Source organism: Herminiimonas arsenitoxidans (assembly GCF_900130075.1).
Classification (GTDB): Bacteria; Pseudomonadota; Gammaproteobacteria; order Burkholderiales; family Burkholderiaceae_D; genus Oxalicibacterium; species Oxalicibacterium arsenitoxidans.
In genome coordinates, this window is record NZ_LT671418.1 from 230,686 (window position 1) to 288,356 (window position 57,671).

Genomic DNA, 57,671 nt, shown 5'->3' on the forward strand with positions numbered 1-57,671 from the left:
GTCTGAAGCGCGTCGATTATGTAGAGCAAATCAATGCATCGGTTTTCGATCGGATGAAATCGGAGCGTGCACGTGTTGCGAATGAATTGCGTTCGACCGGTGCTGCGGAATCTGAAAAAATTCGTGCAGATGCAGATAGACAGCGCACCGTGATTTTGGCGGAAGCTTATCGTGATGCAGAGCAGATTCGCGGTGAGGGCGATGCCAAAGCATCGCAGATTTATGCGCAGGCTTTTGGACAAAGTCCCGAGTTCTACAAGTTCTATCGTAGCCTTGAGGCATATCGCGCCAGCTTTAAAACGCGTAACGACATGCTTGTGATTGATCCTAATTCTGAGTTCTTTAAATATTTCAAGAACCCAGGAGCGAGTGGAGCTGCCGCGAAGAAATAATGTAGGGCTGTCGTAAAAGCGATATACCTGTACTTTGCATGAAGTGATTTTTCATTCACTTCATGCAGTTTCTTTTTGTGGCGACTACATGCATAAACGCAAATGAATTTCTCGGCAGACATGATCTGATTTTGGATTTGACTGCTGCCAAGTACCTTGGTGATATGGGCTTGATATATGCCATATCTCCTTTTCTTTTTTCTGACTACTTAGTTTCCCGTCATGCCAAATTGGCTATTGCCTGAAAATATTGCTGATGTTTTGCCGTCTGAAGCGCGCAAAATTGAAGAACTGCGTCGCGTCATTCTCGACAACTTCCACCTGTACGGGTACGAACTTGTGATGCCGCCAATGCTGGAGTATCTCGATTCATTATTGGCCGGCGCCGGGCATGACATGGATTTACGTACCTTCAAGTTAGTCGATCAGTTATCTGGTCGCACCTTGGGCTTACGTGCAGATATGACAACGCAAGTAGCGCGTATCGATGCGCATTTGCTTAATCGTGCCTCAGTGACACGTCTTTGCTATTCCGGCAGCGTATTGCATACGCGCCCAAATGGTTTGCATGCGACACGCGAGCCTTTGCAGATTGGAGCTGAAATATACGGTCACGCCGGGCTGGAAGCGGATGCAGAAATCCAGGAGTTGGCGCTGGCTTCTCTGGCTTTGGCTGGTTTTACGCATGTGCGCTTGGATTTATGTCACGTTGGCGTGTTGCGCGCCATTATCGAAAATGACATAAACGCGCAAAAAGACGAGGGCGCACTGTATACTTTCTTGCGAGCGAAAGATGTTCCTGCGCTGGAAGAGATTACAGCTTCGTACGACGCGGAATCGCGCCGTGCCTTGCTCGCTTTGCCTAGCTTGTACGGCGATGCAACAGTACTTGACCGTGCACGCAAAGAGTTGCCGGCATTGCCTGGTATCACCAAAGCACTGGATGAGTTGGCTGCACTGGTCAAGCTGGCCGGTGAGGCGAGTGTGACTATCGATCTGGCGGATCTTGGTGGATACCAATACGAGAGCGGAGCGATGTTTGCGATCTACGTACCGGGCTTGCCGAATGCGGTGGCACGCGGTGGTCGTTATGATCACGTTGGTGAAGCATTCGGTCGCGCACGTCCGGCCACTGGTTTTTCTATGGATTTACGCGAACTGGCGCGCTTGTTGCCAGTCGCAGAACGCAAACGTGCGATTCGTGCGCCTTGGGGCCGCGAACCATTGTTGCGTACAAAAATTGTCGCATTGCGCAAAGCAGGGGAAGTTGTGATTCAAAGCTTGCCCGGCTACGAAAACGATCAGGACGAGTTTGAGTGCGATCGCGTACTCGTACTTGAAGATGGCAACTGGATTATCAAAAATTTAGGTTAAGTGATGTCAACAAAAAGCATGGCAAAAAACGTTGTAGTAGTCGGTACCCAATGGGGCGATGAAGGCAAAGGCAAGATCGTCGATTGGCTGACAGATCATTCACAAGGTGTAGTGCGCTTCCAAGGCGGTCACAACGCTGGCCACACACTGGTGATCGGCGGTCATAAAACCGCACTGCAATTGATCCCATCCGGCATCATGCGCGAAGGCGTCGCGTGCTATATCGGTAACGGCGTTGTTTTGTCGGTACCTGATGTATTGCGTGAAATCGACAAGCTGCATGCGATTGGCGTTGAAGTTCCTTCGCGTCTGAAAATTTCAGAAGCTTGTCCTATCATTTTGCCGTACCACACCGCACTGGATGTGGCGCGTGAAGTAGCGCGTGGCGATGCAAAAATCGGTACGACCGGTAAAGGTATCGGCCCAGCTTACGAAGATAAAGTTGCACGTCGTGCGATTCGTGCTGCTGACTTGCTGAACGAAAAACGCTTCGCAGAAAAACTGGCGGAAAACCTCGATTATCACAACTTCGTGTTGGCGAATTATCTGAAGGTCGCGACTGTTGATTATCAAAAAACCTTGGATGATGCACTGGCCGATGTGCCACGTCTGAAACCTATGGTTGGCGACGTATCGAGTGCTTTGTATGCAGCTCACAATGCAGGTGCAAACCTCTTGTTTGAAGGCGCGCAAGGCAGTTTGCTAGACGTCGATCACGGTACGTATCCATACGTCACTTCCAGTAACTGCGTAGCAGGCAATGCCTCCACCGGTTCTGGCGTCGGCCCAGGCATGTTGCATTACATCCTCGGTATTACCAAGGCATACACAACACGCGTAGGCTCGGGTCCTTTCCCATCGGAATTGCCTACAGATACAGGCGTAGGTAAACATCTGGCAACAGTTGGTCATGAGTTCGGTACAGTTACCGGCCGTGCACGTCGCTGTGGTTGGTTCGATGCAGCCTTGTTGAAGCGTTCGGTACAGATTAATGGCGTAACCGGTATGTGCTTTACCAAACTGGACGTACTGGATGGTTTGGAAACGCTGCGTATTTGCACCGGCTACAAACTCAATGGCAAAACTGTTGATATCTTCCCGGTTGGTGCGGAAGATGCAGCAGCATGCGAACCTATCTACGAAGAAATGCCAGGCTGGAAAGAAACAACAGTTGGCGCGAAAACGTTGGAAGCTTTGCCTGCGAATGCGCGTGCCTACATTGATCGCATTGAAAAATTGGTCGGTGTACCTATCGATATGATTTCGACCGGTCCTGACCGCGAAGAAACAATCGTATTGCGTCATCCATTCAAGTAAGAAGATTTCACCGGACGGAATGCGCGATGCCAGAATCAAGCGATAAGGATTTATGGGTTACATGGGATGAATATCACCATGCAATCGAACGTTTGGTTTTGCTCGTGCATGAGTCCGGCTGGAAGTTTGATCAGGTATTGTGTCTGGCCCGCGGCGGCCTACGTCCTGGCGATGTGTTCTCGCGTATTTTCGATGTGCCCTTGGCGATTTTATCGACTAGTTCATATCGGGAAGAAGCGGGCACAGAGCAAGGCATACTCGACATTGCCAAACACATCACAATGAGTCGCGGATCGCTGGGGGGCAAAGTATTGCTGCTCGACGATCTGGTTGATTCCGGCGTGACGCTGGAAAAAGTGCAACGCCATCTTTCCGAGCAATTCCATGCGGTGACAGAAGTAAAGTCTGCCGTCATCTGGTACAAAGCTTGCTCATCAGTTAAGCCGGATTTCTATCTCGACTATTTACCTAGCAATCCGTGGATACATCAACCGTTTGAAGATTACGACGGCTTGCGTCCGCACCAATTGGCTGCATGGTTAAAACGAGGTAATGTGGAATAAGCGCTATTGCGATGCAGTCACTGCCGTGTCATTTTGCGCAGGCAATATTAATTCTTTGAAAATTACAGAGTGATGATAGGCAAAGAGTTTTGCCAAGATTGAACTGTGAAACACGACTGTGAAAAAATACAGCCTGAAAAAGAAAAACCCCGTTGACGAATCAACGGGGTTTTAATAACTTGGTGCCCACGGAGGGACTCGAACCCCCACACCTTGCGGCACATGGACCTGAACCATGCGCGTCTACCAATTCCGCCACGTGGGCCTTCTGAAAGATGAGCAGTATAGCGGAACCCTCTTGGAAGTCAACCATCGATTGCATCGAATTTGCATCTTTATCGACTTATTATGCAAACATCGTCGTCGTCCGTTACACTGACTCCCGTTCTAATAACAATTAACCAAAACAGCTTTTGAGCCAATTCTCTTATACCATTCCCAGCCGCGAGGAAATTCTCGGCATCTTACGTACGGCCACCGGTTCGCACGACGCATCAACACTAGCTACTGCTCTCGGCGTAAAGCCTGATGAGATGGACGGCCTGATGCGCCGCTTGAACGCGATGGAGCGCGATGGGCAGATCAAGCCCGACCGCGCCGGCAATTATCAACTTGCCCATTCTTCCAATTTTATTGAAGGCCGCGTCAGCAGTCATCGCGACGGTTTCGGCTTTCTGATTCCAGACGACGCCAGCGCTGATATCTTTTTGCCTGAAAAAGAAATGCAAAAAGTATTGCATGGTGATCGCGTGCAAGCGCGCATCATCGGTACGGATCGCCGTGGTCGTCCAGAAGGCACCATTGTTGAAGTGGTCTCGCGTGCGAATAGTCATGTGATCGGCCGCCTGCTGAATGAAAACGGCGTCTGGGTAGTTGCGCCTGAAGACAAGCGCATCGGTCAAGACATCATGCTGGCTGGTTCGCCAGGCAAGGCAAAGACAGGGCAGGTCGTCAGTGTTGAGTTGACTGAGCAGCCTTCGCGTTTTAGTCAGCCTGTCGGAAAAATTGTTGAAGTCCTGGGTGACATCGACGATCCTGGCATGGAAATCGAAATCGCAGTACGCAAGTACGGTGTGCCACATGAATTTTCTGAGGCGGCGAAAAAAGCTGCCGCCAAACTGCCGAGTGAAGTGCGCGCAGTTGATCTGCATGATCGCGTTGATTTGCGCGATGTGCCGCTGGTTACTATTGATGGCGAAGATGCGCGTGACTTTGATGATGCGGTTTATTGCGAGCCATGCAAAATTGGTCGTGCGGATGGTTTCCGTCTGATCGTTGCGATTGCCGACGTCAGCAATTATGTGAAGCCGAACGAAGCGCTGGATGTTGATGCACTGGAACGTAGTACTTCGGTGTATTTCCCGCGTCGCGTGATTCCTATGCTGCCGGAAAAATTGTCTAACGGTTTGTGTTCGTTGAATCCAGGCGTTGATCGTTTGACTTTGGTGTGTGATGCAGTGATTACGACCAAAGGCGAAATCAAGGCTTATCAATTTTATCCAGCAGTAATTCACTCCGCTGCGCGTCTGACCTATACAGAAGTTGCTGCGATTCTCGGCAATACCAAAGGTACAGAAGCGGCGAAGCGTCCGGCCTTGGTGCCGCATCTACTGAATCTGTATGGCGTTTATCAAGCCTTATTGCAAGCACGCCATGCGCGCGGTGCGATTGACTTTGAAACGACTGAAACTTATATCGTTTGCAATGAAGTCGGCAAGATTGAACAAATTCTGCCGCGCACTCGTAACGAAGCGCATAAGCTGATTGAAGAGTGCATGTTGGCCGCCAACGTTTGCGCAGCTGATTTGCTGGAGCGTCACAAGCATCACAGCTTGTATCGTGTGCATGCCTTGCCGACCAAGGAAAAACTGAATCAGGTACGTACCTTCCTGAAACAAGTTGGTTTGAATCTGGGCGGTGGGGATAAGCCAACTGCATCTGATTATGCAGAGCTGATGCCGAAGATCAAGACGCGTCCCGATGCTTTGTTGTTGCAAACGATGTTGTTGCGCTCGATGCAACAAGCTGTCTACAGCCCTGAGAATATCGGTCACTTTGGTTTGTCGTATGAAGCTTATGCGCATTTCACCAGTCCAATTCGCCGTTATCCGGATTTGCTGACGCATCGTGCCATCAAGGCGATCTTGCAAGGCAAACGTTATGAGCCGAGAGGCATCGATACCAGCGTGCTGAATACGATGCTGTCGCCTGCCGCGCGCAAGAAGCATGCGCAAGACAAAGCTGAGGGCAAACAGAAGGCAGAAGGCGATCTGGCGATCTGGGAAGCCTTGGGCATACATTGCTCGGCAAATGAGCGCCGTGCTGATGAAGCATCGCGTGACGTTGAAGCCTGGCTCAAGTGTTATTTCATCCGTGACAAGCTGGGCGAAGAATTCACTGGTGTGATTTCCGGCGTTGCAACCTTCGGTATTTTCGTGCAGCTGGATTCTCTGTTCATCGAGGGTATGGTCCACGTTACTGAGTTGGGTGCGGATCACTTCAAATTCGATGAGGCGCGTCACGAGCTGCGTGGCGAACGCACCGGCATACGCTACCAACTGACAGATCGCGTGACGGTGCAGGTCAGCCGCGTCGATCTGGATGCACGTAAAATTGATTTGCGTCTCGTGACAGAGCCGGGCATTCGTACAGTATTGAAGAACGAAGCACGTCGCGCTGATAGCGAACATCAACGTAGCCAAAAAACAGAGAAGAAAGGTGCAGCAAAGACAACGTCTGCTGCAGCCGTTCCTGGCAAGAAAGCGAAAGCCAAACGTACACCGGCTACGCCTAACAAACAGCGTGCACCAGCCGTGCACCCTAAACCAAGTAAGAAGAAGCGATAAAAATGAAGAGCAAGATGATTTTCGGCTTTCACGCCGTCACGGCGCGTTTGCGCCATGAAGCCTCTTCGGTAGAAGAAATTTATATTGACGCGGGTCGTCATGATCAGCGTATGAAGGATTTGATACGTGCAGCAGAAGGCGCCAAGGTACGCATCATTCCAGCTGACGATGCACGTCTGAGTAGCATCGTTGGTACGCGTCGCCATCAAGGTGTGGTGGCCAAGGCTGGCGAATTGTCGCTGGCACGTAACCTGGATGAATTGCTGGATGCTATTGATGGTCCACCTTTACTGTTGGTGCTGGATGGCATTACCGATCCGCATAATCTCGGTGCATGCTTGCGTGTAGCCGATGGTGCTGGTGCACATGCTGTGATCGCACCTAAAGACCGTGCAGTCGGTTTAAACGCGACGGCGGCTAAAGTTGCCAGCGGTGCGGCTGATACCGTTCCCTACATCACAGTAACGAATCTGGCACGCACGCTGCGTGAACTCAAAGAGCGCGACATCATGTTGATCGGTACCACCGATGATTCAGAAAAAGGTCTGTACGAAGCTGATTTCTCCGGTCCAGCCGCACTGATCATGGGTTCTGAAGGTGAGGGCATGCGTCGCCTGACGCGCGAAACATGCGATGTGTTGGTCGGCATCCCAATGTTCGGCTCGGTGGAAAGCCTGAACGTATCCGTGGCTTCTGGCGTTTGCCTGTACGAAGCCCGCAGACAGCGGATCGCTACCGGTTCATAGTCAACCAGAATAGCCTTGCAATGTGGCGGGTGTTGGGTGAAATACTCAACACCCGCCACGTTTTGCTATAACAGGCTAATATTGTTGTTCGAGCATTTTTCGCATAATCATATTCATTCCATGTTTAGTCGTATTCGAGAAGATATAGCCAATATCATTGCCCGCGATCCCGCTGCGCGCAATGAATGGGAAGTTATTACCTGCTACCCAGGGTTTCACGCTGTTGTCATGCAACGCTGGGCCAACTGGTTCTGGCTGCATGACCTCAAGTGGCTGGGGCGGTTTACCTCGCATATTGCACGCTGGTTGACCGGTATTGAAATTCATCCAGGTGCAAAGATCGGGCGTCGTGTATTCATTGACCATGGTTTTGGTGTGGTGATTGGTGAAACCGCAGAAGTTGGCGACGACTGCACGATCTATCAAGGCGTCACGCTGGGTGGTACCTCCTTGAGTAAAGGCGCGAAGCGCCATCCAACTTTAGGCACTGGTGTGATCATCGGTGCTGGTGCGCAAGTGCTGGGTGGTTTTACCGTTGGCGAAGGTGCCAAGGTTGGCTCGAACGCCGTGGTGGTACGTGAAGTGCCTGCAGGTGCGACGGCAGTTGGTAATCCGGCACGGATTATCTTGAAGGATAATGCCCGTGATGAAGCGGCCGCACGCATGTTTGCTGCTTATGGTGTGACACCTAACGGTGATGATCCTTTGTCCAAGGCCTTGCACGGCTTGATCGATAATGCGGCGACGCAGGAACATCAGATCGAAAAAATACTGGCCGCTTTGAAATGTGCTGGAATCGATTGCGAAACCTTGATTACCACAGAAAAATTTGATCCCGAAGAGCTGAATAAGCTGGTCGAGTAAGCGCTTATACATGAATGATGAAGTAACGAATTCCCCATCCCCAGAGTCGCAGGATAACGGACAGCTCATGTTCGATGCCGGCGAAATCCGTGTGTTGGCAGTACTGGCAGAAAAGGAAGCATTGACGCCGGATGCCTATCCTATGTCCATCAATGCACTGACCAACGGCTGCAATCAATTGACGAGTCGTGATCCGGTGATGGCGCTGACTGAAGAGGACGTTCAAGGCATTTTGCAACGTCTGATAGAAAGCAAGTTCGTTGCTGAAGTTAATCAGGCAGGCGCGCGTGTCACCAAGTATCAGCACAGACTGCGCATGAAATGGTCGCTGGAGCAGGATAAATTGGCTGTTCTGACGGTTTTGATGTTGCGTGGGATCCAGACTGCTGGCGAGATTCGTACGCGCTCAGGTCGCTTGCATGAGTTTGCTGCGATTGCGGATGTGGAAGCAGCGTTGCAATTCCTGATCGATAAATATCCGCCTTTGGTTGCCCGCTTGTCTCGTACACCAGGAACCAAAGAGGCGCGTTATGCACCGCTGCTATCGGGAGAAGTCTTTCCTGAGTCGAGTGAAACTGCCTCAAGTTCAGCAAGTAGTATGGCAAACAATGTGAGTCGGCAGGATAGGGTTGCGCAGTTGGAAGCAGAAGTTGCTGCTCTAAGGCAAGAGGTTGCTGCGCTGTCTGCGCAGTTTCAGCAATTCAAACAGCAGTTTGAATAATCAATGACGGGCTTGAAGCCGGGCGCAAAAATTAGTCGCCGACTTCAAGTCCATCCAAGTTAAAACGACGGATTTCTCCAGCCGTATCGATGGCTAGCCAGTCACCACGTGGCGTGGTGGCATCATCCAGATCCCAATCAGACAGTACATAGCGTACACGCATCTTGCCATCTTCTTGATAGTCATGGCGAGCAGGTCTGTGTGTGTGACCATGAATCATGGTCGCTGTTGCGGTTTGTTCGAATAGCTCTGCGATCGCAGTCGCGTTGACATCCATGATGTCGTAAGACTTTTCTCGTTGCGCGGCACGGCTTCCTGCACGCAGATTTTCGATAATTGCTTTGCGTTGAGAGAGCGGCAAGGCGAGAAAATTTTGTTGCCACTCAGCTTGTCGCACTTGCGCGCGAAACTGCATGTACGCCGCATCATCGGTGCAATACGCATCACCATGTGTGAGCACGATCAAACGACCTGCAATGGTGGTGACAAAGGGATCGGATAGCAGAGTGATGCCAGTTGTTTCTGCAAATTGTCCGCCGACCAGAAAGTCGCGATTACCTGCGATCCAGAATATGGCTACACCGCTTGCACTGACCTTCTTTAATTCATTGACGACTTGCTGATTGAATGGATCGGCGATGTCATCATCACCAGCCCATGCTTCGAAGATGTCGCCGAGCAAATACAACTGTTTTGTTTTCGTAGCTTGATGTTGCAGGAAATCGAAGAATGCCTGCGTGGTACGTGGCATTGCTGCCTGTAAATGCAAATCGGAAATAAAAAGCGCAGCCGTTTCAGGCTGCGCTTGATTCGTCGAAGCAGAGGATAAAGAGGCGGTCATATCATGCATCGACGATGGCTGTGCGGAAGCGATGCTTAGATAACTTCAGCTTTTTCGATGATCACGTCTTCTACTGGTACGTCGGCAAACATGCCGCTACGTGTTGTTTTGACCGCTTTGATTTTTTCAACGACATCGGTGCCATCGATTACTTTGCCGAATACGCAGTAACCCCAGCCATCTTGTCCTGGATAGTCGAGGAAGGTGTTGTTGTTGATGTTGATGAAGAACTGTGCGGAAGCGGAGTGTGGTGCCGAAGTACGTGCCATAGCCAAGGTGTACACATCGTTTTTGAGGCCGTTCTTGGCTTCATTTTCAACTGGTTCGTTGGTTGGTTTTTGTTTCATGCCTGGCTCAAAGCCGCCGCCCTGGATCATGAAGCCATCGATTACGCGATGGAAAATGGTGCCAGCGTAGTGGCCCGAATTAACGTAGGCGAGGAAGTTTTCGACTGTCTTCGGCGCTTTTTCTGCGTCGAGTTCGATAGTGATGTTGCCGTGATTGGTGGTGAGGAGGACTGCCATATTATTCCTTGATAAATGTAGGGTGATAAAAACGGTGATGAAAATTAATTAACGATAGAAGCAGATTCAATGATCACTGGTGTGGTCGGTACGTTTTGATGGCCGCCGCGATTGCCGGTGCTGACGTTCTTGATCTTGTCGACGACTTCGGTGCCTTTGATGACTTTGCCAAAGACCGCATAACCCCAACCATCACGGCTAGGATAGTTCAGCATGCTGTTGTTGGCGGTGTTGATAAAGAATTGTGCGGTTGCCGAGTGCGGTGAGCTGGTACGTGCCATCGCAATCGTATAGATGTCATTCTTCAGACCATTCGCTGCTTCGTTCTGGATAGGCGCACGTGTCGCTTTTTCTTTCATGTCTTTATCGAAGCCGCCGCCTTGGATCATGAAGCCATCGATCACACGGTGGAAAATGGTGCCATTGTACTGGCCGCTTTTTACATACTGTACAAAGTTCTCTACTGATTTCGGTGCTTTTTCCTGATTCAGTTCCAGCACGATATCGCCCATATTTGTTTTCAATAATACTTGTGGTGCATCTGCTGCATGTGCAAGTTGCAACATGCCTGACAGTGATATTGCTGCAACCATAGTCATGGCTTGGCGACGGGAAAATTTCATTCGAGCTTCTTTCGTTTAAATGAAGATGAGTAGTTTGCAGCGTACGGAACATCATTCATGATAATGATGATGAATTAATATTCAATCCCTAGTCTGGTTGCGTGATCGTGCGCACTGTCATATTATGCCGTCCCGCTTGCGGCTTAGTTATAGATGTTTCTTGAATTTTGTGCCGATTTTATCGAAGCTGGGAAACGTAAAAATAAAAATCGATACGCCACTGACTGTTGCTTCGATAACAAATTTGGTCGGCGGTTACGCTTTTTATCAATGCTATACTGCCGCGAAAACGTGCATTTTATCAAAAAGAAGTATGACTAAGTGTTTTGGCGGCGTCGCCGTAGCTGCGACCCGGAGTTGCTGATGCGTGTAAATGGCGATGCGCAGCCAGTCTTGTGACAAATCTTAGCCGAAACAGACAACCATTCATGAGTGCCCTGAAGATCTACAATACGCTGGCGCGTGAGAAGCAGCCGTTTACTCCTATTGAACCGGGCAAAGTCCGCATGTATGTGTGCGGGATGACGGTATATGACTATTGTCATATCGGACACGCACGCGTGATGGTGGTGTTCGACTTGGTGCAACGCTGGTTGCGTGCTTCGAACTACGAAGTGACTTATGTTCGCAACATCACCGACATTGATGACAAGATCATCAAGCGTGCCGCCGAAAACGGCGTTTCCATTTCTGCGCTGACACAGCGTTTCATCGACGCGATGGATGAAGATGCTGTAGCTCTGGGCGTACAGAAACCAGATCACGAACCACGCGCAACCAATTATGTGCCACAGATGCTGGGCCTGATTGAAGCCTTGGAACGTAACGGTCTCGCTTATAAATCATCTGATGGTGATGTGAACTATTCAGTCCGTGACTTTCCCGGTTACGGCAAACTGTCGGGCAAATCGCTGGATGATTTGCGCGCCGGTGAGCGCGTCGATGTGAATACCGGCAAGCGCGATCCGTTGGATTTCGTCTTGTGGAAGTCATCGAAAGAATCTGAACCGGAAGAAGTGAAGTGGTCTTCCAAGTGGGGCAGTGGCCGTCCGGGCTGGCATATCGAGTGCTCGGCCATGGCGTGTGAATTGCTGGGCGAACAATTTGATATTCACGGCGGTGGTGCCGATCTGCAATTCCCGCATCACGAGAATGAAATTGCCCAGTCCGAAGGTGCGAACCAGCATACCTTCGTCAACTACTGGATGCACAACGGCTTTGTGCGTGTCGATAATGAAAAGATGTCGAAATCGCTGGGCAACTTTTTCACCATCCGCGAAGTATTAGCAAAATACGATTCCGAAGTCGTGCGCTTCTTTATCCTGCGCGCGCATTACCGCAGTCAGCTCAATTATTCCGATGCGCATCTGGATGATGCACGCAATGCACTGACGCGTATGTATACCGCGCTCAAGGATGTAGTGTCGGATAATTCACCGCTGGATATGACGGAAGCGCATGCAGTGCGCTTTGCGGAAGCAATGAATGACGATTTCAATACACCACTGGCGGTTGCCGTGTTGTTTGAATTGGCAAATGAAATCAATAAAACAAAATCACCTGCTTTGGCGCGCCAACTGGTCGGACTCGCTGGTATAGTCGGTCTCTTGCAGCGCCCGGCCCAGCAATTTTTGCATGCCGGACTGGCCAATGAGGATGGTGGCGATATGGAAACATTTGTCATCGAGCAAATTGCCGCACGCGTCAATGCAAAAAAAGCAAAGAATTTTGCCGAAGCGGATCGCATTCGTGCCGAACTGCTGGAAAAAGGCATCATCCTGGAAGATAAACCGGGTGGAGTGACTGAATGGCGAAGGGCTTGATCTGATGGGGAAAACGATTTCCACTGAAGAAATGCGTATCCTGCCAGTCTACTGGGAGGATGCCAAGGTCGAGCTGATGAAGCGCGACCGTATTATGCGCAAGCTGATCCCGCAGTTTGGCGATTTGCATCTGGTTAGCCGAGGTGAGCCATTTTCCACATTGGCACGTTCTATCATAGGGCAACAAATTTCGACAAAAGCAGCCGACTCGGTCTGGCAGCGTTTCCTGGAAGTTTGTCCAAAATGCACGCCGGCGCAGGTTATCAAGGCTGGTGACAAGCTGGCAACTTGTGGCTTATCCAAGCGTAAAGCAGAGTATATTTTCGATCTGGCCGACCATTTCAAGGCAAAACGTGTCAATTATGACAAGTGGGCCGAGATGGAAGATGAAGACGTTATCGCAGAGTTAATTCAAATTCGCGGTATCGGACGCTGGACAGCGGAGATGTTTTTGATATTTAATCTGCTCCGACCGAATATTTTGCCGCTGGACGACCTTGGTCTGCTGGCTGGCATTAGCCTTAACTATTTTTCTGGCGAGCCAGTTTCTCGTAGCGATGCGCGAGAAGTTGCCGCCAACTGGGAGCCTTACCGTACTGTTGCGACCTGGTATTTATGGCGCAGTCTGGACTCGGTAGCGGCAACAAACTAGGTAGAGATACGAAATCCACCGCGTGTTGAATCAAAAGGGTGCACGATGAGTAAAACGACTTTCCTCGGCTTTGAACAGCCGATTGCAGAACTCGATTCCAAGATCGAAGAGCTGCGCTTTGTACAAGATGACTCTGCAGTTGATATCTCGGAAGAGATAGATCGTCTGTCGAAGAAGAGCCAGCAACTGACCAAGGATATCTACGCCAAGCTTACGCCGTGGCAAGTGTCCCAGATTGCACGTCATCCACAACGTCCATACACCATGGATTATGTGAATGAAATCTTCACCGACTTCCACGAATTGCACGGCGACCGCAGCTATGCGGACGATCTGTCCATCGTCGGTGGTCTGGCGCGCTTCAATGGCATGCCATGTATGGTCATTGGTCATCAAAAAGGTCGAGATACTAAAGAGCGCAGCATGCGTAACTTCGGTATGCCGAAACCAGAGGGCTATCGTAAGGCGATGCGTCTGATGAAGCTGGCCGAGAAATTCGGTCTGCCAGTATTCACTTTTGTCGATACGCCAGGTGCTTTCCCAGGTATTGATGCTGAAGAGCGCGGACAGTCGGAAGCGATTGGCCACAATCTGTACGTCATGGCCGAATTGAAAGTACCGCTGATTGCAACCATCATCGGCGAAGGCGGCTCCGGCGGCGCGCTGGCGATTGCAGTCGGCGATGCGGTCTTGATGCTGCAATACTCGACTTATTCGGTGATCTCGCCAGAAGGTTGTGCATCGATTCTGTGGAAGTCTGCAGAACGCGCATCTGATGCTGCGGAAGCTTTAGGCTTGACTGCGCATCGTTTGAAAGCAATGGGCTTGATTGACAAGATCATTAATGAACCTTTGGGTGGTGCACATCGCGATCCTAAGCAGATGGCTGCATTGGTCAAGCGTGCATTGGCTGATACCGTGCGTCAATTCCAAGGTGTGAAAACCAAGGACCTCTTGGCAGCACGCCATGAAAAATTGATGAGCTACGGTAAATTCAAAGAGCTCAACACACCGGAATGATGCGTGACGAATAAAGAAACTGCGTCTATGCAAGGTGAATTTGAACGCGCGTTAGGGGAGATCCGGACGCGCGTTTCTCTTTCCGGCGTTGCCATACCGAAAATTGCAGTTGCCTATAGCGGCGGATTGGATTCCGCAGCGCTACTGCATTTGTTGCATGCGTATGCGCAGTCGCAGCAGATAGAAATTTTTGCCTTCCATGTTCATCATGGTTTGAGTCCAAATGCCGATCACTGGCTGGCGCATTGTCAGCAACAGTGTGCAGCATTAGGCATTAGCTTTGATGCGCGCAAGGTGCAAATTGGTAAGAAAGAAAAAAACGGCATCGAAGAAGCTGCAAGGCTAAGTCGCTACGCTGCTTTGGGTGAGATGTGCAGTGCACACGAAGTTCCCTTGCTGTTGACTGCACATCATCAGGATGACCAAGCAGAAACGGTATTGCTGCAATTGTTGCGTGGTTCTGGTGTAGCTGGCTTATCCGGTATGGATAGTGCGAATCATGCAGCGGATTTATTGAGTAATGCCAGTTTGCTGATGGGGCGTCCTCTGCTGCAGGTAGCGCGTCTGGATTTGCAGGCATACGTTACAGCTCATGCAATCCAGTTTGTCGAAGATGAATCGAATCTCGATCCTCGCTATGCACGTAATGCTTTGCGTCATCAGGTGATGCCAACTTTGGAACAGCATTTTCCTGGTTTTCAGCAACGTTTTGCGCGAACCGCGCAGCATGCGCAATCGGCGCAGCGTTTGTTGATCGAATTGGCAGCACAGGATTTGCACATCTGTTTGGATGGCGAGTGCCTTGATATCTCCAAATTAAAACAGTTCAGCTCAGATCGTATCGATAACATGTTGCGCTACTGGTTCGGTTCGCGCGGTGTACGCATGCCATCGACTTCCTGGCTCAATGAAATGCGCTCGCAATTACTGGAAGCCAAACATGATGCGCAGTTGTGCGTCACACATGCAGACTGTCATATTCGACGGCATCGTGATTTGGTGTTCATCACGCCGAAACTTGCTCCAGCAATGCTGGAGCAAGTGCCGCTGGCTTTTCGCTGGAACGGCGAAGCGGAGATGCACTTTGCCGAATTCGGCGGCACCATGTTCTTCGAAACAGCAGAGCAGGGCATAGCAGCAGAGTGGTTGAGTGCGCAAGCGTTGACGATACAGTTGCGCAGCGGTGGAGAGCGTTTGAAACCGGCCTGGAATCGTCCGACCAAAAGTTTGAAATACCACTATCAAGCTTGTGACGTTCCTGCATGGGAACGCGAACGTTTGCCGCTGATTTTTGCAGACAAGCAATTGCTATTTGCTGCGGGAATTGGCATGGACTGCCATCAACTTAGTACCGAGACTGGTGCCCACATTCAATTGCGTTGGCAATTCGATCAGAGATAATTGTGTTTCATCATCGTATTCTGGCTGTTTTGATAAGCAGAATGCGATGATGTAGCCGTCCTGTACTTGTCATTCTGCGCTGTAAGCTGTAAAGTCGAGGGTTGATTTTTAACGCTTTTTTCATTTTTCAAGCGCTCTCCGCTACCCTTATGGCTTTAATCGTTCACAAATACGGCGGTACATCGATGGGCTCCACCGAGCGCATCAAGAATGTCGCCAGACGCGTCGCTAAATGGCATGACGCTGGTTATCAAATCGTTGTAGTGCCATCGGCAATGTCTGGCGAAACAAATCGTTTGATCGGATTGGCTAAAGAGTTGATGCCACAACCGAATCCACGCGAACTGGATATGTTGGCTTCGACCGGCGAGCAGGTTTCTGTCGCCTTGCTGGCAATGGCTTTGCAATCGATCGGTAAGGAAGCCGTGTCGTATGCCGGCTGGCAAGTCGCGATCAAGACTGATTCCGCTTTTACTAAAGCGCGCATTCAATCGATTGATGACGTCAAAGTAAAAAAAGATCTGGATGCAGGTCGCATCGTCATCATTACCGGCTTCCAAGGTGTGGATGATGAGGGCAATATCGCAACGCTCGGACGTGGCGGCTCGGATACTTCTGCTGTCGCTGTGGCAGTCGCGTTGCAAGCGCAGGAATGCCTGATTTACACCGACGTTGACGGCGTGTACACGACTGATCCACGTGTTGTGTCAGAAGCACGTCGCCTGAATACCGTTACGTTTGAAGAGATGCTCGAAATGGCATCGCTCGGCTCGAAAGTGCTGCAAATTCGCTCCGTCGAATTTGCCGGTAACTATAAGATGCCGACTCGCGTATTGTCGTCGCTGACCGACCCTATGATGTCGCTGGAAGAAGAAGCAAAATCCGGCACACTGATTTCGTTTGAGGAAGATACAAATATGGAACAAGCCGCTATCACCGGTATCGCATTTAATCGCGATGAAGCGAAGATCACAGTATTGGGCGTACCAGATCGTCCAGGTATCGCTTATCAAATCCTTGGCCCGATCGCAGCGGCCAATATTGAAGTCGACATGATCATCCAAAACCAGTCAGTCGACGGCAAAACAGATTTCACCTTCACCGTGCCACGTGGTGATTATGCCAAGGCAGTGGATGTGCTGAATGAAAGCGTGAAAGCACATATCGGTGCTGCCAGTATTTTGGGCGATACCAAAGTGTCGAAAGTATCCGTAGTTGGTGTTGGCATGCGTAGTCATGTTGGCATCGCATCGCAAATGTTCCGTACTTTGTCGGAAGAGGGCATTAATATCCAAATGATCTCGACTTCGGAAATCAAGATTTCTGTTTTGATCGATGAAAAATACATGGAATTGGCTGTTCGCGCATTGCATAAAACTTTTGATCTGGAAAAAAACAATTAAGTCATAGCAAATTGCATAGTTTGGGTTGACCAGTTATGCTTGAAAAGTTATGATGCTGAACCTTTCAATGACGGGCAATTAACGTTGTTGAAGTAATGTGGAGGCGTGGCCGAGTGGTCGAAGGCACTTCCCTGCTAAGGAAGCATATGGGCTTAAACCTGTATCGTGGGTTCGACTCCCACCGCCTCCTCCAAGAATTGAAAGCCCTTGATGAAAATCAAGGGCTTTTTTTCTTTAGTCGAATTGGATGAAGTCACCTTTACTGGAAGTACGCATTTTGAACACGAAGAGAACGAAGCGCTGGGACGGCAAGATGGACACGCTGACAGCGGATTACCTGAAGGATGTTGTAACGCAGATGAGCTCATATGGCGATCGCGTACAGTTTGCATTAAACGGACCAGGGCAAAAGCCGCACTACCAGGTCATCAATAATTTTGAAAAGAAAATGGCGTTCGACAGCAATAATCATTTGCTGCATCCAGCAGAAGATGAGTTTGTCGGTGCCAACGCTACCAAGGTATACACGCTGGATCAAATTCAGGCTGCAATAGCCAATGTAGGCGTAAAGCGGGTCGTTACAACCACGCGTGCTGTGCGTAGCACCAGTCGCAATAGCGGCGCTCCTGCGGTAAGGCCTGGCGATCTGATCGATATTCAGAAATATGAATACTTCAAAAACAATGTGAAGACTTTGCCAGAAGACATCCGCACTTATTCGCAAGAGATTACCAATCTGATGAAAAAAGGAATGTCTGCAGAAGCTGCATTTGGCGAAATCGTCGAACAGTATTTCTAATTTCTTAAAAGAGCGAACCGAATCAGTTCGCCAAGCCATGTAAAAAAGCCCGCATCGTCATGATGCGGGCTTTTTGTTATGTATCGTAAGGAGAGAGTAGTCGCAGCTGAATGATGGCGTCTGCTCTGCGGAGTTAATTTTCCAAAAACGTGATCGATTTACTCAACTGAAGAAGTTCTGGATGTATTAAAGCCTGTAAATTTTTTCTCCGGTTTGAACAATTTTGAATTTAGCATCGGATAGTGGATCCAGCGCGCGTCCATCTGCCAACTTATAGGTTTTGGCGCCAGGAAGTAAATCTGGGTCCAGTGCGGCGATTGGAGTTTGATAAACCTCAACGTGGTAAGCGGCACCGGTCTTTCCTTTGGCATCGAATTTTTCTACCAAATCCATAAGAGTCTCCTTTGGGTTGAGGGTGGAATAACAATACCAGATTTTGCGCTGCTGGCGACATTGCTTGGTGAGTGCTTCAATTGCTTAATTATCAATTTGTAGTTCGACAATTCGCAAGAGGAGGCTCGCACGAGCAATATAAGTATCACTTTGATAATTAATTTGTAATAAATCGAAAATAAATCAAATTTATTTCAATCCAACCCTAAAGTTCTGCTTTCCACTGCCGTTATCAAAATCAGATAGCGGTGCTTTATTAATTTTTTTGCTTCTAAAATTTTTAATAAATATTTTGTTTGAACCCTAAAGTTCTGCAAAAACGTGCCGTTAAAGAGACAAGAGGGGCGAAAGAAGTTCATTTTTTTGTCTCTTGAGCTGATTTTTTTGAAAATTCTGTATCCCCGGAATCAAGAAAAATTGCCTCAAAACATGCTTTTTTAAAAGCAACATCTGAACAGAGATTTAATGCTCAGATGCAATATGCAAGCCGCTCTCCGCCTCATTTCATGTGAGGGCGTATCGAATGCTGGTCGACGTTTGTAAGACAAACGCCTACCGGCCTATTGTCGTCTGCTCTGTATAAAAATACAGAATAGTGCCTATTCCAGCCATTTGTTTCCCCCTTCAGAATGCATTCACTGGCTCACACATTGCTGCCAGGAAATTCACAGCTCAGGGGATAACATGACCAATAACGACATCATTGCTGAAATTCGTGACGCTAATCTGGGTTACTTAATGCTTGCACAACAAATGATCCGTTCCGACAAAGCGACCGCGATCTTCCGTTTGGGAATTAGCAATGAAATCGCTGATTTGATCGAAGGCATGAACAATTCGCAAATCCTGAAACTCGCCGGTGCCAATATGATGCTTGCCCGTTTTCGTTTCGACGACGGCGCCATCCTCGGCATGCTGACTAATTACAATAAAGATCGCTCGTTGGCGCATTCGCATGCTGCCATCTTGATGGCTGGACAAGCAGTTGAACAAATCGCTTAAGTCATCATCACTGATCGTGTTGTCGTAATTATTAAGAAGCGAGCGAGAAAATGGCCAAGAAAAGCGTAGTGACAGAATCCCAGGAAATTCAACTTGCAATCGAGCTCATCAATTTGGGCGCAAGACTTCAATTGCTGGAATCGGAAACTTCGCTTTCGCGCGAACGCTTGCTGAAGCTGTATAAAGAATTGCGCGGTGTTTCGCCGCCAAAAGGCATGCTGCCATTTTCGACTGATTGGTTCATTACCTGGCAGCCGAATATTCATTCTTCATTGTTTATGGGTATTCACAAATACCTGGTCGAACATGCGCAGATTTCCGGTATCCAGGCAGTGATGAAAGCATACAAGCTGTATCAAGAACAGGTTGAGTTGGGTGCAGATGGCGAGCCGGTTTTGTCTTTGACGCGTGCCTGGACCCTCGTACGCTTCTTCGATAGTAAAATGCTGGCGACTGCATGTTGCAGCGAATGCGGTGGACACTTTGTTGTGCACCGTCTGGACTTGAATGCAAATTACACTTGTGGCTTGTGCCACATGCCATCCAGAGCAGGTAAAACCAAACGCGCCAAAGCAGCCGCAAATTTGCTGGCAGCTTGATCGGATCGTTTATTTCTTGAAAAGAGTGTCTGTGTGAAGAAAGTGGGGCGCTCCGGCGCAAAGTCGGCGCCTCTTAAAGCAGTATTCCAGATACCTGCAGTACAAGCCCTCCTGTTTCAAATCATCTCGTTTTTTATCGTATTGCTTATTGCGCGTGGTATCGGCGCGATATTCGGTTGGGGTATGAATATCCTGATTGTCGCGCTGCTGCAAGGCGCGATTGCTGCTGGTCTTGCCTGGTGGCGCGGATTGGCGCCGTGGTGGCTCGCGATTCAATTTTTGTTTCCTCTCGTGCTGGTGCTGGCTTTGTCCTGGCAGTTGCCTCCTTCTCTTTTTCTTGCTGCTTTTCTTTTCTTCCTTTGCCTGTACTGGACTACGTTTCGTACTCAGGTCCCGTTTTATCCATCTCGCTTATCGACGTGGGAAGCGGTCGCCAAGTTGCTGCCGTCTTATAAAGAGCTTCACTTCATTGATGTTGGTAGCGGATTGGGTGGATTGGTCTTGGATTTGGCCAAACGGCGCCCGGAAAGTCGATTTGTCGGTGCCGAGATTGCGCCGTTGCCATGGTTGGTGAGCGTAGTACGGGCGCGGTTGGCCGGTAGTTCGGCGCGTTTCGAAAGAGGTGATTACGGACGGCTGAATTTTGCCGATTATGATGTCGTGTTCGCCTATTTATCACCGGTTGCCATGCCTGCGTTGTGGACAAAGGCAAAATCAGAAATGCGTCCCGGCACCATGCTACTCAGTTATGAGTTTCTTATCCCAAATGTGATGCCTCATGTCATCGTATCGCCGGAGGCAAATGGCCCTGAGCTTTACGTCTGGCATATCTAAAGTTTATTTCAAGCAGTTGCGCACCAAAATAACTCAAGTTCCAAGGATTCAGGCCGTTGAACGTGTATGAGCGCGTAAGTGTTCAATTTCAACCCTGATACAACAGGTGCAGTGCCATGGCGGTTGCATATAAGCAATTGTTAAGGCAATAATGGCACCCTAACCCTAAGAACGGAGTAAGCGCACTTGTTAGTCATTATTGGATATTTGGCTGTAGTGCTATCGGTCTTCGGTGGTTTTGCGTTGGCAGGTGGACATCTGGCGTCATTGTTACAGCCTATCGAATTGTTGATGATCGGCGGCGCGGCTGTTGGCGCATTCTTCGTTGGGAATAACGGCAAGGCAATCAAGGCAACATTAAAAGCGCTGCCTAACGTTTTTAAAGGTTCCAAATATACAAAAAGCTTGTATATGGAACTGATGACGCTTTTGTTTGAAATTCTCACCAAAGTGCGCAAGGAAGGTTTGATGTCGATTGAGGGCGATATCGACTCACCGGAAGAAAGCGCCATTTTCACCAAATACCCAACGGTTCTGGCCGATCACCACATTATTGAATTCATGACCGACTATTTGCGGCTCATGGTGTCGGGCAATATGGATGCCTTTCAGATTGAAAATCTGATGGATAACGAGATCGATACGCACCATGCTGAAGGCGAAGTCCCGGTCCACTGCATAGCCAAAATCGGTGATGGTTTACCTGCGTTCGGTATTGTTGCTGCTGTGATGGGCGTGGTGCATACGATGGCATCGGTTGGTTTGCCACCGGCAGAATTAGGTATTTTGATTGCTAATGCGCTGGTTGGTACTTTCCTCGGTATTTTGCTTTCCTACGGTTTTGTTTCTCCGCTGTCTAGCGTATTGGAACAGAAGTTGCATGAATCTTCGAAAGTATTCCAATGCGTCAAAGTGACATTGCTCGCGAGTTTGAATGGCTATGCGCCAGCGCTGGCAGTGGAATTCGGTCGCAAAGTATTGTTCTCTACTGAACGTCCTTCCTTTAGTGAGTTGGAAGAACACATCAGACAGTCGAAAACAAAATAAACCGATTCCTCACCATCAAATCACAAGAACACACGCAATCTAACGGAGACTGGCATGGCTGACGAAGGACTCCGTCCCATTATTGTTAAGCGCATTAAAAAATCCGGGGGCGGCCATCATGGCGGCGCCTGGAAGATTGCTTACGCCGATTTCGTCACGGCGATGATGGCGTTCTTTCTGTTGATGTGGTTGTTGGGCTCGACAACTAAAGGCGATCTGCAAGGCATCGCCGACTACTTCAGCACACCTTTGAAGGTGGCAATGGCCGGTGGTTCTGGCAGTGGCGATAGCTCAAGTGTCATCAAGGGCGGTGGTAAAGACATGACCCGCATCGATGGCCAACAGAAAAAAGGCGAAGACCTGACTCCTGCAAAAAACTTCAACCTGAAGGCTGCTGAGGCAGAGCTGGAGCGCAGAGAAGTCGATCGGCTCAAGGCATTGAAAGAGCGTATCGAGCGTGCAATCGAAACAATTCCCGGTCTGAAGCAGTATAAAAATCAACTCCTGATTGATATCACGACTGAAGGTTTGCGCATCCAAATCGTTGATGAAAAAAATCGGCCGATGTTTGCATTGGCAAGAGCCGAGTTACAACCGTATACCAAGGTGATCCTGCATGAGATCGCCAAGACGCTCAACGATATTCCAAACAGAATTAGTTTGTCCGGACACACGGACGCAACCCCATATTCCAGCGGTGAAAAAAGCTACAGCAACTGGGAGCTTTCATCTGATCGTGCCAATGCTTCACGTCGCGAACTGGTCGCCGGCGGGATGGAAGAAACCAAGGTTTTGCGTGTTGTCGGCCTGTCATCTGCTGTGCTCTTTGATACCAAAGATCCGCTCAATCCAATTAATCGCCGCATTAGCATTATCGTGATGAACAAGAAAACAGAAGACTCCATCACGCAAGAAAACCGGATGGTTGAAGTGGCAGATAAGGAAAGTGCGAAAGATGCGGTGGAAGCCGGCGCCAATTTATCCGAAGTGAAACCGCCTGTTCCAGCTGCAGCGCCTACTCCTGTAGCAAGATAAGTAGAGCATGGATTGTAAGTGAACGAAAATGATGACCGGGTATTCCCCATGACAATACAAAATTCGTTGGCGCTGCAAATAAAGGATCTATTATCTGGACTGTCAGATCATGGAGGTCAACATCTGACAGAAATCGAAACAGACCTGATTCAGACGAATATTTTGCTGAGTGAAGCAATTGAAAAGCTGAGTGCGAGTTTCATGGCAATTCATGCGACAGTGGCTGCGCAGCAGCAGATTGTTGATGCGCTCATAGAACAAGCTGCTGTTTCACCTCAGGTCATGTCGGAGTTGCAAGATAATTCAGTCCAGCTTGATCAACATGTGAACGCTGCTGTGACTGGTCTGCAGTTTCAAGATATGACGAATCAATTGATTGGTCGCGCGATGCGCAGAGTCATTGGATTCCGTGATGTGCTGGAAATGCTGGATACGGATAGCGCTGGGATGTCTGTGGATGCGGACAACGAAAGAGTGATCGCGTTGCTGACTAAGGTCAATGAAACACTGAGAACGCAAAGCAGTAATCTGGAAAAAGAATTGTGGAAAGCCGTGTGCCAGACGCACATGGAAAGCGGCGATATCGAATTGTTTTAAGCACGCTACTAAAATTTAGATAACCGGGTGTACAAGCCTGAAACGAAAGTGAGCAGGAGTAAAGATGGTAAAGACAATATTGGCAGTCGATGATTCGGGTTCATTGCGACAAATGGTGGTCTTCAGTTTGAGGGCTGCCGGCTATCAGGTGACGGAAGCTGTTGATGGACAAGATGGTCTGGAGAAGGCGAAGACGCAGGTTTTCGATCTGGTGTTGACCGATCAAAATATGCCACGCATGGATGGCTTCACCTTGATTCGCTCATTGCGAGCCTTGTCGACTTATCAAAAAATACCGATTCTCGTCTTGACGACGGAGTCTAGTGACGAGATGAAAGCAAAAGGACGTGCAGCCGGTGCAAACGGTTGGCTGGTAAAACCATTTGATCCGCAGCGATTGACTGAAGTTGTCAAAAAAGTGATCGGTTAAGGTACGCCATGAGCAGGGACATCATCAAGAGCGCAGACTACGGAGTGGAACGATGACCATCGATATGAGTCAGTTCTTCCAGGTTTTTTTCGACGAGACGGAAGAACTACTGGCCGAGATGGAAAAGCTGTTGCTGGCGGTTGACGTCTCAGCCCCTGATGCAGAGGACTTGAATGCCATCTTTCGTGCTGCGCACTCGATCAAAGGTGGCGCTGCCACGTTTGGCATCACCGATTTAACGGAAGTAACGCACGTACTGGAAACCTTGCTGGATCGCATACGCAAGGGTGAGATGGTATTGATGGCTGAACATGTCGACGCATTTCTCTCGGCAAAAGATGTGTTGAAAATGCAGCTGGATGGTCATCGCTTGCATACACCAGTCGATCTGGATGCTGTCGCTGATATCCGCGTGTTGCTGGAGTCACTATCGCAGGATGCGTCGCCGGCACCAGCTGCGGCGTCGAGTACATCTGCTTCGCATGGCAAGACAAGCGCAGCACAGACAGATCGTCGCTTCCGGATTGAGTTGCCAGTAACTACTGCACGCGATGTTGATGCGCTGGCTGCAGAGTTGGGTTTACTGGGTGAAATCCAACGTGATGTGCTGCCGGATCAACGCGCAGTATTTACGCTGAGCACGCAAGAAGGTGTCGACGACATTATCGCGATTTGCTCTTTCATTCTTGATCCGCAAGATTTGAAGATTACGGAAGAGGCTGTCATCAAAGGCGTGCATCAGTCGATTGATGATCGCAGCCGCAATGAAGAGGAGCAGGGTTATGGTTTCTTCGAACCCTTGCACTCGACTATTGCCGAGAACGCGCAAGGTTATGGATTCTTTGCGCCGTTTGTTCCATTGCCTTTGCCTGAGCCTGTCAATAAAGATACAGCTGAGCAGGATGATGAAAAAGGGAATGCGCTGGCGGTAGAAGAAGTGCATGCGGCCGCAGCGACGGATAAGAAGCCTGCAGTCAAGCGTGACGCCGACAAGATGAATGTCAGCGCGGAATCATCATCGATACGCGTGGGCATAGAAAAAGTCGATCAACTGATCAATTTGGTGGGAGAGCTGGTCATCACGCAAGCGATGATAGAACAACGAACTGGCTCGCTTGATCCGATGCTGCATGAGCGTTTGTTGAATAGCGTATCGCAGTTGACGCGTAATACGCGCGATCTGCAAGAGGCAGTCATGTCGATACGCATGATGCCTATGGATTATGTGTTTTCGCGCTTTCCGCGCATGGTGCGCGATCTGGCAACGAAGCTGGGCAAGAAGGTGGAGTTTGTGACGCATGGTGCGGCAACTGAATTGGACAAAGGTCTGATTGAGCGCATTGTCGATCCGCTGACACATTTGGTACGTAACAGTATTGATCACGGTATTGAAATGCCGGAAGCGCGCTTGGCTGCGGGCAAAGCGGCATCCGGTCAGCTCTCTCTTTCCGCCGGTCATCAAGGCGGCAATATCATCATTGAAGTCAGTGATGATGGTGGTGGTTTGAATCGCGATCGTATCCTGGCTAAAGCCAAGCAACAAGGCATGCCGGTATCGGATGACTTGCCGGATGAAGAAGTTTGGCAATTGATTTTTGCGCCTGGTTTCTCGACGGCTGAAGCAGTAACCGATGTGTCCGGCCGCGGAGTTGGCATGGACGTCGTCAAACGGAACATCACCGCAATGGGTGGAGTGGTCGATATCCGTTCCAGTAAAGGCTATGGCACGACGATATCAATTTCTCTACCGTTGACGCTGGCTATTCTGGATGGCATGTCGATCAAGGTTGGAGATGAAATTTATATTCTCCCGCTCGGTTATGTCGTGGAATCGCTGCAACCGGAATTGCTCGATGTGAAAGAAATCAGTGGGCAAGGGCAGGTGGTCAAAGTGCGTGGCGATTATTTGCCTTTGATCCCGCTTTATAAAATGTTCAACATCGAACCACGTTTTACCGATCCGTCTGAAGGCATCGTTGTTATCCTGGAGTCAGAGGGGCGAAAAGCAGCTTTGTTTGTCGATGACCTGGTTGGGCAGCAACAAGTTGTAGTCAAAAATATCGAATCGAATTATCGTAAGGTGGCAGGAATATCAGGAGCCACAATTCTCGGTGACGGTGGCGTATCGCTGATTATCGATGTTGCAGCATTACTACGTTCAAGCCGTCAATTGAATGACGAATCCATTTATTCCTGAGGAGGAGAATCACTATGATTCACAACATACAAAACAATACAACTGGTGCTGAAAACGGCAACGAGTTTCTGGCGTTTACGCTAGGCAAGGAAGAGTACGGCATCGACATCCTGAAAGTTCAGGAAATCCGCGGTTATGAAGCAGTGACACGCATTGCGAATGCGCCGGAGTTTGTCAAAGGTGTGGTCAATCTGCGCGGCATCATTGTGCCTATCGTCGATATGCGTATCAAATTCAATCTGGGTGAGCCGACCTACGATCAATTTACAGTCGTGATTATTCTCAATATCGGCGGCCGCGTAGTTGGCATGGTGGTGGATAGTGTTTCAGACGTGATTACTTTGTCACCTGAGCAAATCAAACCAGCACCGGAAATGGGTACGGCCTTCAATACCGATTACTTGATCGGTTTGGGTACCTTGGATGAGCGCATGCTGATTCTGGTGGATATCGATAAATTGATGTCCAGCACAGAGATGGGTTTGATTGAAAAAATTGCAGCGTAATCGTTGAAATAAAAATTGCCGTGTGAGCGAGCAGAACAAGGCTGCGCAAACAGTCGCGTGTATGGTTATTGAAAGACGCATATTCAGCTAGCGTGATATGCAACAGGCGAAAGGGAAATCGGCAGTATGAAAGTGACTTCTCAGATCAGATCGGAAGGCTCCAAAGAGTTCGAGTTTACAGCTCGTGATTTTGAACGAGTGCGGGCTCTTATATATAAAAGAGCCGGCATCGCTTTGGCCGAGAGCAAGCAGGAAATGGTTTACAGCCGTTTGGCCCGTCGCCTGCGTGCGACGGGTATCGGCTCGTTTGTCAGCTACCTGGACCAGCTTGAACAAGGTGGCAACGATGAAGAGTGGGAAGCGTTTACCAACGCACTGACAACCAATCTCACTTCATTCTTTCGCGAGGCACATCATTTCCCGATTCTTGCCGAGCATCTGAAAAAAATTAAAGAACCGATCGAAATCTGGTGCTCCGCTGCATCGACTGGCGAAGAGCCGTATTCGATTGCGATGACTGCATGCGAGGCGTTCAATACTCTGACACCGCCGGTACGTATTATTGCAACCGATATCGATACCAATGTATTGAACACTGGCGCCAATGGTGTGTATTCGATGGATAGACTCGATAAAATGTCGCCGGAACGTGCAAAGCGTTTCTTCTTGCGCGGCAAGGGCGCCAAAGAAGGCATGGTACGCGTGCGTCCGGAGCTGCGACAGATGATTACCTTCAAACAGGTAAATCTGCTGGCAAGCAACTGGGCGATTTCGGGACAGTTCGATGTGATCTTCTGCCGTAACGTGATGATCTATTTTGACAAGCCGACTCAAGGGAAAATACTGGATCGTTTCGCGCCTTTGATGAAGTCGGATGGCTTGTTATTTGCCGGTCATTCGGAGAACTTCCTGTACGTCACAGATGCATTCAAGTTGCGCGGGAAAACAGTTTACGAGCTGGAACAGAACAAGAAAGCGGGTTCGTCGCCAACACGTCGAACATAACAGAATCTATGAATGAATTGACCAAAGAACATTTCGCCACGAATGTCTATTACGACCGGACATTCGATCGCGACGCAGCCAAGATCTTGCCGGGTGAGTATTACTACACCGGTAAAGACATGCTGATTGTGACCGTTCTTGGATCATGCGTATCAGCTTGCATACGCGATCGTGTCACCGGTGTCGGTGGTATGAATCACTTCATGTTGCCGGACAGTGGCGGCGATGCAGATAGTCCGATTTCTGCATCGGCACGTTATGGCACGTATGCGATGGAAATCCTGATCAATGATTTGCTGAAAGCGGGTGCACGCCGCGAGAATCTGGAAGCCAAAGTATTTGGCGGCGGTAATGTCTTGAGTGGCTTCAGCTCGATTAATGTCGGTCAGCGCAATGCGCAATTCGTACGTAGTTTTCTGAAGATAGAAAACATTCGTATCGTTGCAGAAGACTTGAACGACATACATCCACGCAAGGTGTATTACTTCCCGCGTACCGGCAAAGTATTGGTCAAAAAACTCAGACAGTTGAACAACAATACATTGGTCAATCGCGAACAGGATTATGCGAATCGTCTACAGTCTGGCAGCGTCAGTGGAGACGTGGAACTCTTTTCTTGATGCAAAAAATATATCTATAAAAAACGCTATAGCAAGGCAGCCTCATGAAAATTAAAGTATTGATCGTAGATGATTCAGCGCTGATACGCAGCGTGATGAAGGAGATCATCAATAGCCAACCGGATATGGAAGTTGTCGGCGTGGCACCGGACCCGATTATCGCGCGTGATTTGATCAAGCAAACAAATCCGGACGTGTTGACGTTGGACGTTGAGATGCCGCGTATGGACGGTCTGGATTTCCTGGAAAAATTGATGCGTTTGCGTCCGATGCCGGTGGTGATGGTGTCTTCGCTGACAGAGCGCGGTTCGGAAATTACCTTGCGCGCACTTGAGCTGGGTGCGGTTGATTTCGTCACCAAGCCGAAGATGTCGATTCAGAGCGGCATGCTTGAATATACAGAGATGATTGCCGACAAGATTCGTGCAGCATCGAAAGCACGTATCAAGTCACGCCCGATCGTGCAGCATGATGCGAACAAGCAAACTGGCGATGGCGTTTTACCGCTGATACGCAATCCTCTTACCAGTAGTGAAAAACTGATCATCATCGGTGCATCTACCGGTGGTACGGAAGCGATCAAGGACTTCCTGATGCAGATGCCATCTGATTGTCCGGGCATCCTGATCACGCAACACATGCCGGCTGGATTTACTAAATCGTTTGCGCAACGTCTGGATAGTTTGTGCAAAATCGGCGTGAAAGAATCGGAAGGCGGCGAGCGGATTTTGCCTGGTCATGCTTATCTGGCGCCTGGCCATTCGCATCTGCAATTAATACGTAGTGGTGCCAACTATGTAACGCAACTTGACCAAGGCCCGCCAGTCAATCGTCATCGTCCATCGGTCGACGTGTTGTTCCATTCAGCGGCAGTGCATGCCGGCAAGAATGCTGTCGGCGTAATACTGACAGGGATGGGTAAGGATGGTGCATTGGGCATGCTGGAAATGAAGAATGCCGGTGCCTATAACTTCGCGCAGGACGAGGCGTCATGCGTAGTATTCGGTATGCCGCGTGAAGCGATTGCAGTCGGTGCAACGCATGAAGTTGGCGCATTGAATGCACTGCCAGGAATGGTTTTAGGTCATCTGGCGACGCATAGCAGTCGCGCATTGCGCGTCTAAGTGGTTTTTTGATACAGCTAGTGTTGGTTTCTTCTGATTTGCTTGTATCCTCGGTGCATAATAGCGATGCATCGAAATGAGACGATGCGTTAGACCATGTTCGATTCCTTACCAGGGTCGATGACGATTTAAAGAATTAATGGAGTAATTCATGGCAGGCCCAAATACCAAATTTTTAGTTGTTGATGATTTTTCAACAATGCGTCGCATTGTTCGCAACCTCTTGAAGGAACTGGGCTATACGAACGTCGATGAAGCGGAAGATGGCGCAATGGCTCTCGCGAAATTGCGTAGCGAACAATTCGACTTCGTCGTGTCCGACTGGAACATGCCGAATATGGACGGTTTGACGATGTTGCAACATATTCGTGCCGATCCAGCACTTTCCAAATTGCCAGTGTTGATGGTTACGGCAGAAGCGAAAAAAGAAAACATCATCGCCGCTGCACAAGCAGGTGCAAACGGTTATGTGGTCAAGCCATTTACCGCTGCGACACTGGACGAAAAACTCGCGAAGATTTTCGAAAAACTGGCTGCTGCCGGGGCCTGAGTTGAGCGGCGCCTCATCTGCACAGACAGTATCCGAAACAGATCACGCAAACTTGGCGAACGACGAAGTGCTGTCGCGCGTGGGGCATATGACCCGCGCGCTGCATGAGAGTCTGCGCGGCCTGGGTTTCGATCAATTAATAGAACGTGCTTCGCACGATATTCCTGATGCACGTGATCGCCTTGATTACGTTGCACGTATGACTGAGCAGGCCGCACAACGTGTCTTGAACGCGACTGAAGCGGCGGGTCCTTTGCAAGAACGCATTCAGTCTGATGCCGCCGCAATGTCTACGGAATGGCAGCAAGCCTTGCAAGGTAATTTTTCTGAAGAAAAATATCGTGCCTTGGCAGAGCAGACCATTGCTCATCTGAATGCAACACAAAGCGCGACGACAGAAACCAGGCAGCATCTGATGAACATCATGATGGCGCAGGACTTTCAGGATTTGACCGGACAAGTCATCAAGAAAGTCACCGAACTGGCGCATGGTCTGGAGCAGCAGTTGCTGCAATTGCTGGTCGATTACGCTCCGCCTGAGAAGAAGAAAGAAGTCGATACCGGTTTGCTGAACGGGCCGCAAATCAATCCAGTCGGTAATGATGTGGTTGCTGGTCAAGAGCAGGTCGATGATCTGCTTGAAAGCCTGGGTTTCTAATCCATTGATGCGCCGCCGTTTGTCACCTCAACTTCCTTTGTTCTTTTTGCTTATTTCCCATGCCTGAAATGAAATTCATCGTGCGTGAGCCGTTGCTGAATGCAGCGCAGCAGCTCCTCGGATACGAGCTGTCGTGGCAAAGCAATGAGCAAGATGGTGGGATGGCCAGCGATGAGGATTTGCTGGAACTGGTGACCTTTGTCGCTGCGCAATTGCACGATAAAGAATCGGTTTGGTTGCTGAATGACAGTGTGCTGTTTTTTGAAGCGACGCCGGCCTTGGTCGCTTCCGATGTAGTAAAAAAACTGCCTGCACAAAACACGGTATTTCGCCTGAGCTCAGCGGATCTGGCAGATAAAGAAACGCTCAGAGTAGTGAGTGACTTGCGACAACAAGGTTATGGAATTTCACTGCGCGATGCAGATACTTTGCCGCATAACAGTCAGCTTTTGCAAGTCGTCAGCCATGTCGAGGGACACTTCAGTCGTGACAGTACAGATGTAAAAGCAATCGAGCAGAGTCTGAAATCTGACTATGTCAAATTGATCGCGCGCCAGATCACCGATTGGCGCGAATACGATCATTGTGTCGCAAACGGGCTGTACGCATTCATAGGCAATCTATACCTGACACAGCGCCCAAATGCTGAGAAAAAGGGATTGAATTCAGCACAGCTCATCATTGTCCAGTTGATGGAAATGGTGCGGCAAAATGCCGATATTCGTGAGCTTGAAGAAGTGCTAAAGCGCGATGCTGCGTTGTCATACAAGTTATTCCGCTATATCAACAATGTCGGTTACGGTTTGGGGGCGGAAATTCAATCTTTGCGTCATGCCGTGACGATGCTTGGTTATTCGCCTTTGTATCGCTGGTTGTCTTTGTTGTTGGCCACTGCCAGTACGCATAGCCATTCGGCAGTGTTGATGCAAACGGCGATTGTGCGTGGTCGCTTTGCAGAATTAGCCGGGCACGGCATTTTGCCCAAACATGAGGCCGAAAACCTGTTTGTGGTCGGCATGTTTTCCTTGCTGGATCGTTTGCTGGGTATTCCGATGGAAGAGGTGCTGAGCAAGATTCAGCTCTCAGAATCGGTAGCACAAGCATTGCTGACGCGTGACGGCATGTACGGCCCATTCCTGGCGCTTGCCGAGGCATGTGAGCCGAATAATGGCGATATTGGCGCACTGGCTGACTCTCTTTTCATCAGCTCGCGTCAGGTCAATGAAGCGCATTTGGCCGCACTGGCCTGGGCGCAAGCCATCAAGATTTAGCTTTTCTTTCAATTTCCCGCTTAGCACGACTTAAAAAGCGGGATCTTTCCCATCCTATTCCCTCGATCACCTTAAGGCTTTCTAGCCAATAATCCACTCATAGGTCCGTATGGCGTCATGTTGAATGCCAGCGGGAGTACCTCAGGAGTCGGCTTTGGCTGAAGAAAGTGATCTCGAAAAGACTGAACCCGCGTCACCGCGCAAGCTGGAGCAAGCGCGGGAGCAGGGTGATGTGCCGCGTTCGCGCGAGTTGGCGACCTGTACGCTGTTACTGGCTGCGGGCGCTGCTTTCTGGATCACCGGCGGCCGCATGATCGCTCAACTGAACGCCACGCTGGCGTCTGGCCTTTCTTTCGATCGCGAGATGGCCTTCGATATGGAATTGTTGCTGGCGCATGCAGCCGCCAGCATTATCGATTTGCTGATCGCGTTTGCACCTGCGGCATTAATCCTGATCGTGGTCGCACTGGCATCACCAGCCTTGATCGGCGGCTGGTTGTTCAGTGCGCAGGCCTTGCAACCTAATTTCGGCCGTATGAACCCGATGAAGGGTTTGGGCAATATGGTTTCCAGCCGCTCAGCGGTGGAGCTGGGCAAGGCAATTGCCAAAACCATCCTGATCGGCTGGATCGCTTGGATGGTAATCCGTTATGAATTTGATGCGGTGCTGGCGCTGAGCGTGGAACCGTTGAAATCAGGTACTGAACATTTGGGTCATTTGCTGGTCGTCAGCTTTATCTTTATCGCGAGTGGCTTGGTCATCATTGCGATGATCGATGCACCATATCAAATGTGGCAGCACGCGAAGAAATTGATGATGTCGCGCCAGGACGTCCGTCAGGAATCCAAGGAGTCCGAAGGTAATCCGGAGATCAAAGCGAAGATACGCCAGCAACAACGCGAGATGGCACGTCGCCGCATGATGTCCGAAGTGCCAACCGCAGACGTCGTCGTGACCAACCCGACGCACTATGCGGTCGCATTGAAATACTCAGAAAACGGCATGCGCGCACCGAAGGTCGTCGCCAAAGGTGCGGATGAAGTCGCCGCCAAAATTCGCGAGCTGGCAATGGAAAACAATGTAGTGCTGCTGGAAGCGCCACCACTGGCGCGTGCGCTGTTCCGTCATGCCGAATTGGGCGATGAAATCCCTGAAAAACTCTATATCGCTGTAGCCGAAGTATTGGCTTATGTATTCCAGTTGCGCGCATACAGCAAGAGCGGTGGTGCACGTCCGGTCAAACCGGACGATCTCGATGTGCCGCCAGAGATGGATCCCCTTAACCCTGCTGCAGAAGATGCAGATACGAATGGCCTGCCACAATGAATAGCCTGAAATTACCCGCCTGGATGACCGGCGAAGGTTCGAGAGCCATCGCCGCACCGCTGATCATCATCATGATGTTGTCGATGATGGTGCTGCCGCTGCCGGCCATCGTGCTCGATATTTTCTTCAGCTTTAATATTGCGCTGTCCATCATCGTATTGTTGACCGCCTTGTACACGGTCAAGCCGCTCGATTTCATGGTGTTCCCGACGGTGCTCTTGGTCAGCACCATGTTGCGCCTGTCCTTGAACGTCGCATCCACACGCGTGGTGCTGACGGATGGTCATAACGGTCCGGATGCTGCAGGTAAAGTGATTGAGGCCTTCGGCCATTTTCTGATTGGTGGTAACTACACTGTCGGTATCGTGGTGTTCGTGATTTTGACCATCATCAACTTTACGGTTGTGACTAAAGGTGCGGGTCGTATCGCTGAGGTGGGCGCACGTTTCGCATTGGATGCGATGCCGGGTAAACAGATGGCGATTGATGCCGACTTGAATGCCGGCTTGATCGGTGAACAAGATGCACGTCTGCGTCGTACGCAAGTTGCGCAAGAAGCTGAGTTCTACGGTGCGATGGACGGTGCAAGTAAATACGTGCGCGGCGATGCGATCGCCGGCATTATCGTCACGGTGATCAATATTGTCGGCGGTCTGATCGTCGGTATGGTGCAGCACGATATGGGGTTTTCTGCTGCGCTGGAAAACTACACCTTGCTGGCGATTGGTGATGGCCTGGTTGCACAGATTCCTTCGCTGATTATTTCTACGGCTGCAGGTATCGTCGTTTCACGCGTAGCGAGTGAACAGGACATCGGCGGCCAATTGGTCGGGCAGTTGTTTGCCAAGCCGCAAGTACTGTATATCACCGCTGCGATCATTGGTGGCATGGGCTTGATTCCTGGCATGCCACATGTCTCTTTCCTTTTCCTCGCCAGCATCATGGCTGGTGCGGCATACATGATTTCGCAACGTGCATTGAAAGCACCACAAGTCGAACCTGAAGTGACTGCACCACCAGCTGCGCCGGAAGTCGAAGAAGCGAGCTGGCAAGATATCGTTCAAGTCGATACGCTGGGACTGGAAGTCGGCTATCGCCTGATTCCGTTGGTCGATAAATCACAAAGTGGCGAACTGCTGCGTCGGATCAAAGGCATACGCAAAAAATTTGCACAGGAAGTCGGCTTTCTGTCGCCACCCGTACATATCCGCGACAACCTGGAGTTGAAGCCATCTGCTTACCGCATCACGCTCAAAGGCGTGGAAGTCGGTAGTGGCGAAGCACTGGCCGGCCAGTTCCTGGCAATCAATCCGGGCATGGTCAGTGGCACTTTGCCTGGACCAACAACCAGCGACCCCGCTTTTGGTTTGCCAGCAACCTGGATCGACTCCAACATGCGCGAACAAGCGCAAGGCATGGGTTACACCGTGGTGGATGCAGGCACTGTGGTCGCTACCCATTTGAATCACTTGATCACAACACACGCTGCTGAATTGCTCGGTCGTCAGGAAGTGCAGCAATTACTCGATCATTTGGCCAAGGAGTCGCCGAAGCTGGCAGAAGATTTGGTGCCTAAGGTGATTCCACTTTCGACTCTGCAAAAAGTATTGCAAAACCTGTTGATCGAAGGTGTACATATCCGCGATATGCACACCATTATCGAAACATTGTCCGAGCATGCGCCTTACACACAAGACGTGAATGAATTGACCGCATTGGTACGTGTGGCATTGGGTCGCGCCATCGTGCAGCAACTGTTCCCATCGACGAACGAATTGTCAGTCATGACATTGGATAACCGCCTTGAACGTTTGCTGACGCAAGCCTTGCAAGCAAGCGGATCCGAAGGTGCTGGCATTGAGCCGGGCTTGGCTGACACGATAGCCGCGCAAGCAGAAGCCGCGACGCGCCAACAGGAATCATTAGGATTAACACCGGTACTGCTGGTGCCAGCGCAATTGCGCGCATTGCTGGCGCGCTTCCTGCGTCGTGCCTTGCCGCAGCTCAAAGTGCTATCGCATGCAGAAGTTCCGGATTCAAAAACAATCAGAGTAACTAGCTTAGTTGGAGGTCAGGTATGAACGTCAGAAAATTTACAGCAAGCACGTCGCGAGGCGCATGGAGTTTGGTGCGTGAAGCACTCGGACCAGATGCGGTCATCCTTTCCAATCGTGCGGTGGATGATGGTGTCGAAATTCTGGCGCTGGCCGGCGAGGACATGGCTTCGCTTTCCGAGCCTGTTGTTGAAAAAGCAGCACTTTCTGAATCGACGTTTGCCGCATTAGCACCACAGCATAAGTTAGGTCACACGCCTACTTTGGCAATTACATCCAATGTCACCAGCCAAACCGACACGACAGAAATCAACAGTTCCGAGCTGAACGATGTGATGAACGAAATCCGTTCGATGCGCGGCATGCTGGAAATGCAATTGACTGAAATCGCATGGAATGGTCAGCACAAGCGCGAACCAGTTAAATCGACCGTATTGCGTGAAATGCTGGCTGCTGGATTCAGCGCAAGTTTGGCGCGCTATCTGATTGAGCGTTTGCCTGCAGGCTCGAGCAATCAAAGTGGCATGGAATGGATCAAATCGATATTGACTCGCAATCTGGCGACTATCGGTGACGAAAACGAGATCCTTGAAAAAGGTGGCGTCTACGCATTGGTCGGCCCGACCGGTGTAGGTAAAACGACAACCACTGCAAAATTAGCTGCACGTTGCGTCATGCGTCACGGTCCTGGCAAGCTTGCCTTGATCACGACCGACGGCTATCGTATCGGCGGTTACGAGCAATTGCGTATCTACGGCAAAATCCTCGGCGTCATGGTGCACTCGGTCAAGGATGAAGCTGACCTGCGCATCGCGCTGGATGAGTTGAAAGGCAAACATACCGTCCTGATCGATACCGTTGGCGTTAGCCAGCGCGATCAAATGGTCGCAGATCAGATCGCGATGTTGTCCGGTGCCGGTAGTCAGGTCAAACGTCTGTTGTGTCTGAATGCGACTTCAACCGGTGAAACGCTCAATGAAGTAGTGCGTTCTTACATGGGTAATGGCCTCGCAGGTTGCATATTGACCAAAATGGATGAAGCTGCAACCATTGGTAGTGCACTAGATATAGTCATACGGCAGAAATTGAACTTATACTACGTCGCGAACGGTCAACGCGTACCGGAAGATCTGCACGTCGCTAACCAACAATATCTGGTTGAGCGTGCATTTAAACTCAAGCGCGAAACAGCGCCGTTCCAGTTCAGTGATGCGGAGATACCTTTGGTGATGGCAAATACGGCGCGTGCAATGAATGACAAGACCTTGCGTGAGGTGATTCTTGGGTAGTTTTAAATGTGATCAGGCAGAAGGTCTGCGGCGACTGCTCGCCGGGCCAAAGCCGCGCATTTTCACTTTTTTGTCAGCCACTTCAGCGGCAGAAAAAAGCGCGATGCTGGTCAATCTGAGCGCCTCGCTTGCATCAAGCGGCAGCGATGTCGTGCTGCTGGACGCCTGCGCTTCCACAAATGGCATCACGCATCGCATGGGTGCAGAAATACAGGCAACCTTGCTTGACGTCGCACGCCAGGAGCGCGCACTTAATCAAGTCGTGCAAGCGATGCCGCAAGGCTTCGGTCTGGCGTCACTGACGCGTGGCTCACTCCATGCAGTAACACGTGATGCGAATCAACAGCGTCGTCTGTCGAATGCATTCAACGTCTTGGCATCGCAATCAGACGTGCTGATGGTTGATGCCGAACTGGATGAAGATGGTAATTTACCTATCCCTGCGATGGCGAACGGCGATATCGTCGTACAAGTTTCGCCCGATGCGGCATCGATCAAGAACGCCTATGCGTTGATCAAACGATTGAATGCGCAATTAGGCCGTCGTCCGTTCAGTGTTCTGGTGACAGGGGCAGACGAGCAGGAAGCCGCGCTTGTTTATCAAAACATGGCACAAGCGGCCAGTCGTTATCTGGCAGTGGAATTGCATTCGATAGGCTCTGTACCGCAAGATGAACAAACGACACGCGCGGCGCGTCTTGGTCGTGCGGTGATAGATGCCTTCCCGATGGCTGGTGCATCGGTTGCTTTCAGACGTCTTGCAGAACGTTTTACCTTATCCGCCCACGGCGCCAAGTTCGGAGCCTGAATCACCTATGTATACCGCGGCTGGAAAATCAGACAAAGATCATCTCGTAGGAGAACATGCGCCTCTAGTTAAAAAACTGGCGCATCAGATGAAAGCCAAGTTGCCGCCTAGTGTGGAAGTGGATGATTTGATTCAGGCTGGCATGATTGGTTTGCTGGATGCTGTTAGCCGCTACGAAGAAACACATGGCGCGCAATTCGAAACCTATGCCGTGCAACGCATACGCGGCGCGATGCTGGATGAATTGCGCAGCAGTGACTGGATGCCGCGCAGCATGCGTCAAAATATGCGCAAGATCGAGGTGGCAATGAACACCTTGCAGCAGCGTCTGGGACGTGCGCCGAACGAGAGCGAAGTCGCCAAACAGCTCAAGCTGTCGCTGGCTGATTATCAGGATTTGTTGAGCGACGGTGGTGGCCATCAACTGGTGTATTACGAAGACTTTCACGATAGCGAAGACAACGAGCATTTCCTCGATCGTTATTGCACCGATGAGTCGCCCGATCCATTGCAGAATTTGATGAACACCGGTTTTCGTGCCGCGGTCATTGAAGCAATTCATGCACTGCCGGAGCGTGAAAAAATCCTCATGGGTTTGTACTACGAGCAGGAAATGAATCTGAAGGAAATCGGCGCCGTCATGGGCGTGACCGAATCACGTGTATCGCAATTGCATAGTCAGGCTATCGCCAGGATGCGTGCAAACTTAAGGGAGAAAGCGTGGACTGGGGTAGCTTAATTGGTATCGCGCTGGCGCTTGGTGGCATCCTTGTCGGGCAAATGCTCGAAGGAGGAGGGCTGGGCTCGCTGGTGCAACCAGCCGCGTTCATCATTGTCATCGTCGGCACCATAGGTGCTGTTCTTCTGCAAAGCGGCTGGCGCAATTTTGCGCAAGGCGTAAAAATGGCGGGTTTGGTTTTCGTCCCGAAGGATGATGACTATCAAGCCTTGATCAGTGACATCACTAGTTGGAGTGTGATCGCACGTCGCGAAGGCTTGCTCAGTCTGGAACGTGTCATCAAGGATGTGAACGATCCATTTATTGCGCACGGTTTGCGTTTGATCGTGGATGGTGTTGATCCAAATAAATTACGTGAAGTGTTGGATATGGAAATCGGCGCTTATGAAACACGCCAACGCCTAGCCATCAAGATATGGGAAGCAGCAGGCGGTTACGCGCCGACCATCGGGATTTTGGGCGCGGTTCTTGGCCTGATACACGTGATGGAAAACTTATCCGATCCAAGTCGCCTCGGTAGCGGTATTGCTGTCGCATTTGTGGCCACGATTTATGGCGTTGGTTTTGCTAATCTAGTGTTCTTGCCTATCTCCAGTAAGCTCAAAGCTCTGGTCAGTCGCGATATTTTTAAACGCGAAATGCTGGCGGATGCATTTGCCGGTATTGCTGCAGGTGACAATCCGCGCTTGATCGAAGAGCGCATGAATATCTATCTGATGTAACGGTAGTTTTGCTTACAGTATCTGCAGATTGATCAACCATGGCACGTAGAAAACACGAAGAAGAACATGAAAACCATGAGCGTTGGCTGGTGTCCTACGCCGACTTCATCACGCTCTTGTTCGCCTTCTTTGTCGTCATGTACGCGATCTCTTCTGTCAACGAAGGCAAGTACCGCATTCTCTCTAATTCCCTCGGCATTGCATTCGGTGGTGTAACCGCCAAAGCGCCTGTTTTAAAAGATCCTGCCGAATCGAATACGGCGATTATGTCTCTACCGATTCCAGCGCCATCATCGGCAGCACAGCGCGCCAATGATGCCATCGTTAAACGTGAAAAAGCGCGTATGACCAATATTGCGCGCGATATTCTCAAAGCGATGGCACCACTGATTAGCCAAGGCAAGGTGCGTGTGACACAAACCAATCGCGGCGTCAGCGTAGAGATTAACGCCAGCGTTTTATTCGCGCCAGGTGAAGCGAAGTTGAATGCGCAATCGGATGCCGCCTTGCGTGCCGTTGCACAAGTATTGAAAAAGGTCGACAACGATATTCAGGTAGAAGGCCACACCGATAACACACCTATCAACAACTCGACGTTCCCATCCAACTGGGAATTGTCAGCGGTGCGTGCTAGTAGCGTAGTACGACTCTTTATCGACAGCGGTGTTGATGAAAAACGCATGGTTGCCATGGGACACGGTGCAAATCTGCCGGTGGACACTAACGAGACACCGGAAGGTCGTTTGCGTAACCGTCGGGTACAGTTAATGATTCTTTCCGGTATGCCGGATGTGGTGACTGAAGTGCCGGTAACGCCGGAAGAGTAAGTATTGCCAGTTAGGTTCTATGCCTTGATTTTTAGGTTTGTTACCTTTTAAATTTGGTTTTTTAAATTCCCCCCGTTTTATCTAATTCCCTCCATCCTTGTTTGTAAAAATGGTCTTTGCAAGGCTGCTGCAGTAAAAACACAGACTTCAAATTTTCTGTGATTGTTTAGTTGGCATTAGACATTTCCACAGATAAAAAAGCACATATTCCATTAATTTAGAGGAGGCCATAAATGGCGAGAGTTGGTAAGTTGCTTAATTACGACGAGCTTCTTGCGCAGTATCCAGATTGGACTTTGTGGAATACGGATGCCTATTATCGAGAATCAACACCGGAGGCTACTGAGGCTGCGCGCCTCCGATGTTGGCGAGAGATGGGTGTTGTTATTAAATTTATCCAAGACAACGGCCTTACACGACGTATGCTTTGCGAGACAGCTCCTGATATCCCAGAAAATTTTTGTGTTTATCTGCGCGACATTACACCAGAGGGTTTGGAGTTCTATCGTACGGGTTATATGAAGTGGTTGAAGCGTTTTGAACGCAATATGCATGCTGATCCGTCGAATGTAAGCGTTATGGAGAAAGCATTAGCAGCAATGCGTAAAAATTAACGGCCACTAGAGGTTGCAGCCTGTCTGTCATGATGGCATCCGTCTTTGTTTGTTCGTCCTGACTATGTTGATACGACGAGAGGGCCGAGAAGACGGAGCTAATGCGATTGCGGCTTTGCATATAACAGGCTTTAAAAAGAATGAGTACTAAAGGGAGCTGTGTTTGCTTTCATTCCTTAAATATGAGATTTTAATTTCGCAACATTGCTTCAGAATTACGCCTGCTTTTTTTGCCATTAATCTTCATAAATTTTATGCAATGCTCGTTGTGTAATCAGATCAATGACGCCATGGCCGTCATTGCTTTTAATGCCGAAAGACGCTTATTCATGAGGCAATTGAGGTTGGATGGATCAGCTTCGCTTTAATTTCCCGTGGATGATATTTAAAAAATCAGCCTCGTTTAATTTCTAAAATTAAACGAGGTCACGCGTCGTCCTCGTATCAGATTCGCTTGTATTCTCAGCATCTTGTGTAGCGAGGCATCAATCGAGAGTCATGTTTCTTTGCAGAAGATGTATTACTGTTATCCCCATTGGCTCAAGGAAGTTGTAGCCGATTGAAACTGCGGGATTCTCCTCGCTTTACCTATTTCTCCTTCATTCGTATTTCCCAAAAGCCTTTAAAAGCCGCGCTGTGCAAGCACGCACTTCAAATTTATCACTACTGTTTAAGTTAAATTAATTTAACAAAATATCCCATGAACATGGGATGCGTGGACATGTGATTTTCTATATTGTTCTTTCCTTTGAGCAACATTATGATGTTCTTCAATGTTAATGATCGCAACGTAAACGCAAGTTGTCTTTCGCTTTCATTTTCAGGCCTGAATAAACACCACAGTAATCACGCAAAATTATTTGGCATCTTCCTTTATGACAAAGTGAGGCGATTCCCTAATTAGTGATTGTTGATAGATTTTTCAAAGGAAATTCATGAGGTTTTTTTGCTTTTTAGTTCTGTCATTTGCTTTATCAGGATGTGCCTCCGAGATTCAAAAAAGAACTTCTCAAAACTACACATTGATTGCTATGCAAGCGCAGGCGAAGGGTGATTGGGATACTGCCCGCAGGGCGTATGCACGAGCCGTTGTAAATGCCGAGCATGCCAAGCTATCTCCTAACACGCGGGCTCTTTTAACCTATGAATATGGACGCTCGCTTGGCGTGAATTGTTTCTATGACCTGGCCGAATCAGAACTGAATCTGGCCTACAAATTGGATAAAGAAGCAGGAAATCCTCTTTACCTGTCATTGACAGAGCTAGCTCGGCTCACCTTCGATCAACAGAAATTTCAAAGTTCAATTGCTTACTTTGAACAATCTATACAAGAGCTTGATCAGGCAAAATTTTCCGAAAAAGCTCCTACTGGATATGCAGACATACTGGATGAATATTCCATAGCATTGTTCAACGTAGGTCGGAAAGCAGACTCTGCTGCGATCAAAAAAAGAAGTTCCGAAATTAGAAACGCTAATCCGAATGGAAAATCCATAACGGATCGAACCCCCTATGGCAAATTTTGCGTAACTAAAGAGCAGCGTTCTTTGTAGTTGTGCTGCGTTATTTGCGCAAAGTTTACCAGCACGTTTAGTTTCCTTAAATAATCATGCCGCAGTTCGGTAATCGCCGGAAATCAAGTTAAGTGCGGTAATCGAAATACCTCTTTATTAATTTTTAAAAAAATAAACCATGAAAAATTTATTCGTACTACTAACTGTTGTCTCTGTTCTTGCTGGATGCGCCACAGCGCCCGATAACTCTGCTGCTTTGCAAGCACGTAAAGACGCGATTGCAGCTGTATCCAAGGTGGAAATTTTTTACAACGGTGACGATGAACTGGTCGTGATTGACGCTGGTGGTTCCGGCATGGCTGGTATGGGCGGTTTGTTTGGCCCTATCGGACAATTGATGGCAATCGGGGCGGATGCTGCGAGCAAACTTTCGGTGGCTGAACGTGCGGAGGCGCGTAGCAAGGAGTTTGCGGCGGCGGTGAAGGGGGGCACATCTCCTAGAACGCTTAACCAGCAGTTTGCTGAGAATCTGGCCACCCATATCCAGGCTACAGGACGGGAAGTCAAGATCACACCCATCCAACGGTCCAAGGGTGCGTTAGCTATTGCCTTCCCTGAAGTAGAGGTCACGCCTGGTTATACAGCATTGCTGGTTCGGATCACGACCGGCTACGGCGCTGTCGATGCCCTGTCAAGTTATCGGCCGACTATCGTCATAGAGCAGTCCCTGAAAAATGCAGAGCGTCGCAATGTGTACTTCGATACTTATAAAGCGGATATCAGTGAGCCGAATTACTTGATGTATGGCACGTTGCTCGAACAGCATGTCGCTGCTCATGAGGGGCTTCGACAAGGTTTGGTAGCCGTAGCCGATCCGGTATCTCGACGGATGTTTGCTGCCAAAAACTGACTGGTGAAAATCAATTAAGGGGCGCTGTTCAGGATAGTGAATCTATTCCTGTTCCCGATTTTGATAATTGAAACAAGAGACCGTTTGTAAGTAAGGGATATTAAAAGCCTATCTTTGCCGGCAAGGATATTTCCATGAAGCGATATTCATGCTTTGTTTTTGTGCTGATGTGTATGACTTCATGTGCTGTAACTTACATGGATTTACCTTCAGCATTTGAAGAGAATTTTTGGAATAAGCCCGGTTATAAAAGGAACGATGTTGCTCAATTTCTTTGGCAGGTTTGTAAGTACAAGAAACTTGATGACTTGGCAAAAGAGAGGCTAGGAGTTGATATTCAGACTTTAGATAAAGAGTTGGATGCGATTGTTTTTCGTGCAGAGGAGTGCATGCTGGAAAACGGTTTTACTTACGAAGATAAACCTAAAGGATTTATTGAAAGTAAAAACGGTGGTCGGTGCCGTTTCTCATTTCTTCAATATCTCCCCTCATGTCAGATACTAATGAATTCACAAAAATGAATCTATGTCTGTGCTCGAAAGAGCACAATATTTTGTTAGAGATCTTATCGCTTTTGGCAAGGTAAGCAGTCTTCGTTGGTGATTGAAAGCGTTTTGGAATCCGCATTCTTAGTAATGTCGCAGACATTACAAATTAAAAATGCCAGTTCGTAATTTTTAAAGTTGTATTCCCTATATGTACAAAATTTTCATTCAAAAAATAAAATTATTATGAATAAATTCATCACTCCTCTTATCGCTATTTCTTTATTGGCAGGTTGTGCCAGCACCAATACTGGAACTAATAGATCATCCGGGGGAAAGACGGACGTTGAAGTTTGTATGACGGCGATTAAACATTCGAATTTATTGATTGTTGAAGTTCCAGCAACAGGGAGCTTTATTAGCAATAAAATGATTGTTGCTACAGTAAAAGCAACTGGTTCCAATGCTGTTGACTCTCTAGTTAGTGTTCTATCACTCTCTGCAAGGCATGCAGTTGTTGTTGTCGGTGATAACGATGAAGTGACTGCTGCAACTGTAGAAACCGCACTGGGTAAATTACCTCAGGCGACAGTGCGTTCTAAAGAGCCTTTATGTTTTGCTGGCGATGCGCAATTTGAACCAGGACTGCGGGCTGCAGCAGATGCGGCGAGAATTTCATTCTTGGCAGTTCCGAATCGTTAAATGATATCTGTCGGTATGAAGCATTTAAGCAGATGCTTTTTGCAATCACTTATCGGACCGAGTCAGATATCTGTTTCATTCTTGTTCGTAATGATATTGCAAGGGTGCGCAACCGTACCTGAGGTGCCAGTTACATATGATCCTGCTACTCAGGCGCGTATTCGGGTGTTTCACGGAACGGCGGCTTATCTTTATTTGGGTGATGTCTGTGATGGTAAAAGCCATTCCTTTATTCATGCGGCTGCTGGTGGATTTTCCTATTTCGAGCGTAATAAGAAAATAGGGATGCCTGCTACCGACGATATGCCGCTTTCTTATCATGAGTATGCAATTCCAGCCAATAAACCTTTTACAGTAATGATGCGCTGGCAAGCGCAGAATGCAAGCGGGACATGGGAAAGTTGCGGGCCGATTTATACAAGCTTTACCCCTAGAGCTGGGCAGGATTACGACACTTTTATGTCATTTCATCGCGGAGCCTGTCAGGGAGTAAAGGTGCGGAAACTGATTTCGGATGAAAGTGGTAAGGTAACTACCATGGCTGCTTCAATTAATGGTCCTCCGTTTCGACAATGTCGTTAACTTTTCCGCGAAGCAATTGAGCGCGACGTGCTTTCTGTGCGAAAGCGTTGAGTTCGAAATGGATTTTTCTCATCCATTGTCAAATTACCGCATTTTATGATTTTCTCTGATTGCTCATGACGAAAATTTCCCGTCTCACTCGCTCCCACCTGCGCCTGACATCGATAGTTTTAATCGGCCTCATCGTCGGAATCGCTGCGCCGGATTCCTGGCAGTTGGTGACGAGAGCTTTGGTAGGGTGGAATGTCGCAGTATGGGCAAATCTACTGCAAATGGGATGGTTGATAGCGACATCCAGTCGCGCACATGTCAAGGCGATTGCGGGGCGTGAGGATGCGGGTGCGGTGACAGTGGTGGGGATTTTGTCTATCGTGGCGACCTTGAGCTTGGTTGCGATTATTCTTGAACTGACATCGGCTAAAGGCTTGTCCGGCGCATTGAAGTTTTCCCATTACGTGTTTACCGGTACTACGGTGCTTGGTTCATGGTTGCTGCTGGGTGCGATTTATACCTTTCATTACGCACGCTTGTATTACCAATCGCCTGCAGATCGAAGGGCGCTGCGTTTTCCTGATGCGGAGAGCAATCCGGATTATTGGGACTTCCTTTATTTTTCTTTCACGATAGCTGTGGCGGCACAGACTTCCGACGTATCGGTCATGTCAGCTGGTATGCGTAAGGCAGTGCTGGCGCAATCAGTGCTGAGCTTTTTGTTCAATGCTGCGATCATCGGCTTATCGATCAATATCGCTGCAGGTTTGATCGGTACTTGATTGCATCGGTTTGCCGATAGTTATTACTTCTTCTTTTGTCGCCGTGCCAGGTGTGCAGTCAACTTTCCCAATTGCTTGTAGAGTCTTCCATAGCGTTTGTCCCACGCATTGACACTACGGTATTGCTTGATGACGGTGGCAGTGTCGTTGCGTGCAATTGGTCCGGTCAACGCTTGTTCTGGACCTATCTGCAAAACATTCTCAGTTGTTTCTCTTACCAGCGACGCCATCATCTTTAATGCGACGTCTTGCGGTATGCCGGCCTTGCCATAGGCTTGTACGGCTGTATCCAGCAGCGTTACCAGGTAGTTGGAGGCGAACACCGCTGCGGCGTGATATAGCACCTTGGCATCGCCTTGGATAGAAACTGTTTGCGCACCTATCGTGTTGAATAGAGGGTTCAGTACATCGAGGGCAGTCTGGTCGCCTTCTACGCCGCAATACGTCCCTGCAAAGTCTGCTACTACCTTCTCGGGCATGGCAAAGCTGCGTATAGGGTGGATACTGGCGATGGTTGCGCCGCGTTGGCTAGCGCTGTCCAGTATGGATGAAGGCAGGGCGCCGCTGCAGTGGAAGACGATGTGGCTTGCTGACAAGTGGCCGCTATTTGCTAAAGCCATACAGCAGGCAGTGATCTGATCGTCTGGGGCTGTGATGAGGAAAATGTCTGCTGGTTGCAAGTCAGCATAGCTACTCGCAACACGACCTGCGCCGACAAAAGCGGCAGCGCGCGTGCCGCTTTCTATCGAGGTGTTGAGGATGTCTTGAATTTGAACAATTTGATGCTGCACCCACAAGCGCGCCAGCGTCTGGCCGACTTTGCCGCAACCGATGATGGAGAGTGATTTCGGCTTGCTCATGGGTGTTTATCCTACTTGTCAGTTACTGGCTTGTTCCAACGCTTCCTGTTGCTCCAGCCATTCCGCCTCAAGTTGCGTGACTTCCTTGGTATAAAAACTTTGGTCGGCCAGCAACTGTTTTAATTCTTTCTTCTTGGCGGCATCGTAGATCAATGGATCGGCAAGTGCTGTTTCTACAACGGCTTTCTGTGCATTGCGCTTGGCGATTTGTTCTTCGAGCTTCTTGATCTTCAGTTCTATCGGTTTTCTGCGTGCAGCCAGTTTTTGGCGATCTTCCGCTTCCTGTTTTTTCTGTTCACGCTTGTCCACTGACGATGCTGCGGGAGCTGATGGCGCGACTACGCTGGCAGATTTTTCCTTGACGGCTGGCAGTGCTGCATTGCCGGCTGCGGCATTCTTGGTGGCCAGTTTGGTTTTGAATAGCCAATCCTTGTAATCGTCCAGATCGCCGTCGAATGGCTGTAACTTGCCATCTGCGACGATGATGAACTCATCCGTGGTAGCGCGCAGCAGATGTCTATCATGCGAGACGACGACCAGCGTGCCCTCGAATTGCGCCAGTGCCATAGTCAGCGCTTCGCGTGTTTCCAGATCCAGATGGTTGGTCGGTTCATCGAGCAGCAAGAGGTTAGGGCGCTGCCAGACGATCAGTGCGAGCGCTAGGCGTGCTTTTTCACCACCGGAGAATGGCGCGATCTTGCTGGTGACCATGGCGCCGTTGAAGTTGAAGCTGCCTAAGAAATTGCGCAACTCTTGTTCACGTACGGTCGGTGCAATGTGCGCCAAATGCCAGAGTGGTGATTCTTCATGGCGCAGCATTTCTACCTGATGCTGAGCGAAGTAACCGATCGCGAGGCCTTTGCCGAATTCTGATACGCCGCTCAACGGCTCCAGTTCTGCTGCGATGGTTTTGATCAGTGTCGATTTACCAGCACCGTTGACGCCGAGCAGGCCGATGCGTTGGCCGATCTGCAAGGAGAAGTTGATGTTGGAAACAATCTTCTTTTCCGTGATCGAATAATCTTCATTTTCGATGCGGTAACCGGCATCGACGTTTTCCATTACCAACAATGGATTCGGGGCAGCAGCCGGCTCGCGGAATTCAAATGAAAATTCAGCAGCAGCACGCAAAGGTGCGAGTTCTTCCATCTTCGACAAGGCCTTCATTCGGCTTTGTGCCTGACGCGCTTTACTGGCTTGCGCCTTGAAGCGGTTGATGAAGGATTCCAGATGGGCGCGTTGACGGGTTTGTTTTTCCAGTGCGCTTTGCGCCAGGATCATTTGCGCTGCACGTTGACGTTCAAAGCCGGAGTAATTTCCTGAGTAGCGTTTCAGCTTGCGTTCGTCGATATGCACGATAACGTTGACGACGCCGTCGAGGAAGTCGCGATCATGCGAGATGACGAGCAATGTGCCTGGGTAGCGTTTGAGCCAATCTTCCAGCCAGATAATGGCGTCCAGATCCAAATGGTTGGTTGGTTCATCGAGCAGCAGCAAATCGGACGGGCACATCAAAGCTTGCGCCAGATTCAAACGCATACGCCAGCCGCCGGAGAAGCTGGCAACCGGTTGTTCCATTTGCGCCATCGTGAAGCCCAGACCGAGCAGCAATTGTTCGCCGCGCGAACGTACAGTGTAGGCATCGGCATCGGCCAATGCGCTGTACAACTCGCCGATCAATACACCATTGTCCGTCGTGTCTGGTTCGCTTTCGAGGAAGGCGAGTTCTTCTTCAAGGCGGCGCAAGGTCACGTCGCCGTCGATTGCGTAATCGATGGCGGAACGCTCCAGTGGCGGTGTCTCCTGCGCTACATAAGCGACGCGCCATTTAGATGGGAAGTCGATTGTGCCTAAATCAGCATGCAACTCACCGCGCAGCAAGCCGAACAGACTGGATTTACCCGCGCCGTTGGCACCGATCAAGCCGATTTTGTCGCCCGGATTGAGCGTAACGTCGACTTTGTCGAGAAGTGGCTTGATGCCACGCATGAGAGAAACTTGTTGAAAACGGATCATGTGGTTTGTAAGCCGACAGCGCTAGACGCGATCGGCTTTGCTTCTTTAGTGAATGATTTAAAAAATGGTTAGCGAAAAATGATACGGCTAACCGAAATCGCAACCCACGGCATTTCAATTGCATGCGCAGGAGCGGCGAGGGATCGACAAGAATTGCATACGGTCGATCCAAACATACTGGGCTACTATCGAAAACGATCAAGGCACCATATCGATGCCATCGTTCCAAGCCTTACTGCAATTGATCTGCAGTAACGAGGAATACCATGTCGTCACCGGCACTGGTGGTCAACCAGGTCAAATTCAGTTCCGGGAATGCGGCTTCTGCGAAGGCACGTTCATTACCGATTTCGACCATCAGCAAACCATTTGGTGCCAGACGTTTGCCTGCACCTGCGACTATCTTGCGTACCAAATCCATGCCGTCGTCACCACCAGCCAGAGCGATTTGCGGTTCACGCAAATATTCCGGTGGCAGTTTGCCCATGGAACCTGAATTGACGTAAGGCGGATTGGTAATGATCAGATCGTATTTGTATTCCGGCACATTGGTGTACAGATCAGATTCGATCAATTTGATGCGATCCTGCAATTCGTATTCATCCACATTGCGCTGCGCAACGGCCAGCGCATCGGTGGAGATGTCAACGGCATCGACTTGCGCATTCGGGAAGGCATCAGCCAACATGATAGGCAGGCAGCCCGAGCCGGTGCACAGTTCAAGAATGTTGGTGACCTTGTCTGGATTGCTGACCCATGGAGAAAATTGTTCGGGAATCAATTCAGCGATGAATGAACGTGGCACGATCACGCGCTCATCCACGAAGAAACGGTAACCACCGAGCCAACCTTCATTGGTGATGTAGGCTGCAGGCAAACGTTCATCAGCACGTTGTTCGATCACGCGCAAGACGGCATCAACTTCTTCCTGCAACAAATGTGCATCGAAGAATGGATCGAGTTTGTCGAGTGGCAACTTCAGCGTGTGCAGGATCAGGTAAGCGGCTTCATCCAGTGCATTGGTGCTGCCATGGCCGAAGAACAGCTTCGCGGTATTGAAGCGGGTGACTGCGTAGCGCAGCAGGTCGCGAATGGTAGAGAGATCGTTAGGCTTGATAGGCATGGTTCTGTGCAACAAAGTAAAAGGATGATGCCTGATGCGATAACTATGCGGTCAGGACGGTATTCAAGCGATTTGCCGAATGTGGGAAATCGCTTGTTCAGTCATATAGCCGCTTTACAGCAGCAGATTTTCCATCGTATGGCGATAGATGTTTTTCAGTGGATCGATGAAGCGTACTTCGATGTGTTCATCAATTTTATGAATGCTGCCGTTTGGAGGGCCAAATTCGACGACTTGCGGGCAAATTTGTGCGATGAAGCGACCATCGGACGTGCCGCCGGTAGTAGATAATTCCGTAGTCACACCAGTCTCTGATTTGATCGCATCGCTCATCGCATCGCTCAAGCTGCCTTTAGGCGTCAGGAATGGATAACCACTGATCGACCATTTCAAATCGTATTCGAGACCATGCTTGTCGAGGATGGCATGCACACGTTGTTGCAAACCTTCAACCGTGCTGGCTGTGCAAAAACGGAAGTTGAAATCGATGACAACATTGCCCGGGATGACGTTCGATGCGCCCGCGCCGCCGTGCATATTCGATACTTGCCATGAAGTCGGTAAATAGTATTCGTTACCGTCATCCCATTTCTCTGCAACCAGTTCTGCCAGTGCAGGTGCGCATTGATGAATCGGATTGCGTGCCAATTGCGGATATGCGATGTGGCCTTGTATGCCTTTGACTGTGAGCTTGCCGGACATGCTGCCGCGGCGACCGTTCTTGATGGTGTCGCCCAACACATCGGAAGAGGTTGGTTCACCGACCACGCAGTAATCGAGTTGTTCGCCGCGTGCTTTCAATGCATTACAAACGATCACGGTGCCATCAGTAGCTGGACCTTCTTCATCGCTGGTGATCAGGAAGCCGATCGAGCCTTTGTGATTTGGATGTGCAGCTACGAATTCTTCCGCTGCAACAACCATGGCAGCTATCGATGTCTTCATATCGGCTGCACCGCGACCGTACAGCTTGCCTTCGCGTTGCGTAGGCACGAATGGTGGCGAGGTCCATTGATCGAGCGGGCCGGTAGGCACGACGTCGGTATGGCCGGCAAACACCAGCAGCGGTTGTGTCGTTCCTTTGCGCGCCCACAGATTGGTGACGCCATCGGATTCTATGGTTTCGCAAACGAAGCCCAGCGGTTCCAGCAATTCGATCAGGCGCGATTGGCAGCCTTTATCTTCCGGTGTAACGGAGGAGAGCGCGATCAGTTCTTCGGTCAGTGCGAGCGTCTTGCTCATAAATTAGTCTTGAAAAATTTGTTGATAAAGTTCGTCGGAAAAACCGACGCTGGATTTCTTGTCCTTGAATAAAATCGGACGCTTGATGACTGATGGCGACTCCAGCATCAATGCAGTCGCGCTGGCGTCATCGGTAATCTCTGCCTTGCGCTCATCCGGCAACTTGCGCCAGGTGGTGCCTTTGCGATTGACCAGCACATCCCAAGGAACGTCGCGTAACCAGGTTTTGATCAGGTCGGCGTTGATACCGTCTTTTTTGAAATCATGGAAGACGAAATCGGTGCCATTGTTGGTGAGCCAGGTGCGGGCCTTTTTGACTGTGTCGCAGTTCGGTATGCCGTATAGGGTAATCGTCATGGTTACATCTTCAACGTGAATTCGGTAAAGCTTGCGCCTTGTTCTTCTTCTGGTTCATCGATCTCGACTTTCTGTGCCGAGTTGTTTAACAACCAGAATAAATTACTGGCAGAGTCTGCGTGGGCCAAGGCTTCGTCTTGCGTAACGATGTCATCCTTGATTAGCTGCATCAATGCCTGCTCGAAAGTTTGCGAGCCTGGTGACAAACTCTTTTCTATCGCTTCCTTGATTTGCGTAATCTCGCCTTGCTCGATCAGCTCGGCAATGTGGCGCGTGTTCATCATGATTTCTACTGCAGCACGACGCTTGCCATCAATTGCACCGATCAAACGCTGCGAAATGACTGCGCGTAAGGTTGACGACAAATCGGCCAGTAATGATTGCCGATGTTCTATCGGATAAAAATTAATGATGCGGGTCAATGCTTGATAGCTATTGTTCGCATGCAGTGTTGCAACTACCAAATGGCCGGATTGCGCGTAAGCGAGCGCTGCCGACATGGTTTCCTTGTCGCGTATCTCGCCGATCAAAATACAATCGGGTGCCTGACGTAATGCGTTCCTCAACGCGATGGACAGGTCTGCAGCATCGCTGCCTATCTCACGCTGGTTGACGATGGATTTTTTGTTTTTGAACAAAAATTCGATCGGATCTTCCAAGGTCAGAATATGACCGGTACTCAGCGCATTGCGATGATCGAGCATCGCTGCAATCGTGGTCGACTTACCGGAACCGGTAGAGCCGACTACCAACAGCAAGCCACGCTTTTCCATAATCATGTCTGCCAAAATCGGCGGCAGTGCCAAACTGTTCAATGCCGGAATTTCGCCAGGAACATAGCGCAACACGGCAGAGATGCTGCCGCGCTGGCGGAACGCTGATAAACGGAAGCTGCCGACACCGGCGACAGGGATGCCGATGTTCAGTTCATTCTCGCGTTCCAGTTCTTCCAGCTTGGCAGCAGGGACAACTTCGGCCAACAAGGACATGACGGCATTCTGGTCCAGCTTTTGCTGATTGACGGGTACCAGATTGCCGTTGATCTTGATATGGATCGGCGAGTTGACTGCGATAAACAAGTCAGATGCTGCTTTTTCCTTCATCAGAAGAAATAACCGATCCATTGCCATAGCTGTCCCAGGTCAGATAAATGAAAACGCGTGTTGTGGCGATCTCGATTTAGTCGCGCAGCAATTCATTGATGCCGGTTTTTGCACGTGTTTTTGCATCGACGCGTTTGACGATCACTGCACAGTACAAGCTGTACTTGCCATCAGCGGACGGCAAGTTGCCCGATACCACGACGGAACCTGCAGGGATACGGCCGTATGTGACTTCGCCGGTTGCACGATCGTAAATCTTGGTCGATTGGCCGATATACACGCCCATCGAGATGACCGAGTTTTCTTCAACGATCACGCCTTCAACGATTTCCGAACGAGCACCGATGAAGCAGTTGTCTTCGATGATGGTTGGGTTGGCTTGCATAGGTTCCAACACGCCGCCGATACCAACGCCGCCGGACAAGTGAACGTTCTTGCCGATTTGTGCGCAGGAACCGACAGTCGCCCATGCATCAACCATCGAGCCTTCATCGACGTAAGCACCGATGTTGACGAAGGAAGGCATCATGACGACGTTTTTGCCGATGAAGCTACCGTGACGTGCAACTGCTGGTGGCACCACGCGGAAGCCGCCTTTAGCGAAATCTTCAGCTGTGTAGTTCGCGAACTTGGTTGGAACCTTGTCGTAGAACTGCATGTGATCGCCAGATGGCATGGTGATGTTGTCTTCCAGACGGAAGGACAGCAAAACGGCTTTCTTGACCCATTGATTGACGACCCATGCGCCGCTGTCTTTTTGCGCGACGCGCAGTGTGCCTTCGTTCAATTGAGCGATGACTTGAGCGACTGCATTGCGTACGTCTGCAGGTGCATTTTTAGGGGAGAAATCGGTACGGTTTTCCCACGCTTGGTCGATGATCTGTTCGAGTTGTTGAGTCATGTGATGGTCTTGTCAGTTGAAAGAAATGATTACTAAGAAAATTACGCGGAAGGACTGGATAATTTTTTCGCGAATTCGACGATGCGTTGTGCTGCTTCCAGGCATTCATCCACTTCGGCGACCAGCGCCATGCGGATGCGATTCTGTCCCGGATTGATGCCATGCGCTTCGCGGCCCAGATAACTGCCCGGCAATACCGTGACATTATATTCGGCATAGAGGCGCTTCGCGAATTCAACGTCGCTGATGTCCACGAGTTTGTCAACCTTAGCCCACAGGTAGAAACCGGCGTCCGGCAGGGCGACATCCATCACTTCTTGCAGTAATGGTGTAACTTGTTTGAATTTTGTGACGTATTTTTCGCGATTTTCAATGACGTGCTGCTCGTCGTTCCATGCGGCAATGGATGCGCTTTGTACGGATGGGCTCATTGCGCTGCCGTGATAGGTACGGTACAGCAGAAATTGCTTCAGAATTTCTGCATCGCCAGCGACGAAGCCTGAGCGCATGCCCGGCACGTTCGAGCGCTTGGACAAGCTGGAGAAGCCGATCAGGCGTGGATAACCCGTGCGTCCCAGCTTGTGTGCCGCTTCCAATCCACCCAGCGGTGCTTCTGTCTTGAAGTAAATCTCGGAATAGCATTCATCCGCGGCGATCACAAAACCGTAGCGATCCGACAATTCGAACAATTCAGCCCAGTCTTCCAGCGTCAGGACCGCACCGGCAGGATTGCCCGGCGAGCAGATATAGACCAGTTGTACGCGCGACCAGACATCTGGTGTGACGCTGGCAAAGTCGGGCGCAAAATTGCGTGCAGGATCGCAGTTGACGAAATACGGTTCCGCGCCAGCAAGATAAGCCGCGCCTTCGTAAATCTGATACAGCGGATTAGGGCAAATGACCAATGCTTGCTTGCTTGGATCGATCACGGTTTGCGCCAAGGCAAACAAGGCTTCGCGTGAACCGTTGACCGGCAGCACTTGCGTGGCTGGATTCAGCTTAGGCAAGTTGTAGCGGCGCTCGAGCCAGCCAGCGATAGTAGCGCGCAAGGCTTCTGTGCCAGCGGTGGTCGGATAAACTGCCAAGCCATCCAAATTATCTGCCAGTGCTTTCTGTATGAAAGCCGGCGTTGGATGCTTGGGTTCGCCGATACCCAGACTGATGGGGCGATAAGCAGCGTTCGGCGTGACACTCGCGAACAATTGCTTCAGTTTTTCGAATGGGTATGGTTGTAGCTGATTCAGAAGTGGATTCACGGCGGAGAGCTAAAAATGTGTGGAAAGTGTTAATTCGCACGAGGTTCAAAGTGGCAACATTATACCGCCCATGGCGACAGAACCGCTGCATGTGGAAAGTGTTACTTCAAATGCTTGGAATCGTTGTTCCAAATGCTATGATTAGCCCCTTTTACGGCCTCTTTTGCCGCGTCCGCCAACTTGGCTGGATACTTAATTTGAGCTGCATATTCTAGGAACGGTCGATAACGTGCGTTTAACTTCCATTAAATTATCTGGATTCAAGTCTTTCGTTGATCCGACGAATTTTCAAGTGCCGGGTCAATTGGTTGGTGTCGTAGGGCCTAACGGTTGCGGTAAATCCAACATCATTGATGCTGTGCGCTGGGTTTTGGGTGAATCCAAGGCTTCCGAGTTGCGCGGCGAATCGATGCAAGACGTTATTTTTAACGGCACGACGCACCGCAAACCGGCTGGTCGATCATCGGTCGAACTGGTGTTTGATAACGGCGAGGGCAAAGCTGCCGGTCAATGGAGCCAATACGCGGAAATCGCAGTCAAGCGCACACTGACGCGCGACGGTACCTCGACTTACTACATCAATAATCAGGCGGTACGCCGCCGCGATATTCAAGATATCTTCCTTGGTACTGGTCTCGGTCCACGCGCTTACGCGATCATCGGACAGGGCATGATTTCGCGCATCATCGAAGCGCGTCCGGAAGAACTGCGGATTTTCCTGGAAGAAGCTGCAGGTGTTTCGAAGTACAAGGAACGTCGTCGTGAAACCGAGAATCGCCTGCAAGACACACGCGAGAATTTGTTGCGCGTCGAAGATATCTTGCGTGAACTGAACGCCAATCTGGAAAAGCTGCAAAGCCAGGCTGCCGTCGCGCAAAAATTCCACGAACTGCAAGCCGATCAGGACGAGAAGCAAAAATTGCTGTGGCTATTGCGCAAGAACGAAGCGAAAGCCGAGCAGGATAAATTTTTCCGGGATATCGAAAAAGCACAAGTCGATCTGGAAGAACAAACAGCGAAGTTGCGCCATGTAGAAACCGAGCTGGAGCACATGCGTCAATCGCATTACGCCGCCGGCGATCGCATGCATCAAGCGCAAGGTCATCTGTACAAAACCAATTCCGAAATTGGTAGCCTGGAAGCGCAGATCAAATTCGTTATCGAATCACGTACGCGTTTGCAATCGCAATTGAATTCGCTGACCGCACAACGCGATCAATGGCAACGTCAAGGCACGCAATTCCAGGACGATCTGGTTGAAGCCGAGATGCATCTGGAAGAGCAGGCGATGCGTGTCGAGCAATCGCAAGAAGCGGCGCAACGCGAGAACGATAGGGTGCCTGCGCTGGAACAAGCATGGCGTGAGTCACAATTGAAAACGACGGAATCGCGCAGCAAGATCATGCAGGCGCAACAGCAGATCGAACTGGAATCCGCGCATCAACGTAATGCATCCAATATTCTGTCTGGCCTGACGGTACGTCGCGAGCGTTTGTCGCAAGAAAAGCAGGGCTTGAACTTGCCCGACACTACGCATCTCTCCAACTTGAAAATGCAGTTGGAAGAAAAACAGGCAACTTTGGAAGAAGCCACTGAGCAGCTTGATGTTGCGCAAGAACAATTGCCTAAGCTGGAAGAAGAACGCCGCGCCGCGCAACAACAAGTCAATACAGAAACTGCGAATAACGCACAACTGGAAGCACGTCTCGCTGCCTTGAAGCAATTGCAGGAAAGCGTGCAGACACAAGGCAAGGTACAGCCTTGGCTGCAAAAACATGAACTCGGTGAATTGCCTCGCTTGTGGCAAAAATTGCAGATCGATCAAGGCTGGGAAACTGCGCTGGAATCGGTATTGCGCGAACGTACTTCCGCATTGGAAATGTCCAATCTTGATTGGGCCAAGTCCTTCTTCAACGATGCACCACCAGCCAAGCTGGCTCTGTTCACGCCGAATAGCACATCGTCGGAAGTAATCGAAACACCAGCCGGCTTGAAGCCATTCCTGAATCTATTGCAACTGAACGATCCCGGTCTGCGTGCATTGATGCAGGATTGGTTGCACAACGTGTATATCGCGGAGGACACCGCAGCCGCATTTGTTGATCGTAACAAGCTGCCGACAGGCGCTTATTTCGTGACACGCCAAGGCCATGTCATCAGCAAATCGAGTGTGCGTTTTTATGCATCCGATTCCGAGCAAGATGGCATGCTGGCGCGCCAGCAGGAAATCGAAAACATCACCAAGCAATTGCGTGCGCAGCACATGCTGGCCGACGAAGCGAAGTCGCGTTCGGTACGTTCTGAATCTGCATTGACGCAAGCGACACAACGCTTACAGGAAATCCGCCAGCGTGTGAATTCATTGACGCAGGCAGTGCATGGTTTGCAGATCGATGTGATGAAGTTGTCTGAAGTACAGGAACGCTTCAATCAACGCAGCACACAGATCGCCACCGATCTGGAAGAGATCGCGATGCAGGAAGCCGAGCAGCAGCAAGTCAAAGCGGAATCGGAAGCGAAGTTCGAACAACTCGATGCCGAGTTGGGTGAGTTGCAAGAGACGCATGAAGAAGGTCAGACCGATTATCTGAGCAAAGAGCAGCAACTCAACGATGCACGTCAACGCGTACGTGAACTGGAGCGTGCCGCGCAGGAAACTGCATTTGCCGAGAAGTCGCAGCGTAACAAGATCGAAGAGTTGAAGCGCAGTATCGCCACCGCACTGGAGCAAGCCGCACAATTGTTCGCGAATATGCAGCAAGGCAGTCTGGAGCTGGAAAGTCTGGACGATCAAGCTGCGCAAGCAGGCCTGCAAACTTTGCTCGATACGCGCACAGATCAGGAACGCGCATTGGCTGATGCACGTCACGAACTGGATCAACTGACACAGCAATTGCGTGGTCATGATGAAGCACGCATGCAAGCAGAACGCAGCCTGCAACCGCAACGCGATCGCATTACCGAATTGCAATTGAAAGAACAAGCTGCGCGTATGAATCAAGAACAATACGCGCAACAACTGATAGAAGCGCAAGCTGACGAAGTTGCGCTGGCAGAGAAGCTCAATGGCGATCTGCGTCCTTCTTATTTGCAAGGTGAGGTCACACGTTTGACGAATGCGATTGCTGCATTGGGTGCTGTCAATCTGGCAGCGCTGGATGAATTGGCGACGGCATCGGAACGTAAAAACTTCCTTGATGCACAAAATGCTGATCTGACCGAAGCGATCAACACTTTGCAGGATGCCATCAGCAAGATCGACAAGGAAACGCGCGATCTGTTGCAAGACACCTTCGACAAGGTCAATCATCACTTCGGCGAATTGTTCCCGATTCTGTTTGGCGGTGGTCAGGCAAAACTGACGATGACCGGCGAAGAAATTCTGGACTCGGGCGTGCAAGTAATGGCGCAACCTCCAGGCAAGAAAAATGCAACGATTCATTTGCTGTCTGGCGGTGAAAAAGCGCTGACGGCAACGGCATTGGTGTTCTCGATGTTCCAGTTGAATCCTGCACCGTTCTGTCTGCTGGATGAGGTCGATGCACCACTGGATGATGCCAATACCGAACGTTTCTGCAATATGGTGAAACGCATGTCGGCGCATACCCAGTTCCTGTTCATTTCGCATAACAAGATTGCGATGGAAATGGCACAGCAATTGATTGGTGTCACGATGCAGGAACAGGGTGT

56 protein-coding genes and 2 tRNA genes (2 of these 58 only partly in view) are annotated in these 57,671 nt (G+C 49.8%); 45 read left to right on the top strand and 13 right to left on the bottom strand.

The window, feature by feature from the left end; translation table 11 throughout:
- The 4 genes from hflC to BQ6873_RS01095 all read left to right on the top strand — a co-directional run.
- Positions 1-392, top strand: partial view of a protease modulator HflC gene (hflC, locus tag BQ6873_RS01080; RefSeq protein WP_076591001.1) — the final stretch only. Its footprint begins 499 nt before the window's first position; 392 of the gene's 891 nt are visible here — the last part of the coding sequence; the start codon falls outside the window, past its left edge; it ends in the stop codon at positions 390-392.
- A 222-nt stretch (positions 393-614) separates the two neighbouring features.
- Positions 615-1,766 carry an ATP phosphoribosyltransferase regulatory subunit gene (locus BQ6873_RS01085; RefSeq protein ID WP_076591002.1) on the top strand — a complete coding sequence of 384 codons (1,152 nt, stop codon included), beginning with the start codon at positions 615-617 and terminating at the stop codon, positions 1,764-1,766.
- Positions 1,767-1,769: 3 nt separating this feature from the next.
- A complete protein-coding gene (locus BQ6873_RS01090; protein ID WP_076591003.1) occupies positions 1,770-3,083 on the top strand; it encodes an adenylosuccinate synthase in 1,314 nt (437 codons plus the stop codon).
- 26 nt (positions 3,084-3,109) lie between these two features.
- Positions 3,110-3,646: a phosphoribosyltransferase gene (locus BQ6873_RS01095; protein WP_076591004.1), complete on the top strand. Its 537-nt coding sequence runs from the start codon at positions 3,110-3,112 to the stop codon at positions 3,644-3,646.
- A 180-nt stretch (positions 3,647-3,826) separates the two neighbouring features.
- Here BQ6873_RS01095 and BQ6873_RS01100 read toward each other — a convergent pair.
- Positions 3,827-3,911: transfer RNA gene (locus BQ6873_RS01100), tRNA-Leu, on the bottom strand.
- Between the two features lie 148 nt (positions 3,912-4,059).
- On the opposite strand from BQ6873_RS01100, the gene rnr reads away from it, so the two are divergent.
- The 4 genes from rnr (at position 4,060) to BQ6873_RS01120 (ending at position 8,823) form a co-directional block, all read left to right on the top strand.
- Positions 4,060-6,492 carry a ribonuclease R gene (rnr, locus tag BQ6873_RS01105; protein ID WP_076591005.1) on the top strand — a complete coding sequence of 811 codons (2,433 nt, stop codon included), beginning with the start codon at positions 4,060-4,062 and terminating at the stop codon, positions 6,490-6,492.
- A 2-nt stretch (positions 6,493-6,494) separates the two neighbouring features.
- Positions 6,495-7,238, top strand: a complete 744-nt coding sequence (gene rlmB, locus BQ6873_RS01110) for a 23S rRNA (guanosine(2251)-2'-O)-methyltransferase RlmB (RefSeq protein WP_076591006.1) — start codon at positions 6,495-6,497, stop codon at positions 7,236-7,238.
- A 120-nt stretch (positions 7,239-7,358) separates the two neighbouring features.
- Entirely contained in the window at positions 7,359-8,102 is a 744-nt protein-coding gene (cysE, locus tag BQ6873_RS01115) for a serine O-acetyltransferase (protein WP_076591007.1), read from the top strand.
- A 10-nt stretch (positions 8,103-8,112) separates the two neighbouring features.
- Positions 8,113-8,823, top strand: coding sequence for a YceH family protein (locus BQ6873_RS01120; protein ID WP_076591008.1), 711 nt, complete (start codon positions 8,113-8,115; stop codon positions 8,821-8,823).
- A gap of 31 nt (positions 8,824-8,854) precedes the next feature.
- Here BQ6873_RS01120 and BQ6873_RS01125 read toward each other — a convergent pair whose 3' ends face one another.
- From BQ6873_RS01125 to BQ6873_RS01135, 3 genes are read right to left on the bottom strand one after another with little or no spacing between them, the layout of a single operon-like run.
- Positions 8,855-9,664: a UDP-2,3-diacylglucosamine diphosphatase gene (locus BQ6873_RS01125; protein ID WP_076593878.1), complete on the bottom strand. Its 810-nt coding sequence runs from the start codon at positions 9,662-9,664 to the stop codon at positions 8,855-8,857.
- 35 nt (positions 9,665-9,699) lie between these two features.
- Complete coding sequence (locus BQ6873_RS01130; protein WP_076591009.1) at positions 9,700-10,188, bottom strand: peptidylprolyl isomerase; 489 nt, start codon at positions 10,186-10,188, stop codon at positions 9,700-9,702.
- Between the two features lie 44 nt (positions 10,189-10,232).
- A complete protein-coding gene (locus BQ6873_RS01135; RefSeq protein ID WP_076591010.1) occupies positions 10,233-10,811 on the bottom strand; it encodes a peptidylprolyl isomerase in 579 nt (192 codons plus the stop codon).
- Between the two features lie 428 nt (positions 10,812-11,239).
- On the opposite strand from BQ6873_RS01135, the gene cysS reads away from it, so the two are divergent.
- From cysS to BQ6873_RS01170, 7 genes are all read left to right on the top strand, one after another.
- Complete coding sequence (gene cysS / locus BQ6873_RS01140) at positions 11,240-12,634, top strand: cysteine--tRNA ligase (protein WP_076591011.1); 1,395 nt, start codon at positions 11,240-11,242, stop codon at positions 12,632-12,634.
- Positions 12,635-12,638: 4 nt separating this feature from the next.
- Positions 12,639-13,286 carry a DNA-3-methyladenine glycosylase family protein gene (locus BQ6873_RS01145; RefSeq protein ID WP_076591012.1) on the top strand — a complete coding sequence of 216 codons (648 nt, stop codon included), beginning with the start codon at positions 12,639-12,641 and terminating at the stop codon, positions 13,284-13,286.
- Positions 13,287-13,331: 45 nt separating this feature from the next.
- On the top strand, positions 13,332-14,306 hold the full coding sequence (locus BQ6873_RS01150) for an acetyl-CoA carboxylase carboxyltransferase subunit alpha (protein WP_076591013.1): 975 nt from the start codon (positions 13,332-13,334) through the stop codon (positions 14,304-14,306).
- A gap of 3 nt (positions 14,307-14,309) precedes the next feature.
- Positions 14,310-15,707: a tRNA lysidine(34) synthetase TilS gene (gene tilS, locus BQ6873_RS01155; RefSeq protein ID WP_231949180.1), complete on the top strand. Its 1,398-nt coding sequence runs from the start codon at positions 14,310-14,312 to the stop codon at positions 15,705-15,707.
- A 149-nt stretch (positions 15,708-15,856) separates the two neighbouring features.
- The gene (locus tag BQ6873_RS01160) at positions 15,857-17,110 is read left to right on the top strand and encodes an aspartate kinase (RefSeq protein ID WP_076591015.1); all 1,254 of its coding nucleotides are present in this window, start codon (positions 15,857-15,859) and stop codon (positions 17,108-17,110) included.
- A 99-nt stretch (positions 17,111-17,209) separates the two neighbouring features.
- A tRNA-Ser gene (locus tag BQ6873_RS01165) sits at positions 17,210-17,303 on the top strand.
- Positions 17,304-17,357: 54 nt separating this feature from the next.
- Positions 17,358-17,909 carry a hypothetical protein gene (locus tag BQ6873_RS01170; protein ID WP_231949182.1) on the top strand — a complete coding sequence of 184 codons (552 nt, stop codon included), beginning with the start codon at positions 17,358-17,360 and terminating at the stop codon, positions 17,907-17,909.
- Between the two features lie 186 nt (positions 17,910-18,095).
- On the opposite strand, the gene BQ6873_RS01175 is transcribed toward BQ6873_RS01170, so the two are convergent.
- Positions 18,096-18,302, bottom strand: coding sequence for a hypothetical protein (locus BQ6873_RS01175; protein ID WP_076591016.1), 207 nt, complete (start codon positions 18,300-18,302; stop codon positions 18,096-18,098).
- 684 nt (positions 18,303-18,986) lie between these two features.
- Here BQ6873_RS01175 and flhD point away from each other — a divergent pair.
- The 29 genes from flhD (at position 18,987) to BQ6873_RS01320 (ending at position 45,123) form a co-directional block, all read left to right on the top strand.
- A complete protein-coding gene (gene flhD, locus BQ6873_RS01180) occupies positions 18,987-19,304 on the top strand; it encodes a flagellar transcriptional regulator FlhD (RefSeq protein ID WP_076591017.1) in 318 nt (105 codons plus the stop codon).
- A 50-nt stretch (positions 19,305-19,354) separates the two neighbouring features.
- Positions 19,355-19,903, top strand: a complete 549-nt coding sequence (gene flhC / locus BQ6873_RS01185; RefSeq protein ID WP_076591018.1) for a flagellar transcriptional regulator FlhC — start codon at positions 19,355-19,357, stop codon at positions 19,901-19,903.
- A 33-nt stretch (positions 19,904-19,936) separates the two neighbouring features.
- On the top strand, positions 19,937-20,737 hold the full coding sequence (locus BQ6873_RS01190) for a methyltransferase domain-containing protein (protein ID WP_076591019.1): 801 nt from the start codon (positions 19,937-19,939) through the stop codon (positions 20,735-20,737).
- 186 nt (positions 20,738-20,923) lie between these two features.
- The gene (motA, locus tag BQ6873_RS01195; protein WP_076591020.1) at positions 20,924-21,784 is read left to right on the top strand and encodes a flagellar motor stator protein MotA; all 861 of its coding nucleotides are present in this window, start codon (positions 20,924-20,926) and stop codon (positions 21,782-21,784) included.
- Between the two features lie 54 nt (positions 21,785-21,838).
- Positions 21,839-22,819 (top strand): flagellar motor protein MotB, encoded by a 981-nt coding sequence (gene motB, locus BQ6873_RS01200; protein WP_076591021.1) that lies wholly within the window; start codon positions 21,839-21,841, stop codon positions 22,817-22,819.
- An 18-nt stretch (positions 22,820-22,837) separates the two neighbouring features.
- Entirely contained in the window at positions 22,838-23,416 is a 579-nt protein-coding gene (locus BQ6873_RS01205) for a chemotaxis protein (RefSeq protein ID WP_331712973.1), read from the top strand.
- A gap of 64 nt (positions 23,417-23,480) precedes the next feature.
- Positions 23,481-23,846 carry a response regulator gene (locus BQ6873_RS01210; RefSeq protein ID WP_076591023.1) on the top strand — a complete coding sequence of 122 codons (366 nt, stop codon included), beginning with the start codon at positions 23,481-23,483 and terminating at the stop codon, positions 23,844-23,846.
- 52 nt (positions 23,847-23,898) lie between these two features.
- Positions 23,899-26,043: a chemotaxis protein CheA gene (gene cheA, locus BQ6873_RS01215; RefSeq protein ID WP_076591024.1), complete on the top strand. Its 2,145-nt coding sequence runs from the start codon at positions 23,899-23,901 to the stop codon at positions 26,041-26,043.
- 14 nt (positions 26,044-26,057) lie between these two features.
- Positions 26,058-26,549 (top strand): chemotaxis protein CheW, encoded by a 492-nt coding sequence (locus tag BQ6873_RS01220; protein ID WP_076591025.1) that lies wholly within the window; start codon positions 26,058-26,060, stop codon positions 26,547-26,549.
- 126 nt (positions 26,550-26,675) lie between these two features.
- Entirely contained in the window at positions 26,676-27,554 is an 879-nt protein-coding gene (locus BQ6873_RS01225; RefSeq protein WP_076591026.1) for a CheR family methyltransferase, read from the top strand.
- A gap of 8 nt (positions 27,555-27,562) precedes the next feature.
- Complete coding sequence (cheD, locus tag BQ6873_RS01230; RefSeq protein ID WP_076591027.1) at positions 27,563-28,174, top strand: chemoreceptor glutamine deamidase CheD; 612 nt, start codon at positions 27,563-27,565, stop codon at positions 28,172-28,174.
- A gap of 44 nt (positions 28,175-28,218) precedes the next feature.
- Positions 28,219-29,298: a protein-glutamate methylesterase/protein-glutamine glutaminase gene (locus tag BQ6873_RS01235; RefSeq protein ID WP_076591028.1), complete on the top strand. Its 1,080-nt coding sequence runs from the start codon at positions 28,219-28,221 to the stop codon at positions 29,296-29,298.
- 151 nt (positions 29,299-29,449) lie between these two features.
- The gene (gene cheY, locus BQ6873_RS01240) at positions 29,450-29,848 is read left to right on the top strand and encodes a chemotaxis response regulator CheY (RefSeq protein WP_012079943.1); all 399 of its coding nucleotides are present in this window, start codon (positions 29,450-29,452) and stop codon (positions 29,846-29,848) included.
- 1 nt (position 29,849) lies between these two features.
- Positions 29,850-30,506 (top strand): protein phosphatase CheZ, encoded by a 657-nt coding sequence (gene cheZ, locus BQ6873_RS01245; RefSeq protein ID WP_076591029.1) that lies wholly within the window; start codon positions 29,850-29,852, stop codon positions 30,504-30,506.
- A gap of 59 nt (positions 30,507-30,565) precedes the next feature.
- A complete protein-coding gene (locus BQ6873_RS01250) occupies positions 30,566-31,777 on the top strand; it encodes an EAL and HDOD domain-containing protein (RefSeq protein ID WP_076591030.1) in 1,212 nt (403 codons plus the stop codon).
- Positions 31,778-31,931: 154 nt separating this feature from the next.
- On the top strand, positions 31,932-33,104 hold the full coding sequence (gene flhB / locus BQ6873_RS01255) for a flagellar biosynthesis protein FlhB (protein WP_076591031.1): 1,173 nt from the start codon (positions 31,932-31,934) through the stop codon (positions 33,102-33,104).
- A complete protein-coding gene (gene flhA, locus BQ6873_RS01260) occupies positions 33,101-35,185 on the top strand; it encodes a flagellar biosynthesis protein FlhA (RefSeq protein WP_076591032.1) in 2,085 nt (694 codons plus the stop codon). Before flhB ends, flhA begins: the two co-directional genes overlap by 4 nt.
- Complete coding sequence (gene flhF / locus BQ6873_RS01265) at positions 35,182-36,447, top strand: flagellar biosynthesis protein FlhF (protein WP_076591033.1); 1,266 nt, start codon at positions 35,182-35,184, stop codon at positions 36,445-36,447. The genes flhA and flhF overlap by 4 nt, the downstream gene beginning before the upstream one ends.
- Positions 36,440-37,255, top strand: coding sequence for a MinD/ParA family ATP-binding protein (locus BQ6873_RS01270; protein WP_076591034.1), 816 nt, complete (start codon positions 36,440-36,442; stop codon positions 37,253-37,255). The genes flhF and BQ6873_RS01270 overlap by 8 nt, the downstream gene beginning before the upstream one ends.
- Positions 37,256-37,262: 7 nt before the next feature.
- On the top strand, positions 37,263-37,994 hold the full coding sequence (locus tag BQ6873_RS01275; protein ID WP_076591035.1) for an RNA polymerase sigma factor FliA: 732 nt from the start codon (positions 37,263-37,265) through the stop codon (positions 37,992-37,994).
- Positions 37,976-38,716, top strand: coding sequence for a flagellar motor protein (locus BQ6873_RS01280; RefSeq protein ID WP_076591036.1), 741 nt, complete (start codon positions 37,976-37,978; stop codon positions 38,714-38,716). The genes BQ6873_RS01275 and BQ6873_RS01280 overlap by 19 nt, the downstream gene beginning before the upstream one ends.
- A 38-nt stretch (positions 38,717-38,754) precedes the next feature.
- Positions 38,755-39,543: a flagellar motor protein MotD gene (gene motD, locus BQ6873_RS01285; protein ID WP_076591037.1), complete on the top strand. Its 789-nt coding sequence runs from the start codon at positions 38,755-38,757 to the stop codon at positions 39,541-39,543.
- 233 nt (positions 39,544-39,776) lie between these two features.
- On the top strand, positions 39,777-40,157 hold the full coding sequence (locus BQ6873_RS01290) for a hypothetical protein (protein ID WP_076591038.1): 381 nt from the start codon (positions 39,777-39,779) through the stop codon (positions 40,155-40,157).
- Between the two features lie 935 nt (positions 40,158-41,092).
- A complete protein-coding gene (locus BQ6873_RS01295) occupies positions 41,093-41,710 on the top strand; it encodes a tetratricopeptide repeat protein (protein WP_076591039.1) in 618 nt (205 codons plus the stop codon).
- A gap of 139 nt (positions 41,711-41,849) precedes the next feature.
- On the top strand, positions 41,850-42,581 hold the full coding sequence (locus tag BQ6873_RS01300) for a hypothetical protein (RefSeq protein WP_157889089.1): 732 nt from the start codon (positions 41,850-41,852) through the stop codon (positions 42,579-42,581).
- Between the two features lie 197 nt (positions 42,582-42,778).
- Positions 42,779-43,102, top strand: coding sequence for a hypothetical protein (locus BQ6873_RS01305; RefSeq protein ID WP_231949184.1), 324 nt, complete (start codon positions 42,779-42,781; stop codon positions 43,100-43,102).
- 210 nt (positions 43,103-43,312) lie between these two features.
- Positions 43,313-43,768 (top strand): hypothetical protein, encoded by a 456-nt coding sequence (locus BQ6873_RS01310; protein WP_157889090.1) that lies wholly within the window; start codon positions 43,313-43,315, stop codon positions 43,766-43,768.
- Positions 43,769-43,807: 39 nt separating this feature from the next.
- Positions 43,808-44,350 (top strand): hypothetical protein, encoded by a 543-nt coding sequence (locus tag BQ6873_RS01315; protein ID WP_231949185.1) that lies wholly within the window; start codon positions 43,808-43,810, stop codon positions 44,348-44,350.
- A 116-nt stretch (positions 44,351-44,466) separates the two neighbouring features.
- Positions 44,467-45,123: a DUF1345 domain-containing protein gene (locus BQ6873_RS01320; RefSeq protein WP_076591043.1), complete on the top strand. Its 657-nt coding sequence runs from the start codon at positions 44,467-44,469 to the stop codon at positions 45,121-45,123.
- 23 nt (positions 45,124-45,146) lie between these two features.
- Here BQ6873_RS01320 and BQ6873_RS01325 read toward each other — a convergent pair whose 3' ends face one another.
- The 8 genes from BQ6873_RS01325 to dapC all read right to left on the bottom strand — a co-directional run bounded on the left by BQ6873_RS01325 (position 45,147) and on the right by dapC (position 53,981).
- The gene (locus BQ6873_RS01325) at positions 45,147-45,983 is read right to left on the bottom strand and encodes a Rossmann-like and DUF2520 domain-containing protein (protein ID WP_076591044.1); all 837 of its coding nucleotides are present in this window, start codon (positions 45,981-45,983) and stop codon (positions 45,147-45,149) included.
- Positions 45,984-46,001: 18 nt separating this feature from the next.
- On the bottom strand, positions 46,002-47,972 hold the full coding sequence (locus BQ6873_RS01330; RefSeq protein WP_076591045.1) for an ATP-binding cassette domain-containing protein: 1,971 nt from the start codon (positions 47,970-47,972) through the stop codon (positions 46,002-46,004).
- Between the two features lie 259 nt (positions 47,973-48,231).
- Positions 48,232-49,122 carry a 50S ribosomal protein L3 N(5)-glutamine methyltransferase gene (gene prmB, locus BQ6873_RS01335; protein WP_173830579.1) on the bottom strand — a complete coding sequence of 297 codons (891 nt, stop codon included), beginning with the start codon at positions 49,120-49,122 and terminating at the stop codon, positions 48,232-48,234.
- Between the two features lie 114 nt (positions 49,123-49,236).
- Complete coding sequence (gene dapE, locus BQ6873_RS01340; protein ID WP_076591046.1) at positions 49,237-50,364, bottom strand: succinyl-diaminopimelate desuccinylase; 1,128 nt, start codon at positions 50,362-50,364, stop codon at positions 49,237-49,239.
- Between the two features lie 3 nt (positions 50,365-50,367).
- Entirely contained in the window at positions 50,368-50,721 is a 354-nt protein-coding gene (locus tag BQ6873_RS01345) for an ArsC family reductase (protein ID WP_076591047.1), read from the bottom strand.
- 2 nt (positions 50,722-50,723) lie between these two features.
- Entirely contained in the window at positions 50,724-51,851 is a 1,128-nt protein-coding gene (locus BQ6873_RS01350) for a PilT/PilU family type 4a pilus ATPase (protein ID WP_076591048.1), read from the bottom strand.
- Positions 51,852-51,900: 49 nt separating this feature from the next.
- On the bottom strand, positions 51,901-52,725 hold the full coding sequence (gene dapD / locus BQ6873_RS01355) for a 2,3,4,5-tetrahydropyridine-2,6-dicarboxylate N-succinyltransferase (RefSeq protein ID WP_076591049.1): 825 nt from the start codon (positions 52,723-52,725) through the stop codon (positions 51,901-51,903).
- 41 nt (positions 52,726-52,766) lie between these two features.
- Complete coding sequence (dapC, locus tag BQ6873_RS01360) at positions 52,767-53,981, bottom strand: succinyldiaminopimelate transaminase (protein ID WP_076591050.1); 1,215 nt, start codon at positions 53,979-53,981, stop codon at positions 52,767-52,769.
- Positions 53,982-54,210: 229 nt separating this feature from the next.
- Here dapC and smc point away from each other — a divergent pair, with 229 nt between their 5' ends.
- Positions 54,211-57,671, top strand: partial view of a chromosome segregation protein SMC gene (smc, locus tag BQ6873_RS01365; protein ID WP_076591051.1) — the 5' portion only. It continues 67 nt past the right edge of the window; the window shows 3,461 of its 3,528 coding nt (coding positions 1-3,461); its start codon is at positions 54,211-54,213; its stop codon lies beyond the right edge, outside the window.

Excerpts from the sequence above, each read along its gene's own strand:
- BQ6873_RS01175 (WP_076591016.1), bottom strand. The coding sequence starts at position 18,302 with ATGGATTTGGTAGAAAAATTCGATGCCAAAGGAAAGACCGGTGCCGCT.
- BQ6873_RS01170 (WP_231949182.1), top strand. The coding sequence starts at position 17,358 with ATGAAGTCACCTTTACTGGAAGTACGCATTTTGAACACGAAGAGAACG.
- BQ6873_RS01145 (WP_076591012.1), top strand. The coding sequence starts at position 12,639 with ATGGGGAAAACGATTTCCACTGAAGAAATGCGTATCCTGCCAGTCTAC.
- BQ6873_RS01095 (WP_076591004.1), top strand. The coding sequence starts at position 3,110 with ATGCCAGAATCAAGCGATAAGGATTTATGGGTTACATGGGATGAATAT.
- BQ6873_RS01210 (WP_076591023.1), top strand. The coding sequence starts at position 23,481 with ATGGTAAAGACAATATTGGCAGTCGATGATTCGGGTTCATTGCGACAA.
- BQ6873_RS01150 (WP_076591013.1), top strand. The coding sequence starts at position 13,332 with ATGAGTAAAACGACTTTCCTCGGCTTTGAACAGCCGATTGCAGAACTC.
- BQ6873_RS01225 (WP_076591026.1), top strand. The coding sequence starts at position 26,676 with ATGAAAGTGACTTCTCAGATCAGATCGGAAGGCTCCAAAGAGTTCGAG.
- BQ6873_RS01120 (WP_076591008.1), top strand. The coding sequence starts at position 8,113 with ATGAATGATGAAGTAACGAATTCCCCATCCCCAGAGTCGCAGGATAAC.
- motB (WP_076591021.1), top strand. The coding sequence starts at position 21,839 with ATGGCTGACGAAGGACTCCGTCCCATTATTGTTAAGCGCATTAAAAAA.
- BQ6873_RS01125 (WP_076593878.1), bottom strand. The coding sequence starts at position 9,664 with ATGACCGCCTCTTTATCCTCTGCTTCGACGAATCAAGCGCAGCCTGAA.
- BQ6873_RS01295 (WP_076591039.1), top strand. The coding sequence starts at position 41,093 with ATGAGGTTTTTTTGCTTTTTAGTTCTGTCATTTGCTTTATCAGGATGT.
- rlmB (WP_076591006.1), top strand. The coding sequence starts at position 6,495 with ATGAAGAGCAAGATGATTTTCGGCTTTCACGCCGTCACGGCGCGTTTG.
- dapE (WP_076591046.1), bottom strand. The coding sequence starts at position 50,364 with ATGAGCAAGACGCTCGCACTGACCGAAGAACTGATCGCGCTCTCCTCC.
- BQ6873_RS01275 (WP_076591035.1), top strand. The coding sequence starts at position 37,263 with ATGTATACCGCGGCTGGAAAATCAGACAAAGATCATCTCGTAGGAGAA.
- BQ6873_RS01310 (WP_157889090.1), top strand. The coding sequence starts at position 43,313 with ATGAATAAATTCATCACTCCTCTTATCGCTATTTCTTTATTGGCAGGT.
- BQ6873_RS01220 (WP_076591025.1), top strand. The coding sequence starts at position 26,058 with ATGATTCACAACATACAAAACAATACAACTGGTGCTGAAAACGGCAAC.
- flhC (WP_076591018.1), top strand. The coding sequence starts at position 19,355 with ATGGCCAAGAAAAGCGTAGTGACAGAATCCCAGGAAATTCAACTTGCA.
- cheA (WP_076591024.1), top strand. The coding sequence starts at position 23,899 with ATGACCATCGATATGAGTCAGTTCTTCCAGGTTTTTTTCGACGAGACG.
- BQ6873_RS01160 (WP_076591015.1), top strand. The coding sequence starts at position 15,857 with ATGGCTTTAATCGTTCACAAATACGGCGGTACATCGATGGGCTCCACC.
- BQ6873_RS01330 (WP_076591045.1), bottom strand. The coding sequence starts at position 47,972 with ATGCGTGGCATCAAGCCACTTCTCGACAAAGTCGACGTTACGCTCAAT.
- prmB (WP_173830579.1), bottom strand. The coding sequence starts at position 49,122 with ATGCCTATCAAGCCTAACGATCTCTCTACCATTCGCGACCTGCTGCGC.
- BQ6873_RS01320 (WP_076591043.1), top strand. The coding sequence starts at position 44,467 with ATGACGAAAATTTCCCGTCTCACTCGCTCCCACCTGCGCCTGACATCG.
- motD (WP_076591037.1), top strand. The coding sequence starts at position 38,755 with ATGGCACGTAGAAAACACGAAGAAGAACATGAAAACCATGAGCGTTGG.
- flhF (WP_076591033.1), top strand. The coding sequence starts at position 35,182 with ATGAACGTCAGAAAATTTACAGCAAGCACGTCGCGAGGCGCATGGAGT.
- BQ6873_RS01345 (WP_076591047.1), bottom strand. The coding sequence starts at position 50,721 with ATGACGATTACCCTATACGGCATACCGAACTGCGACACAGTCAAAAAG.
- BQ6873_RS01085 (WP_076591002.1), top strand. The coding sequence starts at position 615 with ATGCCAAATTGGCTATTGCCTGAAAATATTGCTGATGTTTTGCCGTCT.
- cheD (WP_076591027.1), top strand. The coding sequence starts at position 27,563 with ATGAATGAATTGACCAAAGAACATTTCGCCACGAATGTCTATTACGAC.
- BQ6873_RS01300 (WP_157889089.1), top strand. The coding sequence starts at position 41,850 with ATGAAAAATTTATTCGTACTACTAACTGTTGTCTCTGTTCTTGCTGGA.
- cheY (WP_012079943.1), top strand. The coding sequence starts at position 29,450 with ATGGCAGGCCCAAATACCAAATTTTTAGTTGTTGATGATTTTTCAACA.
- BQ6873_RS01350 (WP_076591048.1), bottom strand. The coding sequence starts at position 51,851 with ATGGCAATGGATCGGTTATTTCTTCTGATGAAGGAAAAAGCAGCATCT.
- dapD (WP_076591049.1), bottom strand. The coding sequence starts at position 52,725 with ATGACTCAACAACTCGAACAGATCATCGACCAAGCGTGGGAAAACCGT.
- BQ6873_RS01290 (WP_076591038.1), top strand. The coding sequence starts at position 39,777 with ATGGCGAGAGTTGGTAAGTTGCTTAATTACGACGAGCTTCTTGCGCAG.
- BQ6873_RS01235 (WP_076591028.1), top strand. The coding sequence starts at position 28,219 with ATGAAAATTAAAGTATTGATCGTAGATGATTCAGCGCTGATACGCAGC.
- flhA (WP_076591032.1), top strand. The coding sequence starts at position 33,101 with ATGAATAGCCTGAAATTACCCGCCTGGATGACCGGCGAAGGTTCGAGA.
- BQ6873_RS01325 (WP_076591044.1), bottom strand. The coding sequence starts at position 45,983 with ATGAGCAAGCCGAAATCACTCTCCATCATCGGTTGCGGCAAAGTCGGC.
- cysE (WP_076591007.1), top strand. The coding sequence starts at position 7,359 with ATGTTTAGTCGTATTCGAGAAGATATAGCCAATATCATTGCCCGCGAT.
- BQ6873_RS01305 (WP_231949184.1), top strand. The coding sequence starts at position 42,779 with ATGGATTTACCTTCAGCATTTGAAGAGAATTTTTGGAATAAGCCCGGT.
- BQ6873_RS01250 (WP_076591030.1), top strand. The coding sequence starts at position 30,566 with ATGCCTGAAATGAAATTCATCGTGCGTGAGCCGTTGCTGAATGCAGCG.
- cysS (WP_076591011.1), top strand. The coding sequence starts at position 11,240 with ATGAGTGCCCTGAAGATCTACAATACGCTGGCGCGTGAGAAGCAGCCG.
- BQ6873_RS01135 (WP_076591010.1), bottom strand. The coding sequence starts at position 10,811 with ATGAAATTTTCCCGTCGCCAAGCCATGACTATGGTTGCAGCAATATCA.
- flhD (WP_076591017.1), top strand. The coding sequence starts at position 18,987 with ATGACCAATAACGACATCATTGCTGAAATTCGTGACGCTAATCTGGGT.
- BQ6873_RS01090 (WP_076591003.1), top strand. The coding sequence starts at position 1,770 with ATGTCAACAAAAAGCATGGCAAAAAACGTTGTAGTAGTCGGTACCCAA.
- BQ6873_RS01130 (WP_076591009.1), bottom strand. The coding sequence starts at position 10,188 with ATGGCAGTCCTCCTCACCACCAATCACGGCAACATCACTATCGAACTC.